The 57,671-nt window shown below is 34.5% G+C and carries 46 protein-coding genes and 2 tRNA genes (1 of these 48 cut by a window edge); 19 read left to right on the top strand and 29 right to left on the bottom strand.

What is annotated here, in order from left to right:
* Positions 1 to 778, bottom strand: partial view of a hypothetical protein gene (locus tag IL45_RS12320; protein WP_036584395.1) — the 5' portion only. The gene continues 722 nt to the left of window position 1, outside the view; the window shows 778 of its 1,500 coding nt (coding positions 1-778); the start codon lies at positions 776 to 778; its stop codon lies off the left edge, out of view.
* A gap of 116 nt (positions 779 to 894) precedes the next feature.
* A complete protein-coding gene (locus IL45_RS12315; protein ID WP_036584392.1) occupies positions 895 to 2,787 on the bottom strand; it encodes a coiled-coil domain-containing protein in 1,893 nt (630 codons plus the stop codon).
* A 161-nt stretch (positions 2,788 to 2,948) separates the two neighbouring features.
* Between IL45_RS12315 and thrS the strand changes: the two genes are divergently transcribed.
* From thrS to rplT, 4 genes are all read left to right on the top strand, one after another.
* A complete protein-coding gene (gene thrS / locus IL45_RS12310; protein ID WP_036584389.1) occupies positions 2,949 to 4,895 on the top strand; it encodes a threonine--tRNA ligase in 1,947 nt (648 codons plus the stop codon).
* A gap of 55 nt (positions 4,896 to 4,950) precedes the next feature.
* On the top strand, positions 4,951 to 5,466 hold the full coding sequence (gene infC, locus IL45_RS12305; RefSeq protein ID WP_262496364.1) for a translation initiation factor IF-3: 516 nt from the start codon (positions 4,951 to 4,953) through the stop codon (positions 5,464 to 5,466).
* Between the two features lie 101 nt (positions 5,467 to 5,567).
* On the top strand, positions 5,568 to 5,765 hold the full coding sequence (gene rpmI / locus IL45_RS12300; protein ID WP_036585360.1) for a 50S ribosomal protein L35: 198 nt from the start codon (positions 5,568 to 5,570) through the stop codon (positions 5,763 to 5,765).
* 103 nt (positions 5,766 to 5,868) lie between these two features.
* Positions 5,869 to 6,213 (top strand): 50S ribosomal protein L20, encoded by a 345-nt coding sequence (gene rplT, locus IL45_RS12295; RefSeq protein WP_006795594.1) that lies wholly within the window; start codon positions 5,869 to 5,871, stop codon positions 6,211 to 6,213.
* A gap of 85 nt (positions 6,214 to 6,298) precedes the next feature.
* On the opposite strand, the gene IL45_RS12290 is transcribed toward rplT, so the two are convergent.
* Both IL45_RS12290 and IL45_RS12285 read right to left on the bottom strand, forming a co-directional pair.
* Complete coding sequence (locus IL45_RS12290) at positions 6,299 to 6,886, bottom strand: hypothetical protein (RefSeq protein ID WP_036584384.1); 588 nt, start codon at positions 6,884 to 6,886, stop codon at positions 6,299 to 6,301.
* Between the two features lie 198 nt (positions 6,887 to 7,084).
* A complete protein-coding gene (locus IL45_RS12285; protein ID WP_036584382.1) occupies positions 7,085 to 8,077 on the bottom strand; it encodes a DUF6588 family protein in 993 nt (330 codons plus the stop codon).
* A gap of 41 nt (positions 8,078 to 8,118) precedes the next feature.
* Here IL45_RS12285 and IL45_RS12280 point away from each other — a divergent pair, with 41 nt between their 5' ends.
* The 7 genes from IL45_RS12280 to IL45_RS12255 all read left to right on the top strand — a co-directional run bounded on the left by IL45_RS12280 (position 8,119) and on the right by IL45_RS12255 (position 13,246).
* Positions 8,119 to 8,433: a YbjQ family protein gene (locus IL45_RS12280; RefSeq protein ID WP_036584379.1), complete on the top strand. Its 315-nt coding sequence runs from the start codon at positions 8,119 to 8,121 to the stop codon at positions 8,431 to 8,433.
* A 1-nt stretch (position 8,434) separates the two neighbouring features.
* Positions 8,435 to 8,563, top strand: a complete 129-nt coding sequence (locus IL45_RS15345) for a hypothetical protein (RefSeq protein WP_262496358.1) — start codon at positions 8,435 to 8,437, stop codon at positions 8,561 to 8,563.
* 63 nt (positions 8,564 to 8,626) lie between these two features.
* Positions 8,627 to 9,307, top strand: a complete 681-nt coding sequence (gene trmD, locus IL45_RS12275; protein ID WP_036584376.1) for a tRNA (guanosine(37)-N1)-methyltransferase TrmD — start codon at positions 8,627 to 8,629, stop codon at positions 9,305 to 9,307.
* Positions 9,308 to 9,358: 51 nt separating this feature from the next.
* Positions 9,359 to 9,718, top strand: coding sequence for a T9SS type A sorting domain-containing protein (locus IL45_RS12270; RefSeq protein WP_036584374.1), 360 nt, complete (start codon positions 9,359 to 9,361; stop codon positions 9,716 to 9,718).
* Positions 9,719 to 9,856: 138 nt separating this feature from the next.
* The gene (gene rplS / locus IL45_RS12265) at positions 9,857 to 10,210 is read left to right on the top strand and encodes a 50S ribosomal protein L19 (RefSeq protein WP_036584372.1); all 354 of its coding nucleotides are present in this window, start codon (positions 9,857 to 9,859) and stop codon (positions 10,208 to 10,210) included.
* A 260-nt stretch (positions 10,211 to 10,470) separates the two neighbouring features.
* The gene (locus IL45_RS12260) at positions 10,471 to 12,690 is read left to right on the top strand and encodes an NADP-dependent isocitrate dehydrogenase (protein ID WP_036584369.1); all 2,220 of its coding nucleotides are present in this window, start codon (positions 10,471 to 10,473) and stop codon (positions 12,688 to 12,690) included.
* Between the two features lie 154 nt (positions 12,691 to 12,844).
* Complete coding sequence (locus IL45_RS12255; RefSeq protein ID WP_036584367.1) at positions 12,845 to 13,246, top strand: DUF2306 domain-containing protein; 402 nt, start codon at positions 12,845 to 12,847, stop codon at positions 13,244 to 13,246.
* 29 nt (positions 13,247 to 13,275) lie between these two features.
* Here the strand turns inward: IL45_RS12255 and IL45_RS12250 are convergent, their stop codons facing one another.
* The 5 genes from IL45_RS12250 to IL45_RS12230 form a co-directional block, all read right to left on the bottom strand.
* Positions 13,276 to 14,532: a BamA/TamA family outer membrane protein gene (locus IL45_RS12250; RefSeq protein WP_036584364.1), complete on the bottom strand. Its 1,257-nt coding sequence runs from the start codon at positions 14,530 to 14,532 to the stop codon at positions 13,276 to 13,278.
* A gap of 2 nt (positions 14,533 to 14,534) precedes the next feature.
* The gene (locus tag IL45_RS12245) at positions 14,535 to 15,440 is read right to left on the bottom strand and encodes a hypothetical protein (protein WP_036584361.1); all 906 of its coding nucleotides are present in this window, start codon (positions 15,438 to 15,440) and stop codon (positions 14,535 to 14,537) included.
* Positions 15,441 to 15,468: 28 nt separating this feature from the next.
* Complete coding sequence (locus IL45_RS12240) at positions 15,469 to 16,176, bottom strand: DUF547 domain-containing protein (RefSeq protein WP_036584359.1); 708 nt, start codon at positions 16,174 to 16,176, stop codon at positions 15,469 to 15,471.
* 260 nt (positions 16,177 to 16,436) lie between these two features.
* A complete protein-coding gene (locus IL45_RS12235; RefSeq protein WP_036584357.1) occupies positions 16,437 to 16,664 on the bottom strand; it encodes a hypothetical protein in 228 nt (75 codons plus the stop codon).
* A gap of 83 nt (positions 16,665 to 16,747) precedes the next feature.
* Positions 16,748 to 17,527 (bottom strand): MBL fold metallo-hydrolase, encoded by a 780-nt coding sequence (locus tag IL45_RS12230; protein WP_036584354.1) that lies wholly within the window; start codon positions 17,525 to 17,527, stop codon positions 16,748 to 16,750.
* A 321-nt stretch (positions 17,528 to 17,848) separates the two neighbouring features.
* On the opposite strand from IL45_RS12230, the gene IL45_RS12225 reads away from it, so the two are divergent.
* Together IL45_RS12225 and IL45_RS12220 are read left to right on the top strand one after the other, a co-directional pair.
* On the top strand, positions 17,849 to 19,318 hold the full coding sequence (locus IL45_RS12225) for an alkaline phosphatase PhoX (protein ID WP_036584351.1): 1,470 nt from the start codon (positions 17,849 to 17,851) through the stop codon (positions 19,316 to 19,318).
* A gap of 1 nt (position 19,319) precedes the next feature.
* Entirely contained in the window at positions 19,320 to 21,128 is a 1,809-nt protein-coding gene (locus tag IL45_RS12220; RefSeq protein WP_036584349.1) for a cytochrome-c peroxidase, read from the top strand.
* 11 nt (positions 21,129 to 21,139) lie between these two features.
* Here the strand turns inward: IL45_RS12220 and IL45_RS12215 are convergent, their stop codons facing one another.
* The 3 genes from IL45_RS12215 to hutI are packed head-to-tail and all read right to left on the bottom strand — an operon-like array spanning position 21,140 to position 23,783.
* Entirely contained in the window at positions 21,140 to 22,150 is a 1,011-nt protein-coding gene (locus IL45_RS12215) for a formimidoylglutamase (protein ID WP_211295323.1), read from the bottom strand.
* An 11-nt stretch (positions 22,151 to 22,161) separates the two neighbouring features.
* The gene (locus tag IL45_RS12210) at positions 22,162 to 22,539 is read right to left on the bottom strand and encodes a VOC family protein (RefSeq protein WP_036584345.1); all 378 of its coding nucleotides are present in this window, start codon (positions 22,537 to 22,539) and stop codon (positions 22,162 to 22,164) included.
* Between the two features lie 2 nt (positions 22,540 to 22,541).
* Positions 22,542 to 23,783: an imidazolonepropionase gene (gene hutI / locus IL45_RS12205; protein WP_036584343.1), complete on the bottom strand. Its 1,242-nt coding sequence runs from the start codon at positions 23,781 to 23,783 to the stop codon at positions 22,542 to 22,544.
* A 114-nt stretch (positions 23,784 to 23,897) separates the two neighbouring features.
* On the opposite strand from hutI, the gene IL45_RS12200 reads away from it, so the two are divergent.
* The 3 genes from IL45_RS12200 to IL45_RS12190 all read left to right on the top strand — a co-directional run bounded on the left by IL45_RS12200 (position 23,898) and on the right by IL45_RS12190 (position 25,969).
* Entirely contained in the window at positions 23,898 to 25,061 is a 1,164-nt protein-coding gene (locus IL45_RS12200) for a trans-sulfuration enzyme family protein (protein ID WP_036584341.1), read from the top strand.
* Positions 25,061 to 25,786, top strand: a complete 726-nt coding sequence (gene bshB1, locus IL45_RS12195; RefSeq protein ID WP_036585357.1) for a bacillithiol biosynthesis deacetylase BshB1 — start codon at positions 25,061 to 25,063, stop codon at positions 25,784 to 25,786. Before IL45_RS12200 ends, bshB1 begins: the two co-directional genes overlap by 1 nt.
* Before the next feature lie 107 nt (positions 25,787 to 25,893).
* Positions 25,894 to 25,969, top strand: a tRNA-His gene (locus IL45_RS12190).
* Between the two features lie 46 nt (positions 25,970 to 26,015).
* Here IL45_RS12190 and IL45_RS12185 read toward each other — a convergent pair.
* Positions 26,016 to 26,537 (bottom strand): adenine phosphoribosyltransferase, encoded by a 522-nt coding sequence (locus tag IL45_RS12185; protein ID WP_036584339.1) that lies wholly within the window; start codon positions 26,535 to 26,537, stop codon positions 26,016 to 26,018.
* 59 nt (positions 26,538 to 26,596) lie between these two features.
* Here IL45_RS12185 and IL45_RS12180 point away from each other — a divergent pair, with 59 nt between their 5' ends.
* Both IL45_RS12180 and IL45_RS12175 read left to right on the top strand, forming a co-directional pair.
* Positions 26,597 to 28,453, top strand: a complete 1,857-nt coding sequence (locus tag IL45_RS12180; RefSeq protein ID WP_036584336.1) for a DUF4139 domain-containing protein — start codon at positions 26,597 to 26,599, stop codon at positions 28,451 to 28,453.
* A gap of 94 nt (positions 28,454 to 28,547) precedes the next feature.
* A tRNA-Arg gene (locus IL45_RS12175) sits at positions 28,548 to 28,621 on the top strand.
* Positions 28,622 to 28,762: 141 nt separating this feature from the next.
* On the opposite strand, the gene IL45_RS12170 is transcribed toward IL45_RS12175, so the two are convergent.
* The 4 genes from IL45_RS12170 to IL45_RS12155 are packed head-to-tail and all read right to left on the bottom strand — an operon-like array spanning position 28,763 to position 34,995.
* Positions 28,763 to 30,181, bottom strand: coding sequence for an efflux transporter outer membrane subunit (locus IL45_RS12170; RefSeq protein ID WP_036584334.1), 1,419 nt, complete (start codon positions 30,179 to 30,181; stop codon positions 28,763 to 28,765).
* A gap of 4 nt (positions 30,182 to 30,185) precedes the next feature.
* The gene (locus IL45_RS12165) at positions 30,186 to 33,323 is read right to left on the bottom strand and encodes an efflux RND transporter permease subunit (protein ID WP_036584332.1); all 3,138 of its coding nucleotides are present in this window, start codon (positions 33,321 to 33,323) and stop codon (positions 30,186 to 30,188) included.
* 22 nt (positions 33,324 to 33,345) lie between these two features.
* Positions 33,346 to 34,479 (bottom strand): efflux RND transporter periplasmic adaptor subunit, encoded by a 1,134-nt coding sequence (locus IL45_RS12160; protein WP_036584329.1) that lies wholly within the window; start codon positions 34,477 to 34,479, stop codon positions 33,346 to 33,348.
* Between the two features lie 12 nt (positions 34,480 to 34,491).
* Positions 34,492 to 34,995: a GbsR/MarR family transcriptional regulator gene (locus IL45_RS12155; RefSeq protein WP_036584325.1), complete on the bottom strand. Its 504-nt coding sequence runs from the start codon at positions 34,993 to 34,995 to the stop codon at positions 34,492 to 34,494.
* A 314-nt stretch (positions 34,996 to 35,309) separates the two neighbouring features.
* Between IL45_RS12155 and IL45_RS12150 the strand changes: the two genes are divergently transcribed.
* Positions 35,310 to 37,610 carry a chondroitinase-B domain-containing protein gene (locus IL45_RS12150; RefSeq protein ID WP_036584323.1) on the top strand — a complete coding sequence of 767 codons (2,301 nt, stop codon included), beginning with the start codon at positions 35,310 to 35,312 and terminating at the stop codon, positions 37,608 to 37,610.
* An 83-nt stretch (positions 37,611 to 37,693) separates the two neighbouring features.
* Here IL45_RS12150 and IL45_RS12145 read toward each other — a convergent pair whose 3' ends face one another.
* From IL45_RS12145 to IL45_RS15295, 12 genes are all read right to left on the bottom strand, one after another.
* Positions 37,694 to 38,446, bottom strand: coding sequence for an SDR family NAD(P)-dependent oxidoreductase (locus IL45_RS12145; RefSeq protein ID WP_036584320.1), 753 nt, complete (start codon positions 38,444 to 38,446; stop codon positions 37,694 to 37,696).
* An 18-nt stretch (positions 38,447 to 38,464) separates the two neighbouring features.
* On the bottom strand, positions 38,465 to 39,226 hold the full coding sequence (locus tag IL45_RS12140; RefSeq protein WP_036584317.1) for an SDR family NAD(P)-dependent oxidoreductase: 762 nt from the start codon (positions 39,224 to 39,226) through the stop codon (positions 38,465 to 38,467).
* A 32-nt stretch (positions 39,227 to 39,258) separates the two neighbouring features.
* Positions 39,259 to 39,636 carry a cupin domain-containing protein gene (locus IL45_RS12135; RefSeq protein WP_036585354.1) on the bottom strand — a complete coding sequence of 126 codons (378 nt, stop codon included), beginning with the start codon at positions 39,634 to 39,636 and terminating at the stop codon, positions 39,259 to 39,261.
* A gap of 3 nt (positions 39,637 to 39,639) precedes the next feature.
* Positions 39,640 to 41,850 carry a heparinase II/III domain-containing protein gene (locus tag IL45_RS12130; protein ID WP_036584315.1) on the bottom strand — a complete coding sequence of 737 codons (2,211 nt, stop codon included), beginning with the start codon at positions 41,848 to 41,850 and terminating at the stop codon, positions 39,640 to 39,642.
* A 189-nt stretch (positions 41,851 to 42,039) separates the two neighbouring features.
* Complete coding sequence (locus IL45_RS12125; RefSeq protein ID WP_036585351.1) at positions 42,040 to 42,888, bottom strand: DMT family transporter; 849 nt, start codon at positions 42,886 to 42,888, stop codon at positions 42,040 to 42,042.
* 128 nt (positions 42,889 to 43,016) lie between these two features.
* Positions 43,017 to 45,428 (bottom strand): glycoside hydrolase family 2 protein, encoded by a 2,412-nt coding sequence (locus tag IL45_RS12120; protein ID WP_036584311.1) that lies wholly within the window; start codon positions 45,426 to 45,428, stop codon positions 43,017 to 43,019.
* Between the two features lie 21 nt (positions 45,429 to 45,449).
* Positions 45,450 to 46,550 (bottom strand): glycoside hydrolase family 88 protein, encoded by a 1,101-nt coding sequence (locus tag IL45_RS12115; protein ID WP_235183349.1) that lies wholly within the window; start codon positions 46,548 to 46,550, stop codon positions 45,450 to 45,452.
* Between the two features lie 231 nt (positions 46,551 to 46,781).
* Positions 46,782 to 48,323 carry a RagB/SusD family nutrient uptake outer membrane protein gene (locus IL45_RS12110; RefSeq protein WP_235183348.1) on the bottom strand — a complete coding sequence of 514 codons (1,542 nt, stop codon included), beginning with the start codon at positions 48,321 to 48,323 and terminating at the stop codon, positions 46,782 to 46,784.
* A 9-nt stretch (positions 48,324 to 48,332) separates the two neighbouring features.
* Positions 48,333 to 51,377: a SusC/RagA family TonB-linked outer membrane protein gene (locus tag IL45_RS12105; protein WP_036584306.1), complete on the bottom strand. Its 3,045-nt coding sequence runs from the start codon at positions 51,375 to 51,377 to the stop codon at positions 48,333 to 48,335.
* A gap of 209 nt (positions 51,378 to 51,586) precedes the next feature.
* Positions 51,587 to 55,597, bottom strand: coding sequence for a hybrid sensor histidine kinase/response regulator transcription factor (locus tag IL45_RS12100; RefSeq protein ID WP_036584304.1), 4,011 nt, complete (start codon positions 55,595 to 55,597; stop codon positions 51,587 to 51,589).
* A gap of 88 nt (positions 55,598 to 55,685) precedes the next feature.
* Positions 55,686 to 56,534, bottom strand: coding sequence for a hypothetical protein (locus IL45_RS15300; protein WP_235183347.1), 849 nt, complete (start codon positions 56,532 to 56,534; stop codon positions 55,686 to 55,688).
* Between the two features lie 63 nt (positions 56,535 to 56,597).
* The gene (locus IL45_RS15295) at positions 56,598 to 57,350 is read right to left on the bottom strand and encodes a hypothetical protein (RefSeq protein ID WP_235183346.1); all 753 of its coding nucleotides are present in this window, start codon (positions 57,348 to 57,350) and stop codon (positions 56,598 to 56,600) included.
* Positions 57,351 to 57,671 lie beyond the last annotated feature (321 nt).

Genomic DNA, 57,671 nt, shown 5'->3' with positions numbered 1-57,671 from the left:
TATCTCTAGGCATTAATCCATTCTGACGACTGGCACGAGCCTTCTTAAGAGAATCTTTTCTGTGTTTGGTTTGAAGGGCTATTTCTTCTGCTTTTAACCTTTCTAATTCAAGTTTTGCTTCTTTAACTTTCCTTAAAGAGTCTTTACGTGCATTGTAATCTTTATTGACTGCTTGTGAAAGTGTTGAATAGCCACCTGATGATTGATTGCGTCTTGAATTTTCACGAGCCTTTTGGGCTGCTTGTTTTTGATCATCAGCTATTTCATCATACTCTACTGTTATATCTTCCTTTACAAAAATATCTTTTATACGTTGTTTATATTGCTTGAGCTTTTCTACTCTAGCATTATATATTTTTCTTTCTTTTGCTTCTTGCACAGGATCACGATGTAGTATGGACGGACCATCCTCATCACAAGAACCTGCATAACTTACAATGTTTGTCACATTATTAATTACAATACACAAGTCATCTATTTCAGAGTTAGACTTAATAATGAATTTTGTGGAACGTTGTGTCTTTTCTTGAAAAGCAATACCTAGAACCATCACTTTTCCATTGCGTGCCTTATAGGAAATGAGTTGTGCATTAATTTCAAAAGACTCTTTTAACGTATCAAAAAACAAAAAGAGATCATCTTTACTGCTATTGCTATCTAACTTAAATATAGTCTGATTAACACCTTCAATATCTATGGTAGATAAAGAACTTGCTTGCGTGTAATTACTTAAAAATAAAACAACTGTAAAGACAGTCATTAATAATCTAGAGAACATTTTTATCGTTATTTATTCAGTTTGCAAAAATACACCGTTATAAATTTTAATAATTATTAGAATAATATAGTTATTGTTAAATCCACTAAATACATAACTTACAAGGTAAACGGCATCTAATTCTCCTTCTTACTTACATTTACTCGATTATTTCTCTCATCGATATCTATTAATATAAATGAATTTGAGTCCAATACATTGAAAACAAATGACTCGTCATCTATTCTAAATACCAAATTAGTCAGACTACCGCTTTGATTAAATGTGGATTCTAACAGCTCTGTATCAAACTGATATTGCTCGATTTGATTAAAAACGTTTTTTATTTCATCATCAGAAAAATGAATCTGTATTTTAAAACTATGCGTTGTTTTAAAATCTTGACTTTGTGAATCGGTACTATTAACTCCAGCACCTACCACTTTACCTTCTTCATCAATAAGTTGACCTTGTGAATTTTTAATTATAAGTAGATTCTCTGTAAATTCATAAGTAGCCTCTACTTGATTAACGATAACCTTACCACTTTGTGGTGCATCTGTCAATTCATCATCGATGGTTAATATTTTAGCACCAAAGGCGTCATAAATAAAAGTACGACCCATGTATACTTTAAAGCTACACTGCTCTGCATTGAACATTAAATAGCCTTGCTCTATAATTCGGTCCTCTATAGCAATATAGCCTTGTTCATTTGCATTAACCATAAGTTGCTTACGAGAGTCTGCCTGGCCCAGATCTTCTCTATACCTTTCACGTTCATCAATTAATTCCTGTTCTGCTTTTAACAGTGCCGCTCTTCTCTTTTCTTCTTCGATGAGACGTTCTTTCTCTAATTGTGCATTAAGTTCATCTTGTAAAGCTTGTCGCTCTAGGGCGAGTCTATCTAGTTCCAGTTGTCTTTCTAACCGTTTTAATTCTAGAGCCTCTTTTTCTTTCTTTACTCGTTCATTTTCTGCCTTAACTTGCTCTAATCGTTCAGCTTCCAGTCTTTTACGCACGCGTATTACTTCTCGAGCTCGTTCTTTTTCTTCCTCTTTTAATCGCAGCGCTTCTTTTTTATCTAGCTCTTCCTGTAATCGTCGTTGTTCTTGTCGTTGTTGAGCAGCAAGCCGTTCCTTTTCAAGAGTTTCTAACTGAAGACGTTCTTCTTGCGCAAGAGTTTCTAATCTAGCCGTTTCAATAGCTATTTGCCTTTTTTCATCTTCTAACTTTGCTATACGTGCCGCTTCTGCTTCTTGCCTTCTCGCCAGTTGTCGTTCACTTACCTCTCTTAATTGCTGTTCTCGTTTCAAAGTTCGATCTGCAATTAATTGTTCATTTTGAATACGCTTTTCCGCTTGTTGTGCCTCTAGTTTTGCTTTTCTAGCTAGCACATCTATACGTCGTTGCTCTTGTTGCTGTTTCACTCTCAATCTGGCCGCTTCTATTTCCGTTTCTGTCTTTGCCTTACGTGCAGCTATCACTTCTTGAGCAGTCTGTCGAGAATCTGCTTTTTCTTTCACAGTTTCTTCTGCTTTCTGAACCGTTTCTTTTTCATCAACTTCTGTAGAGTCCACAAAAGTTGTCTCATAAAACTGACCATATTGAGAGGCACTTATAGGTGTAACAGCTTTTAAGGCAACATCACATGGTGCAAATTCAACAATATTATTGAATGCAGGATTAAGCGTTAAGCAAACAGTATCGATACCCTTATCATTTTGAAGATTTAAAGGAAAAATGGTTCCATTTTGATCAGTCAACGTCAGGTCTAGTAAGGTTATGACACCACCATGACGTTTATATCCATTTAATTTGGCTTTGACACTATGATTGATAAAAAGCTCTTTGAAAAGTTCAAAAATCTCGGTTCGTGTTGAACTTTTATCTATACTAAAGGTTGCAATTTCTGTATTGGAGTAGATAGTATGTGCAATGGTTGCTGGTGTTTCCGCTTTCGCGAAAGCGTAATACCCAACAAAGAACACGATCACTAACAACTTCCATTTCCCTACAAATGAAGTCATCGTCGTTTAATTTATGACTCCTAAAGTAAACAAATAATCAAAAGCAGCCTTAATACTGTTTTTAAATTAGAAGAATCTACACAAATAGGCGCTAAATGACATCAAAATAATATTGTCATTCCTATAAAGCGATTAACTTTGCAGGTTCATATTTTGTAGTTATGATTAAAATTACTTTACCAGACGGTAGTATAAAAGAAATGGAAAACGGCACCACACCTATGGATGTCGCGATGAGCATATCACAAGGACTTGCTCGCAATGTAATAAGCGCTAGTTTTAACGGAATTAAAGTAGAGACTAAAACACCACTTACAGAAGATGGTAGTTTAGTGCTCTTTACCTTCAACAATCCAGAAGGAAAAGAAGCTTTCTGGCACTCAACATCTCATATCATGGCTCAAGCTATTGAAGAGTTGTTTCCAGGTGTAAGTTTAACAATAGGACCTGCTATAGATAATGGGTTTTATTATGACATAGACTTTAAAGAGCATTCCATATCTGAAAGTGATATTCCAAAGATAGAAGCGCGAATGCTTGAAATAGCACGTGGCAAACATGAGTTTACCATGCGCAGTGTTAGTAAGGCAGATGCTCTTCAATTTTATAAGGATCAAAACAATCCTTATAAGGTAGAGCTTATTGAAAACTTAACAGATGGTGAGATTACCTTCTGTGATCATGACACTTTCACAGATTTATGTCGTGGTGGTCATATTCCTAATACAGGGATTATAAAAGCTGTGAAAATTATGAGTATTGCTGGTGCATACTGGCGTGGTGATGAAAAAAACCCACAACTTACTCGTATGTATGGTACCTCTTTCCCTAAACAGAAAGACCTTAAGGAGTACCTAGAATTACTAGAAGAGGCTAAAAAAAGAGACCATAGAAAATTAGGTAAAGAGTTACAACTTTTTACTTTTTCTCAACGTGTAGGTCAAGGGTTGCCATTGTGGTTACCAAAAGGTGCTGCATTACGTGAGCGATTAGAAGACTTCTTAAAGAAAGCTCAGAAAAAAGCTGGTTATGAAATGGTAATCAGTCCCCACATAGGTTCTAAAGAACTATATGTCACTTCTGGTCACTATGAAAAGTATGGTGCAGACTCTTTTCAACCTATAAAAACTCCTAATGATGATGAAGAGTTTTTATTAAAACCTATGAACTGTCCACATCACTGTGAGATCTATAAAAGTTCACAATGGTCTTACAGAGATTTACCAAAACGTTTTGCAGAATTCGGTACTGTATATCGTTATGAGCAAAGTGGTGAACTACACGGACTAACACGCGTGAGAGGTTTTACACAAGATGACGCACACATTTTTTGTATGCCAGAACAGCTAGATAAGGAGTTTAAAGCCGTTATCGATTTAGTTCTCTATGTATTTGGTTCACTAGGATTTGAAAATTTTACTGCACAAGTAAGTGTTCGTGATCCTAAAAAACCAGAAAAATATATAGGTGATACTAAAAATTGGGAAATTGCAGAAAATGCAATTATCAGTGCTGCAAAAGATAAAGGTCTCAACTATGTGATAGAAGAAGGCGAAGCTGCCTTTTACGGTCCTAAACTAGACTTTATGGTTAAGGATGCTCTAGGTCGCAGCTGGCAATTAGGAACTATTCAAGTAGATTATAATTTACCAGAACGCTTTGACCTATGGTACAAAGGCGCTGATAATGAATCACATAGACCTGTAATGATCCATAGAGCTCCATTTGGTAGTATGGAACGTTTTATAGCAATTTTATTAGAACATACTGGCGGTAACTTCCCATTGTGGTTGATGCCAGAGCAGTGTACTATTCTGTCTCTCAGCGAGAAATATGAAAATTATGCTAAACAGGTGGCTAATTTGCTAGAAATTAACGAAATTCGCACAACGATTGATAATCGTGCCGAGACCATGGGTAAAAAAATACGTGAGGCAGAGATGAATAAATTGCCTTATATGCTCATAGTAGGAGAACAAGAAGAAAAAGACGGCACAATTTCTGTACGTAAACATGGAGGAGATGATTTAGGAAGTATGACGGTTGAAGCGTTTAGCCAGTATATTAAAGATGAAATCGCCTCGACAATAAAAACATTTGAAGTTTAATTAAAATTATATAGCCATAGCAATAAGAAGACGCAGAAGCCGCGGACCGGCTCGTATTATCAAAGAAGACAAGCACGCGATTAATGAAAAAATACGCGCTAGAAAAGTACGCCTTGTAGGTGAAGGAGTTGAACCACAAGTTTTAGACACTAGAGACGCGCTTGCAAAAGCTCGTGAAATGGAGTTAGATCTTGTAGAAATTTCACCTAAAGCAGATCCGCCGGTAGCAAAAATCATGGACTACAAAAAGTTTGTCTATGAGCAGAAGAAACGTGAAAAAGTGATGAAGGCAAATGCCTCTAAAGTAGTCATCAAAGAAATCCGTTTTGGACCTAATACGGATGATCACGATTACGAGTTTAAAAGAAAACACGCTGAAAAATTCCTTAAAGAAGGAGCAAAATTAAAAGCATATGTATTCTTTAAAGGTCGTTCTATTATCTACAAAGATCAAGGAGAAATTCTATTATTAAGACTTGCTCGTGACCTAGAAGAACTAGGTAAAGTTGAGCAAATGCCGAAACTAGAAGGAAAACGCATGAATATGTTTCTTGCGCCTAAGAAAAAGTAGGTAGATATCAATAAAAATACTATTTTTGCAGTCCTCAAAATGAGGGCTGTTTTATTTAAACAGCTTTCGGGCTGAGAATGCGAGAATTAAAAAAGGAAATTATGCCTAAAATGAAAACTAAATCTAGTGCTAAGAAGCGTTTCAAGCTTACTGGTACTGGTAAGATCAAAAGAAAACACGCTTTTAAGAGTCACATCCTTACTAAGAAAAGTAAGAAGCGTAAACTAGCTTTAACGCACGATGGACTTGTGCACAAAGCAGATGAAAACAATATCAAGTTACAATTACGTCTTAAGTAAGACCTCATTGTAAACCTTGATGGTTTATTAATTAATAACAAACCCAGTAGAAAGGCTTATCAAGAATTCTTTATGAATCGCCTCCTACTAAAAAATTAAAATTATGCCTAGAGCTAAAAACAGAGTAGCGAGCAGAGCTCGCAGAAAAAGAGTGCTTAAACAAGCAAAAGGTTACTTCGGACGTCGTAAAAACGTATGGACAGTAGCAAAAAACGCAGTAGAGAAAGCAATGTCTTACTCTTACCGTGATAGAAGAAATAAGAAAAGAACTTTCCGTGCCTTATGGATCACGCGTATCAACGCTGGTGCACGTATGCATGGAATGAGCTACTCACAGTTTATGGGAGCTGTTAAGAAGAATGATATCGAGTTAAATCGTAAAGTTCTTGCTGACTTAGCAATGAATCACCCAGAAGCTTTTGAAGCTGTTGTAAACAAAGTAAAATAAATTAGGTTTAACAACCTCTCGCAAATAAAAAATCCCATCAGTAATGATGGGATTTTTTTTATTTAAAACTCTAGTATCTATACCTCTATTTATTTTCAGAAATATTATTTAATTCCTGAATCTCTTTCTGATATTTTTCTTGAGCTTTTTCATAATTACCTTTTTCTAATTGATCCTTACGCTCTTCATTTGCTTCATCTAAAGTTTCAATATATTCCATGGTTACTTCTTTAAGCTCTTCTCTCAAGTCTTCATATTGTTCAGTCAATTCTTCCAGATCCTCCATATATTCATCATTATCTGTTTTAGTAGCGATAAGCTCCTTAAACTCTTTTTGAACATCTGCAACATCTTCTCGTATCGCTTCCGTATCTACCCAAGATGGAATAGTATCATCTAACATCATGATATTAGTTCCCATTTTTGAAACTAACATCTTAGTTTGCTTTAGATTAGCTCCTTCTAAGAGATACATATGATTAGATAAGGTATTGAAACTTGACCAACTTCCTACTCCTACGATACCTTCATTTTTTAAATCATCTGCGATACCGTTAACATTAGTAATTGTTCCTTTATTAACGCCCGGCAATGGCTCGTAGGTTTGAGCATTTACCGCGTTTAATGATAATAATCCTGCTACAGCTATTGTACTTAAAATTCTCTTCTTCATTGGTCTAAATCTTTATATTAGTTATACTTAATTTTTATAACACAAAGATAAATTTGACTATGAAACCAATGAAAACTATTAAATTAAGATTTATACAAAAAACACGTTGCTTTTAACAAAATATGCTACAATATTAACGCAATCAACCTCTTTTACTACAAAAATCTTAAAATAAGCTGCACTTTTTAAAAAATTCATTTATTGAATATGATAAACACCACCTATATTTAAATTGATGAAGTTACCAGCACTTAATTGAGAACTCAAATCCCAATTATTAAAATGATAGGTAGCACCTAAATCCACTTTATAGCTATGCTGCGTTTCACTTAGTACACTGAGAACATCGTTCAAGGTCTGTAGAAAAAAACCGTCATCTCCACTTAACTCATAATCTATCCAGCTACGATTATAAGCAACACCAGAACTAAAGGTCCAATTGTTATAATCTTTACTACCTATTAATTGAAATAATATAGCATGAGCATCAACTAAAGATCCATCAATTACTGCTAACGGTGGAGAATTATCATCAGATCGTAATTCATATGGATTGAATGATAGATTTAAATCAAATAAAGAATAACTGGTTAAAAACGCCAGCTCAACAGGACGATCACCCTTGAATAAATATTGTGATAAATTATGTTTTACTCCAATTCCATAAATTGCATAATCAGATTTATCTATTTTTATATTAGGTGAATATCTTAACAGAAGCTCTGTTTCTTGCCACAACCCTACTCCAACCTGTAAGAATGGATATGCTAGAAATCCCGTATCGATACCTTCAAAAGCCTGAAATTCGTACTCTTCACCATCTATAGTAAAATCAAAGAATGTGCGTTGTTCACCACCTAATGTAGTAGGTATAGTCGTGGACTCGTCACCTCGTATCGTTAAATTCAATAATTCATCATTATTGATTTCAAAACTTTTCTTACTTGATGGAAAAACTAATGCATTGGCATGTAACGCAACAGTAACCTTATATTTACTTAAAGTATTAGCACTATAATACCAACCAGCACTAGATTGCATCACAGATGCCTCTGCTGCTGGTTGCACATATCTATCAGATATGAGTAACATATCGGTAAGCACTTCTCCCAGTTCGTTATTTTGAGAATTGGAAAATTCCGCTTTCGCGAAAGCGAAAACACAACAAAGAATGGTAACTTTAAATTTCATAAGGCTGATAATAAGCCCGTGAAAATAAATAAAAACAAATTATGATAGTTTCAACAACTGATTTTATACCTGGAAAAGAAATAGAAGCGATACTAGGAGTCGCTAGAGGCAGCACTGTTAGAGCCAGAAATGTAGGAAGTGATATTTTTGCAGGTCTAAAAAATCTAGTAGGCGGAGAAATTGATGAGTACACAAAATTACAAGCACATAGTAGAGATCAGGCAATGCAGCGAATGGTAGATGATGCTAGAAGACTGGGCGCAGATGCAATTATCAACGTAAGACTTACATCATCGATGGTGATGCAAGGTGCGAGTGAAATTCTTGCTTATGGCACTGCAGTTAAACTAAAATAAGATGGCGGCTCTATTTATAATTTTACTTTATTTAATCGGAATCGCAGCCTGTATTGGGATTATAATCTACTTAATCATTAAAAGAATTGAGAAGAAGGGAAATGAAGGTTTTGAAGAACGTGACTGGTAATATTAATTAGTATGGAGAGCAATCACTTAATAAACCTATTTTTGCATTTTAAAACTTGCTACTGTGCGCATAGATATTATTACCGTTTTACCAGAATTAATCAAGAGTCCATTTGAAGCTTCTATTCTCAAGAGAGCCATTGAAAAAGGTCTTGTTGAAGTGCATATGCACGATTTAAGAAAATATGGCCTCAACAAATACAATCAGGTTGATGACTATCAATATGGTGGTGGCGCTGGTATGGTGATGATGATTGAGCCATTAGATAAAATAATTACAGATCTTAAAAGTGAACGTGACTATGATGAAGTCATATATATGACACCTGATGGTGAGACTTTAAATCAAGGAATTGCAAATCACATTTCTCTCAAAGAAAATCTAATGATTATTTGTGGGCACTATAAAGGTATAGACCAGAGAGTGCGGGATATGTTTATTACAAAAGAGATTTCAATAGGTGATTATGTATTAAGCGGCGGTGAATTAGGAGCTGCTGTTTTATGTGATTCTATCATAAGATTAATTCCTGGCGTGATTAGTGATGAGACTAGTGCATTGACTGATAGTTTTCAAGATGGCCTTCTTGCACCACCGGTTTATACTAGACCTGCAGAATATAAAGGCCACAAAGTTCCTGAAATTCTATTGAGTGGTAATTTACCAGCAATAGATCAATGGAGAGAAGACCAAGCCATACAACGAACTAAGGATAGACGACCGGATCTTTTAAGCGATATTTAACGTTTAGTATTTGATAAAATGTCGTAGATTTACTCTAATATGTAGACAAACATGAAACAATTTTTACTTTTTTTATTCTTAATAGCTTTTACTAGTCCTGTATTTACAGCAGCGGCTCCTGTAAACGATATTATTGTTTCCAATTCATCTCGTATAGATATAGAGGATGAGTTTACACTTTTAACTAATCCTGTAAAAAATGGAGTACTCAAGTTGAGAGTAAACCAAACAGATACTAAAAGTATAGGCATTACAATTATTAATTCCTTAGGAGAGCAAGTTTATAATGCAAAAAGTGGTTTAAATAAACAGGTTATCGATTTTGATGTGTCTAAATTAGCAGCTGGAATCTACTTCCTACGTATACAAAGTGACACACAGAGTACCGTAAAAAAACTGATCATACAGTAACCAGAAGTATTCGATTATTTTCTTCAAAAATTTTTGTAACAGTAAAAGAAGTTTGTATTTTTGCAGCTCGTAAAAATTAACCTCTGACGATCTTCGTGAATGTTACTCTTTACTTAAACAAATTAATTCCCATTCAACATGGAACATTTAGTAAAATTCGTGCAAGACGAATTCATTGAAAAGAAAGATTTCCCTAAATTTAGTGCTGGTGATACAATCACAGTGTACTATGAAATTAAAGAAGGTGAAAAAAGCCGTACACAGTTTTTCCGTGGAGTTGTAATCCAGGTAAGAGGAACAGGTGCTACAAAAACTTTTACAATTAGAAAAATGAGTGGTAACATAGGTGTAGAACGTATCTTCCCTATCAACCTTCCAGCGATTCAGAAAATTGAATTAAACAAAGCCGGAGCTGTGCGTAGAAAACGTATCTATTACTTCCGTGAGCTTACTGGTAAAAAAGCACGTATCAAAGAAGCTCGTAGAAAATAATCTATTAGATCTTAATTATATTAGAGAAAAGCTGTCCTATGGACAGCTTTTTTTATATCATATTTTTAAATCTCACAGTAAGCTTTCAACCCTTTTCATCTACAATTGCAAAATCAATCATTCAATACATCCATAAGCTCTATTTAAACTACTAAGCTTATGATAATTTAGGTTTTAAATAAGCCTGTTAAATATTATATTTGCTAGACTACTCAAATAAGATAATTTGAGATTATAATACTAATTAAAATTCATAATAAATGTCCAAGACTCCTACTATAATTTACACTAAAACTGATGAGGCACCAGCACTTGCTACAGCTTCTTTTTTACCTATTGTAAAAAAATTCATTGCGCCAGCAGGAATTAACATAGAGACTAAGGACATTTCTCTAGCTGCGCGTATCCTTGCTGTTTTTGCAGATCGTTTAGAAACAAGTCAGCAAGAAGAAAATGCACTTTCAGAACTGGGAGAACTAGTAAAGCAACCAGAAGCAAATGTTATTAAACTGCCTAACATTAGTGCATCCGTACCACAGCTCAACGATGCCATTGCAGAATTACAAGCAAAAGGATACAATCTTCCAGATTACCCAGAAGATCCACAAACAGATGAAGAAAAAGATTTTAAGCAACGTTACGATAAAATAAAAGGTAGTGCTGTTAATCCAGTATTAAGAGAAGGAAACTCTGATCGTAGAGCTCCTAAACCTGTAAAGATGTATGCTCGTAACAATCCACATAGCATGGGTGCATGGAGTAAAGATTCAAAATCTCATGTATCAACGATGCAACATGGTGACTTTGCCCATAATGAGAAAAGTTTTACAGCAAGTAAAGATACTTCTGTAACTATTCAACTTATTGATAAAGCTGACAGAACTCACATACTTAAAAAAGACCTTGCCTTATTGAAAGGTGAAATTCTAGATGCAACTTACATGAGTAAGGCTGGATTATTAGAATTTTTAGAAGAACAAATTGATGATGCTTTAGAGAAAGATGTACTTTTCTCCTTGCACATGAAGGCCACTATGATGAAGGTTTCTGACCCAATCATTTTTGGTCATGCAGTAGAAGTGTTCTTTAAACCATTATTTGATAAGTACCCAACTGTTTTCAATAAACTAGGTGTGGATGTAAATAATGGTTTTGGGGATTTATTAAGCAAACTGCATGAATTACCAGAATTAGAAAGAGAAGAAATTCAAGATGAAATCCGTAAAGTATTAGAATACAGACCATCTCTAGCTATGGTGAATAGTGATCATGGTATTACTAACCTTCATGTACCTAGTGATGTTATTATTGATGCTTCTATGCCTGCGATGATTAGAAATTCTGGTCAGATGTGGAATAAAGACGGAGAATCTCAAGACACAAAAGCAGTTATCCCAGACAGTTCTTATGCTGGAATATATGCAGCTACCATAGATTTCTGTAAGGAAAATGGAGCCTTTGACCCTAAAACTATGGGAACTGTACCTAATGTAGGTCTTATGGCTCAAAAGGCAGAGGAATATGGTTCACATGATAAAACTTTTGAAATTGGATTTGGTGGAACAGTACAAGTTGTAGATGCAGACGGAACTGTTTATCTAGAACATGAAGTAGAGGCTGGAGATATTTGGAGAGCATGTCAGACTAAAGATGCTCCTATTCAAGATTGGGTAAAACTAGCGGTAACTCGTGCTCGTGCAAGTCAAACTCCAGCAATATTCTGGTTAGATGAAAATCGTGCCCATGACGCACAGATTATAGAAAAGGTGCATCAGTACTTAAAAGATCATGATACTACAGGACTAGACATTTCTATAGCATCACCTGTTGAAGCAACAGAGCGCACATTGCGTCGTATGAAAGATGGTGAAGACACTATCTCAGTAACTGGTAATGTTTTACGTGATTATAATACCGACCTCTTCCCTATCCTAGAAGTAGGAACAAGTGCAAAAATGTTATCTATAGTGCCGTTAATGAATGGTGGTGGATTATTTGAAACTGGTGCTGGTGGAAGTGCTCCAAAGCACGTTCAACAATTTGAACAAGAAAACCACTTAAGATGGGATTCTTTAGGTGAGTTTCTTGCTCTTGCCGTATCCTTAGAGCATTTTGCTGTAAAATACGACAATCAAAAGGCTCAAATTATTGCAGATGCTTTAGATGCTGCCACTGAGAAATTCTTATTAAACCGTAAGTCTCCATCTCGTAAGGTAAATGAATTAGATAATCGTGGTTCTCACTATTACCTAGCCTTGTACTGGGCACAGGAACTTGCAGGACAATCTAAAGATGTAGAGTTAGCAACTGAATTTGCAACACTTGCAAAATCACTTTCTGACAATGAGACTAAGATAAATGAAGAATTGATTGCCGTTCAAGGTAAACCTATGGACATAGGAGGATATTACAAAGCAGATCCGGTAAAAGAAGAAAAAGCAATGCGCCCTAGTGCTACACTTAATTCGATTATTGGATAATTTATACTTATCTAAAAAAATAAAAGTCCTGATTGTTTCAATCAGGACTTTTTTATTTTCTATAAATACACATTTGAGAATTAAAAACTAACAGTTGAGTATCTTGAAATGTCAGATTTTGATATCGCTGTTTATCTTTATTAAAATTAATCTCATGTTATTATATAGTAATTCTTATAATTTATTGATGTACCTACATTTGGGTACCGTTGTACCTTGTATATTTTTAGGAGCATACTTACTTTTTTTTAGAAAAGGGAATTCACTTCATAAAGTATTAGGTAAAATTTACATGACCTTAATGATGATTACTGCGATCGTTTCTCTGTTCTTACCAGCATTGGTAGGACCACAGTTGTTAAATCATTTTGGATGGATTCATCTTTTCAGTTTCTTAACGCTTTACTCTATTCCTACAGCTCTTATAGCTATAAAAAAGGGTAACGTACGTAAACACAAAATTAAAATGATCATGCTCTATGTAGGCGCTATCATGATTGCAGGTGGTTTCACATTAGTGCCTGGCAGATACCTGCATGGTGTATTTTTTGGATGATTTTTTATATCGCTTTCGCGAAAGCGTCATTAAAAATACTGACCTATTCCAAAAACGAATCCTTGAGTTGATCCTGGTGTAATGCCTACTCCGTAATCAATACGTAGTATCGCATTAAAAATACGCTTATGCATAAAACGTACTCCTAATCCCGGATAGACACGTACATTATTGGAATTAGTAAAATCTCTAAAAGAACCTCCTGGATTGCGCCATGTCCCGGCATCTATAAAGGCGTTTCCTTGCAATACAAACCATTCCTTATCAATTATACTATGTCTGTATTCTGTATTTATGACAACAGATCCTGTACCACGATCGATTAAATTTCCAACACCACGCACATTTAAATTATTATCCACCGCAAATGGTGCAAATGGTGACTCATCATTTGTAGCCAGACCTAGTGTTAATCTAGTAGCCCAATTTCCTCGTTTCTTTATTCTTTTGAAATAAGTTAAATCATTTCTAACGATTAAAAAACTAGGTAGTGTTCTATTGGTACTTTCTACATATTGTGCGTTGAACACATTTCTAAAACCTTCACTGTACTGATAATAAAAATCAACACCATTATATTCGTAGATAAATTTTAATAAATGCTTATCAACATCGAGGTTTAATGGTGCTTGATTACTGATAGTACCAGATTTATAATCATATTTCTCTGTAAATAAACTAAAACCTAATTCTACTCTATTTTTTAGATTGAATTGGTAAAGACCAGAAAGCTCAATAGAATTATTATTATACCTATATAAAGCAGTTCCTTCATTAAAAAACACAGGCTCTTCAGTTGTCAAGTTTTGATAATTAACAGCTAGACCTATATGCTTATTAAATAGATACGGTGCTCGTATTCCTGCTCCATAAGAATCATAGATATCTCTTAAATAATGACCACCTATAGAGATACCGCGCCCTAACGCATTAAATTCTGCAATACCGATACGATAAGCCACTTCATCATCATTTGTGGTATAAAAATTAAAAGATGGTATGATGGTGAAATTTTCTTCTACGCCATACACTATTTTATATCCTTGATCAGTTAGATGAACTTGATAATATGCATGGGCAATTCCTGCTTCTCGTTTAAGGCGCAAGACATCACTCTTAAGCGTAAGGCTATCTAATGATTGCCCTACTTTAAGATCAATTAATGATGTAATATAGCCTGTTTTAGTCCTTTTATTATCTTGAATAACAATCTCGCTTATCACTTGTGATAAAGCATAGGGCGCGATAATAAAAAATAAAAAAATGGTGGTTAGTTGTGTCCTCATATTTACTTTACAAATCGCAGACCTATATTAAAGGTTTGCCCTAGTCCTGTATCATTACCTCTTATAAAATTGGTGTATAAGGATTCTATATTAAGTTCATCTGTCAGTTGATACTTAACACCAGTCCCTATGGCGGTAAAATCTTGAGTAAAGTTATTCCCTAAATCAATACGCTGTGAATGTTGCGCCAGCGCAAGTACGGTAAACTTAGAAGATGGAAAATAACTTAAAAACACACCAGGAGTAAGATTTAAACTATTATTGGCAAAGCTCTTATCTTCATCACCAAAGTTGAGTTCAGAATTAAGTTCACCGAAGATTTGCCATTTGTTACCGTCAAAAGTGTAATCATAGAAAAATCTATTTTGCCAGGTAAATCCATTTTGATCTAGAAAGACACCGTTATTATTATTAATAGCATCAAAATCTTCTGACTCATTATCTACTAAAGGAATAAAAAGTGAACTTTGTATCGAGAAATTATTAACCTTTGAAAAAGGTACAAATTTCACTGATGGTGCGATAGATGTAAGACCAGAACGAGCGGTAGCATATTCACCATCAAATGAAAAAACGTCTAGAGCAGACCTGTCTGCAACCACGTTACTACGTGCTTCTAGAATCAATCCTATATTCCATCTTTTATTTTCACCAATACCGGTATAAGCTTCTAAGGTTGATGTAAAGAAAGTTTGTCTATCTTCTCTTCCATTAGAAAATGTACTTCTAGTTTGAGTATATAAATTATTGAACCACTTAATATCGTATTGCCCTTTACCTATTAATTTTGAAGGTGTTAATGTTTGAATAACCGAACCTTTAGGCTCATCATTCATATTCTCTTGTGCCGAAGTTGATAATCCTAATATTAAGGCTATTAGAACAAAAATTTGATGGATTGATTTCATGGATATAGATACTTTTATGTTTGATTAATTATTGCTTATTTACTTTCCAGTTATAGGTATAAAAAGAAAGTTTGGCGTTTTCTGGAAGAGCTTGCTTCCTGTATTTGGATATAAATTCTAGTATGCTTTTTCCTGAAGCTGTAAAGTCTTCTTGATACCATTCAAAGATTTGTGATACTGCTACTCTATTTTTCTTAATTTGTATAAAATGATCGTCATTTAAAGCATTAATAGTTTGTTGTTCTAGTTGCTTTTCTAATGTAGCTGGACGATATGACTGATTGATTAAAGGTGGACAACCTAGGGCACCGCATACTAATACAAAGTGAAAACGTGCATCATGGAATGCGGCTCTAAGCTTTTTATTTTCTATATCATTCAATGTCAAAGACTCTCCTGCTACCTTGTGTTTTATAGAATCAAAAAAACCTTTCTTGTCTAGTGGTGACGATAATTTATCATCTACAATACCTTTTATAACATATAGGTTATAAGCATTAATATAAAAGGCTTGATAATCTAAAGAGTTTGATTGCTCAACTTGTGCGTTTTCAATCATACCTATCAATTTATTTAGTTGAGATGGCTCTTTTGATATTGATTCATAATCAACTAAACCGTTTTTTACATGAGTGTGCAAAAACATGTTAGCCTCATTATAAAAATTATCATTCCCTTTACTTGTGGCAGATATTGTTAGACTAATGAAGAATAGTATGGTGAGTATTTTTTTCATAACAGATTTATTATTAAATATTTATATGACAAATGTAAATCGCGGTTTAGGCTTGTAATTTTATGATAGTGCCTAATAGGTGTTATATTATTCCCGATAGCAATGTGACATTTATCCCGATTTGAGATGACAAACTTATACGTCTAAGATTTCAATAAAGTTTCAAACTGTTAACTAAAGTATCACGGTATGATTTTTATAGTTGAAGAGCATAAAAAAAGCGACCCGATTGGGTCGCTCATATCAATTAATGTTAATTTTTATTCTATATCCTTCTCTAAGTGATGATCTTGATAACCATCTTTAAAAGTTAGAGTTGTAGAATATTCATCTCTCAGCACCAAATAAACAGATATTATTAAAGATGCCTGACCTAATACTACTAATGAAAATATCCACTTGAAAGTTACATTATAGGATGATAAAATCGTTACTAGGACTAAAAATGCAGTGGTAAAAATCACCCAACGTATTGCTTTGTTTTTCATGCTATTTAATTTATTTAAAATTAAATAGTTACCTGTAAAACGCTTGTTAATGTTTATCTAATTTATTAATAAATTAAACAAAATTAGTTTGGATACCACTCCAATTGATTCACTTGTATATCGCTATTTCCTGTATTCACTAATTCTTTAAACTTAATCACATCAGATTTACCTTCAGTTCCTCTATAGTGATAAGGATAAACCTCTACTGGGGCAAAGTCAAGTACAGCATCAGCTGCACTTTCTACCGTCATAGTATATGGTAAATTCATACAAACAAAGGCTTTATCAATTCCTTGAAGCGCTCTCATCTCAGGAATATCTTCTGTATCACCTGATATGTACACTTTATAATCATTTTTTTCAATTACATATCCGTTACCTCTTCCTTTTTCATGAAACTTAAGACGTTCTTCTGTGAGGTTATACATAGGTATTGCGGTCACTTTAAAACCGTCGAAACTTGTAGATTGATCATTATGTATCACCTCAGCATCACTTTGATCTTCTTTTATTTTTTCATTAACGGCTTCAGGCACGATTAATAAAGACCCTTCACTTCTTATTCCATTTAATGTTTCTAAATTGAGATGATCACCATGTATATCTGTTATTAGAATGACATCTTCTTCTGGCATGTTTTGAAAAGCTTCTATTCCTCCTACTGGATCAATATAAAATACTTTATCGTCCCATTTCATCGCAAAGGTCGCATGAGAAATCGGCATTATTTCTATTTTAGGTTGATAACTATCAATAGAAGCAACCTCATTTTGCACTGTTGATTTTACTTCTTTGGTGGTTTCGTTTTTACAGCCTGCTAGTAAAGCAATAAGACTGATTGATAGTATAATATTCTTCATAAATACAATTGTTTTAAGATTCAAATTTCGCGAAAGCGATATCTATTACCAACCAATTAAGATGGATTTATCACAATCAATTTAAGACAGATTAAAAAAAGCTAGCAAAATTTTAACCTTTAGTTAAAATATAAACACATCTTTTAGCTCATTGGTTATGAATTAATTAAACAGTATAATAAACATTTAATTAAAACTCTTAACCTTTGAGTAACGAGCAGGTCCATATTGATTACAAATGCTTAAAGATTCATTGATTTTGATTTTTAAAAATTGCTGGATGGGACTTTTACTTTTGCCGCAACTAAAAAATCATAACTAATGAAAACAAAATATTTACTCTTATCTGCCTCGTTATTAACCTTATTAGTAAGCTGTAATAATGATGATGACAACGCAACAAATGGTGCTCAAGGAAAGGATATTGTGTTACAATCCCACTCCACAACACCTAACTTTCTTAAGACAACATCTTCTTTTAGTAATGTAGATGTCTATCCTATTCTCTCTAGTGCAGATCAATTACCAGACACTCCTAATTTTATCTATGGATCAATGGCAGACGGAGCTGGATTAATGTACAATCAACAAGATGATAATTTTATGTTGATTAATAACATTGAAGCAGATTATTCAATCGCTCGTATCACATTAGATAAAACGTTTAAGCCTGTTGCAGGAGAATATATTCTTAATTCAGATGCCACTGCCGCTACAGCACAATGTTCAGGTTCTTTAATTACACCAGAAGAGCATGGTTTTGGCCCGTTATATTTATCTGGTGGTGAATGGGGTGGCGCATCAAAAGGTGTTTTTGTTACTGAACCTTTCAAGCCTAGTTCTTCTCGTACTACTCCAGAGATTCTTACAGCAATGGGACAATGGAGTACAGAAAATGCTGTCGCTATAGGAAAGGATGCTTATGATGATAAAACAGTAGTTTTTATAGGTGATGATCATTCAGATAACAGCACTCCATCAGGCCAACTTGGTATGTATGTAGGTGATCGTGGTGATTTATATAGTGGTAAACTTTATGGATTAAAAGTAAATACCGCTGGAATCAACTTTGAAGTAGACATGGTAGAAGGGCAAACTTATGATGCAGAGTTTGTAGAACTGAATCAAAGAAATATCGATTTACTTGACGCTGAAGCTAAACAGAAAGGCGTTATGGGATTCTCTAGATTGGAAGACATCGACTGGAGAAGAGGTAGCGACGACAATCAAAGAGAAATATATTTTGCAGTTACAGGACGCCTTAAAGCTGATCTAGTAGGTAAAGGATCTCTTTATGGTAGAATTTATAAAGTAGAACTTAATGAAAATGACCCTACAGGTCCTGCAAAAATCACTTGTGTATTAGATGGTGATAAGCAAGGCGGAAAAGCATGGGGTTTCCATAGTCCAGACAACATTTTAGTAACAGAAAACTATGCTTATATCCAAGAGGATCCTAATGGATACTTTGATGATGCTGCAAGAACACACTATGCTAGATTATATCAATACAATTTAAATACTGGCGAATTAAAAACAGTGTTAGAATGTGATCAAGTAGCTGCTGCTGCTGCAGGAATAGGTACTGAAAACAGCATTTGGGAAATCACTGGTATGATTGACATATCAGAAACTATAGGTGTGGACAATACCTTTTTAGTGATGACTCAAAATCACGGATGGGAACCTGCAGACGGTAGTGCTTTCACAGATCCAACTGCAGTATCTGATGTAGCTTCTAGTCGTAAAGAAGGTAGTATGATGTATGTAATTTCGGGATTAGAAAGATAATATGAAAGGAATAAAAATGTTTTTAAATAAGGCCTGTATCATAGCAGGTCTTATTTTTTTATTGACCTCTTGTAATCAGAATAAGGATTATAGAATTAGTGAGCCTGTTAATCAAAATCAAGCCTTACAGGATCTTTATATCAATGACATTAATGAATGTAAATTCTTTACTGCACAACTGTCCGTATCAAAAAACAGAGATTCGCTAGAATTTTATTTCTTAAAAGCTAGAAACTCCTTTAAAAAAGTTGAGCCCATATTGTCGTTTCATGATATCAACAACTATAATTTTTTAAACGCTCCTAATATTCTTAAAGTAGAAGAAGAAGACCTTACAGATATTAAAATTAATAACCCGCAAAGTTTTCAAACACTTGAAGAGTTAATATTCACAGATCAATTAGATGTAGAATCCATTCACAAAACATCTAATATCATTGCATCCCGATTAGAATTACTGAGTAAAAACTCAGATTTAAGTTATTATCAACCCTACCATATTTTATGGATGGTTCGTAAACAAATTTTACGTACCGCTACAACCGGTGTCACTGGCTTTGACTCTCCAGTCTTAGAAAATAGTTTAGACGATGCTGTTACCGCTTTTGCGAAAACCGAACAAATACTATCGCTATACTCCTCAAAATTTAAGGAGTTACCACTAGAAAATCGTTGGCATACTCATTTTCAAAAGGCCAAAACCTTTCTACAGTCAACAGATTTTAATCATTTTAATAGGTATGAATTCATTACTAATCATATCGATCCAATCTTGAAATTATGGACTGCTACGGCAAAAGATTGGAAAGTGGATTTCCCTATGGAACTTGCCATTAAAAATGAGGCCACTAGTCTATTTTCTAATGAAACTTTATCCTTAGAATATTTTGCTAAAACAACTCAATTATCCTCAAACGATCGTCAAGTTGCACTAGGTAAACAATTATTTAATGATTCTAACCTATCTTCAACTAAATCGATAAGCTGTGCTACCTGTCATATAGAGCAATTAGCTTTTACAGATGGCATATCAAAACCTATAGGATTAACTCGCAATAGCCCTACATTAACTTACAGTGCTTATCAGCAAGGCTTTTTTTATGATAAAAGAGCTGGTAGTTTAGAAGGGCAAATTGTATCTGTTATCAATAACAGCAATGAATTTCATTCTGATTTAAAAAGTTTCACAAAAGCCATTGAAACAGACTCTAGCTACGTAAATCAATTTAAGACCGCTTACAATGTAACTATCAATCAACAAACCGTCAGAAAGGCCATTGCAGACTATGTAAGATCACTGAATGAATGGGATTCTAAATGGGATAAAAACATAAGAGGTGAACAAAATGATTTAACAGCGTCAGAGATCAATGGATTCAATCTTTTCAATGGTAAAGCAAAATGTGCTACATGTCATTTTGCACCGGTTTTTAATGGTACCGTGCCACCAGATTATATGGACACAGAAATGGAACATTTAGGTGTCCCAGAGTCTCCTGTGGTTTCTAATGGTCGTATCGATCCAGACTTGGGAAGGTATGACGTTTTTAAAACAGAAAATAGAAAACACTTTTTTAAGACTCCTACCATACGTAATATTGAACTAACAGCTCCATATATGCATAATGGTGTGTATCAAACTTTAGAAGAAGTTGTTGATTTTTATAACCGTGGTGGTGGTTATGGAATTGGTATTATTGATCAAGAATATCAAACACTACCTACTGAACCATTAAACTTATCACAAGAAGAGATGGATGACATCATTAATTTTATGAAGACGCTTACTGATGCTCGGTTTATCGATTAGTTTATAATTATTTAAGGTAAATCATTGACAAAGTTAGCTAGTGCTTTACCTACTTGATTAGGGTAACCGTAAATAGGAGCTGCCTCGCAAATATGGATATATCGAGGCATCTCATCGCTTACTTCTAGTATTTCTTTAACCGTTTTGCGCAATCTTTCTATTGAAAACCCAATAGGAGATTGTGCACTAGACGGAAAATTAGCAACCACATCCATATCTATTTCAAGACCATAATTAGTAGAATCTATATGATCTATGGCTAGCTGTACATCTTCGGCTATATTAGTGTAATCATACTGGTATGCTGTGTAGGACAGTCTCAAATCATCGTGTAAAATTTCTCGCATCGATTTACTCAAGTAATTCTCTTGTAAACCGATCATAAAATAATTTCGCAAATAACCGTGTTCTAATGCATGAGAAAAGCCATTACCGCTGTGTCTTCCATTAGCAACTCTTAAATCGGTATGTGCATCGATGTTAATGACATCTATACCATTAAAAGCTTTTAATATAGGGTAACAGTTATTGTGTCCACCGCCTATTACGACAGGTAATTTCCCTAAGCCTTTTATCTCTTTTACAATAGTTGAGACGCGTTGATCTATGATTTGAACTGCCTCACTTAGTTGAATTCTTTCTTTGTGATTATTTGCATTGAGTGATTGACACTCATCCATTAAATCATTTAAGATCACATGGCCTAAAACACAAAAACGATTAGCATCATTATCTGAATGATGTTGCAAATTGAGGAAAGAAGATAAAAAGGCATCCCAAGCCTGTGCGGCTCCTGCCCTACCTAAGTTAGCTCGTACACCTATATCTTCTGGGATTCCTATAATGACATAATCTGATGGAGATTGTTTTAATTCAGCTAGACTAGTACAACAATCTACAGCTTGCGCAAATGTGGTTGAATCATCTTCTAGCTCGACACCCGTAAAATCATTGATAGAAGCTCTTTTACTGTTATAAGATAGAAGTTCTTCTCTGGTTAAAAAATGAAAGTGAGTCATCATAAGTGTTACTATTAATTAATCCTCCATGGTGGATTGAGTCTATTATCGCCAGCGTAATAAAGAATGATTAAATTACCGTCCACATCTTTTAATCTAGCTTCTCGCCATAACCATGGTTGGTTTTTAGGTTTCATGTAAAACTCTATTCCTAATTCAATTAGATCTTCAACTTTCTGATCAAGGTCTTCACATTCAAAATAAACATAAATACCTTCACCTTTAGGCAATTCATCCGTTAGATGAATAGAAAAAGTTGACTTACCATCTGGACATTCAAATCTTGCATAATGTGGTAAAGACTTAACAATAAGTTTTAATCCTAACTTTTCATAAAAAGGAATAGATCTTTCTAAATCTAACGACGGAACAGTGACCTGATTTAAATTCATCTTTAATCCTGTATGTGATGCCCATTTACTAATACCCTATCAATAATTGAGTGACCAAAATGATATGGAACTGCTGCAATCGAATCTATATCTTTAAAAAATAATAAATGAGCTTTTTTACCTCTAGAGATACTACCTACCTCATCTTGTAATCCCATTGCGTGTGCTGCATTAACAGTCATTGCATTAAATGCACGTTGAGGCGTCATTTTCATTTTTATACATGCAAGAGAAAACACAAAATTCATGTTCCCAGATGGTGTACTACCTGGGTTATAATCTGTTGCTAATGCTACAGCTATATTTTTTTCAATCATCTCATTAACCGGTGCATAATCCAGTCCTAAGAAAAAAGAACAGCTAGGTAATGCTGTCGCGATTGTATTTGAATCAGCAAGGGATTCATAATCTGCAGTCGTCATTACTTCTAGATGGTCTACACTTACCGCACCAGCTTTAACAGCAGCGTCTATCGCTCCTATCGCATTAAATTGATTCAAATGTACTTTGGCCTTCAATCCATATGCACTACCAGCTTCAATGACTCGCAACATTTCATCGACTGTAAAGTAGTTTTTTTCACAAAAGACATCGATATAATCAGCTAGATTTTCTTCACCTATCACAGGTAACATTTCATTAACGATCAAATCTAAATATGCTTTTCTATCATCCTTAAATGCCAGAGGTATGGCGTGAGCTCCTAAAAACGTTGCTTTTATAGGAATATAATTTTCAATTTTCAACCTTTTTACGACACGCAATATTTTAATCTCACTTTCCACACTTAAGCCATATCCACTTTTAATTTCTATGGCTGTTGTTCCCATAGCTATCAATTGCTTAAGACGATCCTGAGCTTGTAAATAAAGTTCATCCTCACTCATATCAGCCAGTTTTGCAGCGCTGTTAAGTATGCCACCACCACGTGCAGCAATTTCTTCATAAGATAGTCCATGAATACGATCTTCAAACTCTTTTTCACGAGTCGCAGCAAATACTAGATGTGTATGAGAATCCACATAACCAGGCGCGATAATTTGATTTTCACAATTGTATACTTCTTCTGCAGGATGAGGATGCAAATCATCCATCGATCCATAGTCTACAATACGACCATCTTCAACATATAAATATGCATTTTTTATAGACGGCAGCTCATCCATGGCAGTACCTCTTAAAGGCTCATTAGTATGCTCTCGCACTTGAACCAATTCTTTGATGTAAGTAAATAATATAGACATAGTGTGAAGATAGTATTTTTAATAAGCTCTTTAAAACCTATGTACAAAGGTGGTAAAACTTGAGAAAATCTTAACACAATTATTCGGTAACTTGGACTGCTTAAAAAAACAGATATGAGCTCAAAAAAAAGACCCGTTAATACTATTTGTGTTCACGCAGGAAATTTAGAAGATGAAAAATATGGTGGCGCTACATCACCTATTTATACTTCAACTGCTTACGATTATCGTAGCGAAGGCACTAATCTATATCCACGATACTTCAATACACCTAATCAAGTTGCCTTAGGTCAGAAGATAGCTGAACTAGAAAACTGTGAGGCTGGACTCATTTTCGGTAGTGGTATGGCAGCCATCAGCGCTGTGTTTATGGCGTTCTTAAAAACGGGCGATCATATTATTTTACAACGTGCGATCTATGGTGGCACCTCTCATTTTGTAGATGCTGAATTTTCAAATTTAGGTATTGAATATTCGTTTGTAGAACAAATTAATAGTGAATCACTTAAAGATCATCTCAAAGAAAATACTAAGATGATTTACATAGAAACTCCTAGCAATCCACTATTAGAAGTAGTAGATATGACTGTGGTTTCCGCTTTCGCGAAAGCGAACTCTCTAATAAGCGTTATCGATAATACATTTGCCTCTCCTATTAATCAGAATCCTGCAGATTTTGGTATCGATATCATTATTCATAGTGCGACAAAATATCTAGGTGGTCACAGCGATATTTGTGCTGGTACCGTAAGTAGTTCCCAAAAACACATGGATCAAATATGGAAAACTGCAAAAAATTATGGTGGTAGTTTAAGTGATCAAACCGTGTGGCTATTAGAACGCAGTATAAAAACACTAGGTCTAAGAGTTAAGAGACAAACTCGCAACGCAAAAAAACTAGCTCGCTTTCTAGAGAAACATCCATCCATTAAAAAAGTGAATTATCCAGGTCTAAAATCGCATCCGGATTATAAAATTGCCAAAGCGCAAATGCATGGATATGGTGGTATGATGTCATTTGAATTTAAAGAATCGATTAATCACAATCGTTTTCTAGAAGAATTACAAATCGTTAAAGTAGCTTTAAGTCTGGCTGGTGTAGAAAGTACTATTCTCGCTCCTACCGAGACATCACATTCTTTATTAACACCACAACAACGCAAGGATCAAGGAATCACAGATCAGTTATTACGCTTTTCTGTAGGTATTGAAGAAGTAAGTAGTCTTATAGAGGATATTGAGCGCGCCATGGAGAAAAGCCGTAAAATTGCAAAATGATGAATAACTTAAAACTTGACATACTCGCTATAGGCGCACATCCAGATGATGTAGAATTGAGCTGTGCAGGCGTTCTAGCAAAAGAAGCTGCCAATGGTAAGATTACAGGAATACTGGATCTTACACGTGGTGAATTAGGCACGCGTGGAACTGCGGACATACGTGATCAAGAAGCAGCAGCAGCAGCAAAAATATTAGGTGTATCGGTGAGAGAAAACCTAGGTTTCCGAGATGGCTTTTTTATAAATGATGAACAGCACCAGTTAGAGATTATTAAAATTATAAGAAAGTACAAACCCGAAATTGTGTTGTGTAATGCCATTTATGATCGCCATCCAGATCATGGAATGGGATCTGAACTGACAAGTAAGAGCTGTTTTTTATCGGGACTACGTAAAATCGAAACAAAACTAGAAGGACAAATTCAAGAAGCCTGGAGACCTAAACACGTGTATCATTATATACAATGGCAAGATATGGAACCAGATATCCTGATCGATATAACGGGTCATCTAGACACAAAAATAAAATCTGTAGCAGCTTATAGCTCACAGTTTTACGACCCCAATTCTAAAGAACCTGAGACACCGATAAGTAATAAAAATTTCTTTGATTCTATAAAATATAGAGCTGCAAATTTAGGTCGTTATCTAGGTACAGAACACGCCGAAGGATTTAAGTCAGAACGCTATCCAGGAGTAAATAGCATATTTGATCTAAAATAATTTTTATAAAGTGTTTTGAATATTCAGAAATGTATTAAATTTGCATCCGCTTAACGGCGCAGTGGTTGAATTCTTGAGATCCACTTTAATAAAACTCACATTGATATGGTGGTTGTAGCTCAGTTGGTTAGAGCGCTGGTTTGTGGTGCCGGAAGTCGCGGGTTCGAATCCCGTCTTCCACCCTTAAAAGGTCTTAGTTTTACTAAGACCTTTTTTTATGCCTTAATTTTTAATAGTGAAGTACTGATGCGATCTTATAATCTTTAATTTTTTCGCGCCCATTGATAAAGTCTAGTTCTATAACAAAGTTAAAACCTTCTACTTTCCCACCAGCTTTCTGAATGATTTGAGCTGCGGCTATTGCGGTTCCTCCTGTTGCTAGCACATCATCGTGTATCAAAACACAATCACCAGGTGAAATTGCATTTTCCTGTAGCTCTAGTGTATCTGTACCATATTCTAGCTCATACTCTTGTGAAATAATGGCTCCAGGTAATTTACCAGGTTTACGCAACATCACAAATTTTGCATTTAACGCATCTGCTAGTAGCATTCCAAAAAGAAAACCTCTTGATTCAATACCTACTACCACATCAATAGTTTGACCTCTAAAGTCTCTAACGAGTAATTCTGTGGTGATTGATCTCGCTTTCGCGGAAGCGAGTAATGGAGAAATATCCTTAAAAATGATTCCTTCTTTAGGAAAATCTGGGATGTCGTGTATGTGGGATTCTATAAATTCATTATTCATTTTCTAAAAGTAAGAAGTTCCTTTTATTTTATCTTTAAATTTGAGTCAAACATTTCACTATGAGAATTCTTTTTATCGCCATACTGCTTTCCTCATTTCTAGTCCATAGTCAGGATTTAAAAACAGCATCTACTATTAATGAAGTTACCTTATACCTACAAGGTGCTCGTATAGAACGTACTGCTAGTATAGAATTGAAAAAAGGCACCCATGAGATTAAATTAAGTGATTTATCACCTGATATTGATGAGGCCAGTATCAATATTACAGATCTAGATGGAATGAGACTTAACGGACTTTCTTACAGTGCTACTGCATTAGAAAAGAAAGAAACCAGCAATAACATTAAAGCACTAGACGCTCAAATTGCAGAGGTAAAAGATGCGATAGGTAAATTAAATGCACTTAATAGCGGTCTGGACCAAGAGAGATTATTATTAGAAAGCAATCGCAGTCTTAACAGTAAAGATACCGGATTGAGCCTTGCACAGATTAAAGAATTTGGTACTTATTACCGTACCAGATTTGCTGCTATTATTAATGAGCGTAATGCAAATAATGAGGCTATTACTAAAGCCAGCGAGCAACTGAATAAGTTGAATATCGAAAAGCAGAAGCTTAATCCTGAGGCTAATGAGCGTCGAGGAACGATAACCTTAAAAGTCATCACACCATCAACACGTCGCTACTCGATCAACTTTAGTTATAATGTATATAGCGCTGGATGGGTACCTATATATGATATCACGGCACAAGGTACTGATGACAAAATAAATCTCGCTTTTAAAGCCCAAGCTTATCAAGCTACTGGCACAGACTGGAATAATATAAAATTAAAGATATCAACTGGTGATCCTCAAATGGATAACCAAATGCCGCAACTAGAAACAAAACGTCTAGGTTTTGTAAGTAGGAACTACAACGCAAGAGCAACGGGTAGAAGTAACAAAAGATATAATCCATTAGTTAAAACTATCAATGGTAAAGTGACCGATAGTTCTGGCGAACCTGTATTAGGAGCAACGGTATTAATAAAAGGAACCTCTATAGCAACGACTACCGATTTTGATGGTAATTATAGTATTAATGCAGAGGATGGCGAAGTACTAGTGATTAGTTATGCTGGCTATACACCTCAAGAAACACCTATATATGCTTCCAACATCAATGTAACTATGGAAGAGTCATTAGATGCGGTTGTAGTTACAGGCTATAGAACTGTAAAGAAAAGTAGGTTTGACTATGATGCTGAAGAAGTTGAAGTAGATGATTATGTACCAGCTGTAGTTGAAGATATTGATGAGAATATAGCATCGCGCACCTTTAATTTATCACAGCTTTACTCAATACCTAGTACGGGAGAATCTACAGATATAGAAATATCAAATAATAAAGTTGATGCTGCATATGCTTATTATGCTGCTCCTGTAATTAATGAAAATGTATTTCTGACCGCTACTCTTTCTAATTGGGAATCATTGAATTTAATACCTGGAGAGGCAAATGTTTATTTTGAGGATGCATTTATAGGTAAAATATATTTTGACACCGATACCACAAAAGAAGAATTGGTAGTAGGATTAGGTGTTGATCCACAGATAAGTGTTAAGCGCGAAGATAAACGAGATTTCAAGGCAAAATCTTTCTTTGGCAACAACCGTATCGTTTCTAAAAATTATGAGATTACATTAAAAAATAATCGTAATAAAACAGTTACAGTTAAACTGCAAGATCGTGTACCGATAAGTGGTAATAGTGAGATCAAAGTTGATGAAGTAGAAACAGGAACAGCACAAGTCGATAAAGAAACTCAAATTTTAACTTGGGAAATAAATTTAGGTAGTGGTAGTCAGGTTCAAGAGCGTTTTTCTTATCGAGTTAAGTATCCTAAAAGGAGGCGAATAAATCTAGAGTAAAATTTAATTAAATAATTATTGATTCTGCTTTGCTGCAATTGAACAAAAAGTATATATTTGCAGCCGCTAAAGCGTTAAGCTGGACGTGAAACTAGGCCTCGTGGCGCAACTGAATAGCGCACTTGATTACGGCTCAAGAGGTTACAGGTTTGAATCCTGTCGAGGTCACTAGATATAACAAGGGTTTCAAGAAATTGAAACCCTTTTTTATGCCCTAAACTTAAATTTTAAGGATAAAAAATGGGATTATCACAAATTGTAATAATCCCATCTTTAAAGTTACACAGTTACTGTATTAAATAACATAAGTTATCTCCATCCACCACCTAAGGCTTCATATAGATTAACGACTGCTACTAATTGCTGTAATTTACTATCAATAATATTTAACTCTGCTGTTAATGCACTTTCTCTGGCGGTAAGTAAATCAAGATAGTTTGCATAGCCGTTTTTTAATAATTCTTCAGAATTACTTTCGGCTTTACGCAGCGCCTCTACTTCATTAACTCTAAATTCATATTTTTTAGTTTCTGATTCATAGCTAAACAATGCATTTGACACTTCATTACCAGCAATCAACAATGTTTTTTTAAACTCTAAAAGTGATTGTTCTTGTTGCGCAAGAGCAACTTCTTTTTGCGTCTTAAGCTTTCGCTTATTTAAAATTGGCTGGGTTAATCCACCTACTATATTTGCGAATAGAGAGTTAACACTCAATAATTCATCTAATTGTAAGCTCTGTAAACCTCCAGAAGCCGTAAGCGTTAACGATGGATAGAAACTACTATTAGCAACATTAGTCAACTCAAACGAATTTATTAAACCATATTCGGCAGCCATTACATCTGGTCTATTACGTAATAAAGTAGAAGGAAAACCTAATTTAATATTTTCTTCAATCACCTGGCTTTCTAATGTTGATCTATCAAAATTTTGCGGTCCCTTACCTAACAAAATACTCAAGGTATTTTCAGTTTTAAAAATAGCTGTCTCAATATCCACCTGTAAAGCTCTAGCATTATTAAACTGAGCCACATTTTGATCAACGGCTACTTGAGTTACCTGCCCTGCATCTTTTAACGCCTTTATGGTTTCTACACCACTTTCCCTTGTCTTTATAGTTTGTTTTGTAATTTCTAGTTGCGCATCTAAGGCTAATAAATTATAATATGCACTGGCTATACTAGAAATAAGCTGAGTTTTCACTGCTTGATGACCTGCAACACTTTGCAAATATGCTGCCTGTGTAGCTCGATTATTACTGCTTATTTTACCCCAAATATCTGCTTCCCATGATAAATTTGCTGTAATGTCATAGGTGTTTAGTCCACCACTAAAAATAGAACCAAACTGGCTATTTTCTGAAAATTCCTGACGAGTATAATTGGGTCCTACATTTAAAGTAGGTTGAAATCCTGCTTTTCCTTGTTTTGCATAAGCTTGTGCCGCATTCATTTGTTGAATTGCTATTCGAACGTCCATGTTATTTTCTAAACCTTCTTCAATATAACTTTGAAGAACGGAATCTTTAAACATTGTTTTCCAAGATAAGTCTGCCATGGACAAACTATCTATAGGCAAGTTATCTGTTCTATAAAGCTCTTGCGTCACTTCAGGTAAATCTGGTCTCACATAATCTTGAGCTACAAAACAACTTTGTAGTGTTAATGCAACAACTAATATTAATGCGCCTTTACTAAAGTTTCTATGTTTTATTATTGACTTCATTGTTTTAATCTTCAATAGTTTGTACTGCTGGTTTACCCGAAACTTTTTCTTGTAACCATTGGAATAATATAAATAGGATAGGAATAACAAATACTCCTAGAATAGTACCAATAAGCATTCCGCCTGCTGCTCCAGAACCAATAGAGTTGTTTCCTTCTGACCCAACACCTGAAGCTAAAGCTAAAGGCATTAATCCCAAGATAAAGGCAAACGATGTCATTAAAATTGGACGTAAACGTGACTTAGCACCATCTATCGCTGCATCTACAATGCTCTCACCATTTTTTCTTCGCTGTAAAGCAAACTCAACAATAAGTATGGCATTTTTAGCCAACAAACCAATAAGCATGATTAAGGCAATCTGGAAGTATATATTGTTTTCTAACCCTAAGAATTTAGTACTTATATAGGCACCAAATACACCAAATGGTAATGATAATACTACAGCAAATGGTAGCAAGTAACTTTCGTATTGTGCACTTAATAAAAAGTATACAAATAAGATACTTAATATAAATATGAACGTCGTTTGGTTTCCTGCGTTTATCTCTTCACGTGTTAAACCTGAGTAAGCAACTGTATAATTACTTGGTAGTTTTGCTACCTCTTCCTCAATAACTCTAATAGCATCACCTGTACTATAACCATCGTTAGTAGCACCAGAAATCATGGTAGAATTAAAAAGGTTAAAACGTGTTACCGATTGTGGACCATACACACGCTCTAAGGTTACAAACTGTGTAACAGGCGTCATCTCGCCAGAATCTGTACGCACAAACATACTGTTTAAGGCATTCTCGTCTGCTCTATCTTCCGGTAATGCTTGAATGTATACCCTATATTGTTTTCCGAATCTAGAAAAATCAGATGCATAAATTCCACCTATATATCCTTGTAATGTTGAAAATATACTACTTACAGATACGCCTTTTTCTTTTGCTAACGGTACATTAACTTCCATTTCATATTGCGGATAATTAGTACTAAAAGAAGATTGAGCATATTTAATTTCTGGGTGACTCATTAAAGCCATAGAAAAGTCTTTATTGGCTTGATCTAAATCTGTAAACTCACCACCAAATTTATCTAATAAATTGATTTCGAAACCTGATGAGTTACCAAAACCACGTATACTTGGAGGTGAAAAGAATATAATATTGGCATCAGGTATTCCTGCTGCTACACCAAATAATTTTCCTGTAATAGCTTGTGCAGATAATGACTCGTCTTCACGTTCATCCCAATTTTTAAGTTTTATAATACCAAAACTATAATTACTACCAGCACCACTTATTAAACTTCTACCTTTAATAAAGTTTACAGCTTCAATACCTTCTATACCTTCAATTTGAGCATATAATTTTCTTGAAACAGCATCTGTTCTATCCAATGATGCTCCTGGAGGTAATTCAATGTTTGCAAAAACAATTCCTCTATCTTCATTAGGTACAAAACCTGTTGGAGTTGTCATTGAAGCCCAATAAATACCAATACCTGCAATAATTAATAGTAATACTGAAACAAATTTTCTTTTATATAAAAACTGTAATGATTTACCGTATCTATCAATGGTTGCATTAAATCCACGATTGAATAAGGTATAAAAACGTTTTAATGGTCCTTTTCCTTTGAGCTCTTCATCTTCTTTATGTTCTTTTAATAATAAAGCACATAATGCAGGACTTAAGGTTAATGCATTTACTGCCGAAATTAAAATGGCAATAATTAACGTAACACCAAATTGCTCATAAAAAACACCTGTTGGTCCAGTAATAAACGTTACTGGAATAAATACCGCTGCCATTACCAAAGTAATTGAAATTATGGCTCCAGAAATTTCATTCATTGCGGTTAATGTTGCCTCTTTCGGGTTATGTTCTCCTGCGTCCATTTTAGCATGAACAGCTTCCACAACAACAATAGCATCATCTACTACAATACCAATAGCAAGTACTAAGGCAAATAATGTAAGTAAGTTAATAGAATAGCCAAAAACATTTAAGAAGAAGAAGGTACCTATAATAGATACTGGTACTGCAATTGCAGGAATCAATGTAGAACGGAAATCTTGTAAAAAGATAAATACTACTAAGAATACCAGTAAAAAGGCTTCTAATAATGTGCTAATTACTTTTTCTATTGAAGCGTTTAAGAATAAACTAGTATCGTATGGTACAAAAATGTCTAAACCTTCAGGAAGATCTGCTTTTACATCTTCTAAAGTCACTTTAATATTTTCAATAATTTCTTGTGCGTTAGATCCTTTAGTCTGGAAAATTCCCATAAAAACTGCTGGATTCCCCATACTCATGGCATTAGATGAGTATGATTGAGCATCTAACTCTATAGTTGCCACATCTTTTAAGCGTAAAAACTCTCCGTTTCCTAAAGCTTTAATTACAATATCGCTGTATTGCGCTTCGTCTTTAAAACGACCACTATAGGTTAATGTATATGAAAATGATTCACCATTATTTTCACCTAAAGAACCTGCTGCTGCTTCTAAATTTTGCTCTGCCAAAGCTGCAGTAATATCTGAAGGTATTAAATTATAAGACGCTAATTTTTCTGGATTTAACCAAACACGCATAGCGTAATCTTGTTGTGAAAATACACTAACATCACCAACACCACTAATACGTTGCATTGCTGGAATTACATTAATTTTTAAGTAATTCTGAATAAATGTAGCATCGTAGTTATCGTTCTCAGAATACATAGAAATAAACATCAAAGCACTGGTTTCCTGCTTTTGTGTTACAACTCCTGTTTGTGTTACCTCTGATGGTAATAATGGTGTGGCTCTAGCTACACGGTTTTGGACGTTTACAGCTGCAATATCTGCATCTGTTTCTTGATCAAAATATACCGTAATTTCGGCAGTACCATTGTTTGAAGCTGTAGAGGTAATGTAGGTCATACCTTCTACTCCATTAATTTGCTCCTCGATAGGTACAATAACGCTCTCTAAAACGGTCTCTGCATTTGCACCTGTATAATTTGCAGTTACTTTAATAGTTGGTGGTGCTATATCTGGATATTCCTCTATTGGTAAGGTAGTTATACTAATAACACCTAGCATAACTATGATAATAGAGATTACTGTTGAAAGTACTGGTCTTTCAATAAATGTTTTTAACATGATAAATATGTTTGGTGGTTATCTAATTTCTAAATAATGTAGCTACAGGTATTATAGCCTCTTCAAAAGAAGTTTCTTGAGGCGCAATTGCCATACCGCTTCTTAGTTTTCCTATACCAGATACTACAATCTTGTCGTTTGCTGTTGCACCAGACTCTACAACATATAAGTTATCTACAGTACCTTTTATTTTTAAAATAGAAGTCTCTACTTTATTATTTTCTCCTAATTTGAAAATCATAATATTACCTTGTTGCTCAAAAGTTGCCGTTTGTGGTACAACAATAGCGTCTTTATACTCTATTGGGAATTTGATTTTTCCGCTATTTCCGTTAGTCAAAATTTCGTTTGGATTATCAAAAGCTGCTCTAATTTGAATAGTACCTGTACTTTGGTTAATCTGTCCTGTACTGGTTTGAATACGCCCTTTTTCAGAATACTCCTTACCATTTGCTAACACTAAAGTCAGGTCTGGTGAATTTTTAATACGCTCTGCTTTGTTTTGACCTTCTGAGCGTTGTAAGTGATCAATGTATTGCGCTTCATTAAAACTAAAAAAAGCATAGACTTCGTCTATCTGACTTACTGTTGTGAGTGGTGTTGCATCACTTGGACTAATTAATGCGCCTTCTCTAAAATTAATAGCTCCAACAAAACCATCAATTGGACTTTTAATGGTAGCATAACCAATATTTGCAGTCACACCACTATAATTAGCTTTTGCTTGCGCTAAATTTGCTTTTGCTGTTTCTAACTGTACTGGACTAATAATGTTTTTTTCTACTAAAGGAATTAGTTTATCAACCTCTACCTGTGCGACATTAACGCGTGCTTTTGCTGCTCCTGCATCTTGACTTAACGATTGTGTTTCTAATTTAAAAAGCACTTGTCCTTTACGCACTTTTTGACCTTCGTCTACATATACTTTTTCTATGTATCCAGATGTTTTGGCTCTTACATCACTATTCACTTTGCCTTCAATAGTTGTTGGATACTCTGTATAACCCGTAACGGTTTTGGTTTGTAATCGAGTAACAGGAAATGGTAAAGCTTGTTGCTCTTTTGCAGCAGCTGCTTGTTCATTGTTATCTCCACAACTGGTGATAACGAACAATAAAGCCATCATTACTAATTTATAAACTATACTATTATTCATCACTTTTTACCTTTAGATATTGATTTGATTATTTGATATTTTACTTTTTAATTCTAAAATAGACGCTGTAGCATCGTCTATGTATTTTATATAATCTGTGTGAAAATTGAGATCAAATTTTTCTTCTTCATTCTCAATTTTGCTATTATTAATAACCTCTTTATAGTTCTTAATTTCTACATGTATGGCTCTTTCATCATCCCAATGACTCACCATTTTATCCATATGCTGAATTATGATATCTTTTTTTATGATAAAATACTTTTTACGATCTCCAACTTTAGTGAAGTATTGAATCTTATTTAAATCTTGTAAATGATTAAGATGTGTAGATATAGTGCTTTTACTTGCACATAGAATTGTCACTAGATCTTCAAACGTACTTCCTTTTTTTCCAGTAAGTATGATATATGATAAAATCCGAGCTGCAACAGGCGCAAGCTGTTCCCTATTTTCTAAATGAACACCTAATTTTTCAACAAGCGCCATTTTTTCCTTGCAAATCGAATCTTTCATTTCTATTTAAATTAGCCTATTATCATTATTTAATCATGCAAATATATAACTAGTTCGGAACCAACCGAACTAAACGAAGTTAAATATTGTTAAAGAAATTTCTTTTCAATTCACAGATATACAATCTTCAAAATTGAAGATTGTAATTATCAAATTAATACTGTTCATATAGCAATACTGACAATATGATATCGTCCTAAGTCAGTAAAACCAATGAATTGGGATGTTTTTTCCCCTAATACTGTACTATCTATGATTAATTTGAAAATAAAAAATCAACTATTTAAGGTAATTTCATATTCTAAATCACTCATATGAAAAAGCTACTTCTTATTCTACTATTAATTTTAAACTTCAGCTGCAGTGAAGAACAAAATAATCCTTCGGATACAGTTGTAAAGAATATAGAAGATTTGCAAAACGCGATTGATAATGCTCAACCTGGTGATGAGATAATTTTATCAAATGGCGTATGGAAAAATTCTCAAATAAAATTTCATGCTACAGGAACTGAAAAACAACCTATAACCTTGAGAGCAGAAACGCCAGGAGAAGTAACGCTAGAAGGTGAATCTGTTTTAAAAATAAGTGGAGAACACTTAATTGTCAAAGATTTATATTTTAAGAATGGTTACACACCAGATGAAGCTGTTATCATATTCCGCAATAGTCCAGATTCTATAGCATACAACTGCCGCGTTACAGGTACCGTAATAGAAGATTACACTCAACTAGATAGACACAGAAAAGATCATTGGGTAGAGTTTTATGGACAGTATAACGAGCTAGACCATTCTTATATCGCTGGAAAATCAAATGAAGGTCCAACCGTAAAAGTTTATTTAAATGATAATAGACATATTAACAATTATCATAAAATTCATGATAATCATTTCGGGCCACGCCCTAGAAAAGGAGGACCTAAGGCAGAGACTATGCAGTTAGGAGCTAGTATGACTTCTATGACTCCATCTTACACTCAGGTAACTAACAACCTTTTTGAAAAATGTAATGGTGAGGTTGAAATCATATCTAGTAAATCTAATTTTAACAACTTCAGCAACAATGTATTTTTAGAAAGTGAAGGATCTGTAGTCACGCGTCATGGTAATTACGCTACTATCAGTGGTAATTTATTTATTGCAAATGATAATCCATACGTAGGCGGAATTAGAGTCATTAACACTGGTCACTGGATTACTAACAATTATTTTTACGGCTTGAAAGGTCAGGAATTTCGTGCGGCACTTGCAGTGATGAATGGTATCCCTAAATCACCACTAAATAGATACAATCAAGTTACCGATGCTGTAATTGCACACAACAGCTGGATCAACTGCGAGCAACCTATTCACTTTTCTGTAGGTGTAAATCTAGATCAAGCCGAAGTACTACCACCATCAGAAATTAGATCTGCTAGACCTGAAAGAGTCATTTTTGCAAATAATTTTGTTTACAACCAGTCAGCTACCTCTTATCCAATTAAGGCTTACGATAAGATTGACGGTGTTAAGTTTAAAAGTAATCTATATACCACTGCATATGATAATAACACAACAGATTTGGATTATTTCGCTTTCGCGAAAGCGGACTTAAAACCAGCATATGATATCTACTACACTCCTACAACCTATGAAAAGGAATTATACAATGGATTTAACTTTAATGCTATAGAAACAGATGCATTAGGTAAAAACAGAAATCAAGATCAAAATTACATAGGTGCAATTATCCCACCAATTCAAGAAGAACCTGTACAATTAATGACTGATAATTACGGTCCAGAATGGTTTACAGCTGCATCAGGAAATCAAGATATTAAAACACATAAGGTTTCTAACACTAACGAATTAATAGCCGCGATTGAAAATGCAAATTCTGAGGATGTTATCGTTTTAAGTGAAGGTAATTACTTAATCGATAAAACCATACCTCTATCAAAGGAACTTACTATACGTGGAGCAAATGATAAAGCAACAATTCAATTTGATGCCTTAAAAACTGGTTTCTTAATGCAACCTAAAGGAATATTAAGTTTAGAAAATTTAAATATTTTGGGAACGCCAGAACAAGACCTTTTCAATACGCTAGATGAGAATATGTCCATGGCTTATGGAATCCATTTGAAAAATGTTAGTGTTTCTAATTTTAAATCAGTTATAGATGCCTCAAAAAGTTCCTTTGCAGATGAGATTATAGTTAATAATTCTCAATTTAATAATTGTAAAAATGGTTTCTTGCTGGATAAAGAAACTGATGATAAAGGAGATTATAACGTAGAATTCTTAACGGTTACTAATTCTACCTTTGAAAATATATCCAATGAAGTGATTGACTTTTATCGTGGTGGATATGATGAATCAACTATAGGTGGTGTTTTAAATCTGTCTGGTAATACTTTTATGAATTGTGGAAAAACAGATAGCGATGAAATATTAGTGAATACTAGAGGTATCGTTAATGTAACTTTTAAGGACAATACATTTAAAGATAATCACACCAAACTGACAGCGGTCTTATGGGGTGCAAAAGGTCAACAACCTATCAACAACACGATTACCAACTCTGGAGAAATTAAGGTAGTTGAAAACATCGCTCTAAAATTAGTGTACTAACCAGCATATTTTATAAGTATATAAAAAACCTGATAGATAATCTATCAGGTTTTTTTGTTTTGAATATTTGGCTAATTCAAAGACTAACTAAATGCTAGTCCACCATTAATATCAATATTAGTACCAGTAATATAAGCACTCTTATCAGTGGCTAGATAAACAACTAGGTCTGCAACATCTTCTGCATATCCCTGACGACGTAAAGGCGCCATTCCAGCTACCTTAGTGCGCACCTCATCTGGTGTGAAGTCATCATGAAACTTAGTTGCGATCATACCTGGCGCAACTGCGTTTACACGTATTCCATCAGGACCAAATTCTTTTGCCCAACCTCTAGTAAGAGTCATGATAGCTCCTTTTGCAGCAGCATAAAGAGTAGCACCACCACCACCATCACGACCAGCAAGAGACGATAAGTTAATTATTGAACCACCATCTCCCATTAAAGGCCTAATAGCTTGAGTTACAAAAAAGGTAGATTTATAATTAAGATCTACTAATAGATCAAAGAATTCCTCATCTACTTCTTCTGTTTTCTTTCTTGCTACCAGTCCACCTGTGTTATTTACTAAAATATGCACCTCGCTACCATAAGCAGCTACAGTTGCGTCTTTCAGTTTTTTAACGCCAGCCATTTTAGTTAAATCAGCTTTTACAATTGCACAGGATCCACCAGCTTCCTCAATCATTTTCTTAGTTTCCTCTGCCTGACTAGCACTACTGTTATAATTGATAACAACATTAGCACCTTCGGCAGCGAGTTGTATAGAGATAGAACGCCCTATGTCGCGCGCGCCACCAGTTACAACAGCTACTTTACCTTTAAGTTTACTCATTTTATTATGACTATTAAATTAAATACCTAAAGCTTGTCCACCACCTATCTGGATGGTCTCTGCAGTGATAAATGAAGCATCTTTACTAGCAAGGAAAGAAACAACTCCAGACACATCTTCTGGTTGACCTAGACGACCTAGTAAAATATTATTTGCCCATGAAGCAAATACCTCTGGCTTAGTGGATTTAATTTGTGCATGAAAAGGTGTATCAATTGTACCAGGAGATACTGCATTTACACGTATTCCGTATTCTGCAAGATCCTTTGCAAGAGCTCTAGTAATAGCGTGTACACCAGCTTTAGAAGTTCCATAGATACCTGCACCTGGACCACCAGCGTTCCATGCTGCATTAGATGTATAGTTTATGATCGATGGGTGCTCACCATTTTTTAAATAAGGAATAGCTGCTCTAGACGCAAAAAATACTGAGTCTAAGTTTAATGCCATTACTTTTCTATAAAAGTCAGTAGTCATTTCTTCAAAACGAGATCTTCCTCCTAATCCACCTGCATTATTCACAAGTGTATCGATTCTACCATATTTCTCACCTATTGCTTTAATGCTAGCACTTACTGCTTCTTCACTAGTAACGTCGAAACCGCTGTACTCGCAAGTAATACCTTGTGCGGTTAATTCTTTCACACATTCAGCTCCTTGATCATCTTGTAAACCGTTTAACACTACCGTATAACCGTCAGTTCCTAATCGTTTTGCTACTTCAAACCCTATTCCGCTAGTTGCGCCAGTTACTATGGCTACTTTACCTTTATTACTCATATTATTGATTGTTTATTTATTGTTGTTGTTATTTAAGCTTCTTTATCTCCAAAGTAAGATACACCGCTACCATCGAGAAAATCTTCTCTCACTGGTGCAAACACATCTATTAACATTCCTTCTTCTAGACATACCGCACTGTGCATCAAGTTAGGCTCCATATAAACGCCATCACCAGCACTCACTATTTGCTTTACTCCATCAATCTCAAATTCAAATTTTCCAGCAGCAACATAAGTTGTTTGTGTATGGAAATGTTGATGAGGCGCTCCTTCTGCACCTTTCTCAAATTTCACTTGAACCATCATGATTTGATTGTCATAGCCTAAAAATTTACGAGAGACTCCACCTCCTAAATTCTCCCATTCCATTTGGTCTGTCAAAATGTATTTTTCACTAAATCTTTTCATCATTTATAATTTAATTAATTGATGTGGTCCATCCCAACTATAAGATTTCCCGTTAAATGTTATTGTATGATTGTTTTTGCCATCGCGCTTTCGCGAAAGCGTGTATAAATAAATCTCTTCTCCAATTTTAAAAGTTACCACATCATAATCGCCCTGTTGCTCATGCGTTAATTCTGAAAAGGCAGATTTAGGGTAAGTCACCGTTTCTTGAATAGGATTAAAGAAGCCATGCGGTTCTATAATATTTACAAAAGTGTGGTTTTTACTTCCTGATGGTTGTCTAATTAAATACTGACGCTGTAGATTAAGATTGAACTCTGGATCATTTGCACCAGTTTGAGTGATGAATAATTCTGTCGACGGATCTGTAACGCTAGTGATACTATAAAATCGCTGAGCTTGTAAGAAGGTAAATTGAGAGTTCGTGCTGTTAGGTTTAGGTGAACCTTTTGCAAGAACTTCCAGGTGATTGTATCCATTATCAGTTCCTAAAACAGTTTTATTAACTGGTCTATTATAATCAAATTGCGTGTCGATTATATCACCGAAGAATGGATAATTTAGATCCATTTGATGGCCTGTATTAGAATCCACATGATACAAATCAATTATAAATGGTCTATTTGTGATATCTGCATCATTAACCATGGTGATTGATCTGGACAATTTTGAACCATCATATGCCATGGTATCTGCTGCTATGGTTACTTGTAATCGATCGTTACTCATATCGTTTTTGACAAGTTGAGAAACATGCTCTTCAGAATATTTTACATTTCCTTTATATTGTGATTTTTGGTCCAGCACTACAGCACCATGTGCTATGGTGTGTTGAGCATAGGTTTTATTTTCTGGTAAATATCTTCCACCTCTTTTAGTTTCTATATTCAGAAACCTTGCTGCTCCATAATCTGGTATAATTTCATTGCCATGATCATAAACAGATAAAGTTAATCTATCAAAATGTCCATGTCCCATACCTTGGGTAGAGAATTTAAGAACTGTTTGTAATTGACCTGCTGTATTTTGTGGACTGCGCATTAATGATAGTCCACCGCTGTTACCGTCTACTCCATCTGCAATGAACATACTAGGTCTTTCATAAAAATCCTCAGTGGTATCTGTTATAGCATTTGCAGCTATAGCACCAGCATCTGTTAATGATATTTTATTCATCATCTTAATTACTGGTAATAAAGATGCATCCTTATATTGTTTATAGGCAATATTTGTTGCAAACACAACCTCATCACTTTCCCATGTCTTACTTTTAATAGCATCATTGATAGGATAAAAACGACCTTGTTCATCCGTAAGTTGCAATAAGGTAGTCACAGCTTTTCTTAAAATACCATCACGATGCTCAAATATTTTCACATCTGGACGATTATTCTCAATCGCCTCTGCAAAAGCTATAAATGGTAAAATAGCATAACGATGGTAATAAGGTCCTTCACTATAAAACCCATCACTAGAAAACAAATGATCTAATTGAGCTATAAAACCTGTTTTACTATCTTTATTACTTCCATAAATAGAACGGTCTATCATATCGTCATCACCCAAAACCATCCCAGTCATTCCTACAGCAGCAACAGACCATGTCCCGTGATTGTGAATCTTATTAAAGACATCATAACTATCGACGCTTAAAAACTTTGCCATAGGGCGTAATAAATCACTTTCAATTTTTGCACGTTCTTCTTCTGTCATAAAATCACGAGTCATATCGTAAGCCTGTATCATGTAAAAAAGCGTTACCGCTTCATTGAGGCCTTGCCAGTATAATTTACCACCTGGATGATTCTCTTTATCTTTAGGATGCATTCCTAACGTAGGATACATATTAGCATATCCATCAAACATTTCTTTCACATAAGTTAGTTTTTCATCACTAGGATTTAGGTTATATGAAATGGCAACTTGATACAACTCTGCATAATTTCTTTTATGCTTCTCGTGAGAATAACCACCACCAGCATCAACGGGCTGTGGAATAATTACTGGCTCAATTAATATTTCCTGCACTTTATCCTCTAAACTTTCTGTGGCTTGATTAATTATTGAATTATCAGAATTTTTCAAAGCATTTATTCCTGAAGTAGATAAAAGAAGTTGACTACTTGAACCAGAAGATTCTATCGCTGTTTGCTTTTGCTCGCATGCAGTGGCAGTCATTATTAAAAAGGCAAGAACTATAATTCTTTGAAGCATAAATCAGTCAAGTTTAAAAGATAAGGTAATAGAAATCAGTCTTATCAAAATTGGTTTACCAATCTGGTTGTCCAAAATAAAGGTATTCATAGTGGAATTGCAAATCCAAGAGGTCTTTTGTTTAAACAATCTGATTAAAAAGGTAGGATTATTGAGAATTTGCTTAAGTGAGAAGTTAATAGAAGTTTTTTATAAGCTTCGTTTAGACTTATAAAGTATATTAAGAACTAACCCAATTATTACCAAAGCAATACCTAATACAGACCATATTGTATAGATTTCCATAAACCAAGTAGCACCTATCAATACCGTAAAAATGACCTCTAAATACTTTAATGGTGCAACTAATGAAGTTGAGGCTATTTGAAAAGAACGCGTCATAAACAACTGTCCTATAAATCCAACAATACCTAAGCTAGCTAATAATAACCATTCAACTCCTACTGGTTGAATCCAGTTATTAATACTAAGTAGACCACCGATTATAACACCTATCGCCATAAAGTAATTAATGATAACCATAGGATGATCTTGTTTACCTATTTTAGAGATAACAACAAATACTAATCCCATACCTAATGCTGATAATAGTACTAAACCAATACCGATTAGTGAAATATTTTCATCATACCCTTTTAAGATAAATACACCAGAAAAAGCTATCAAAAAAAACAACCACTGTATAGGTTTAATTCTTTCCTTAAGCCATATTACCGCAAAAACGGCTGCAAATATGGGTGATAAATATCTCAAAGTTACCGCTGTACCTACCGGTAAATACTTGAGTGATAAAAAGAACAGTAAGAGCGAAATTGAACCGAAGACGCCACGAGCAATTAACAACCATCTTTTATTACCTAAAATCGAAATTTTCTTGAAATTAAGGTAAATCATGGTGATGATTAAAGATCCAATAGATCTAAAAAAGACTAATTGAAATGCGCTAAAATCAGATAGATATTTTACAACACCGTTCATTATCGCGAACGCAAGTGTGCTGAAAAGCATGAAAAGTATCGCCTTTTGTAAATCCTTCATCATCAACTATTAATTATGACTGTGCAAGTTTAAGAGTTTAAATTGATTAAGTACTACTGTTTTAAGTGGACTTTAAAGACAACAATGGAGATCCTAGATGAAGTCTTTACTATCCCTATCAAGGAGCTTTATTCAATAACAAGATATGTACCTTTAAAACTTTGATTTATAACCATTACTTCTAATTGCTCACTTCCATCGTTGCGTATTAATTCTATCGTTGCTTTACCGTTTGCCATTTTTATAGATTCACTTCCAGTCGGTGTTCCATGACTTTTTATAGTCGTACCGCCAGACAAGGCCTGGAAATAAATACGCTCTTCATAATCTAGACATCTTAGTCCATCTGCATCTACAGCTTGAGCGATTAGTAAAATATTACCATTATCCAACTGCGTTGAATCTAATGTAAGTGCCTTAGGCTTTCCGTTTTTAGTAAATCTATAATTCACCAATAGCTCGTCATTCACAACGTCACCATCTTTCATTGTGCCTACCGCACGCATCTCGTTATCACCTTCCTTAAAATCTACTAACCAAGTAAGACCGGATGCAGGAAACTTATTAACGTCTTTAATCTTTTTACCTAAAGATTTACCGTTCATAAAGAACTCCACCTCTTCTGCATTAGAATAAACACTTATTTCTCTTTCTAATCCTTTAGGACCTTGACGTTCTGTCCAAGTGTGTGATTCTATCCATACAAATGGTTCATCACTCCAGTAGCTTTTGAACACATAATAGGAATCTTTGGGGTTATTATCTCTATCCACTAATCCCTTTTGATTAATATATGGAATATCATTTTCTGGTCTTAACGGCGTCCCAAAATCTTTAAACGCCCATTGCGCATTACCTATAAAGGTAGAATCCGTTTCTGATATACGTAAATGCCAGTCAAATAAATCTACCATATAGTTTTCACTCCAGTCACCTATTTGAGCAATATTTGCCACATCTGTTTGTACGATTGCCTCTTCCCATCCATCAGCTTGAATAGCTCCTTCACCAGTAATCGGATTTTCTGTATGTCGACCTACATGGCTACTGCCACCGTATTCGGTATGGATAAAATGTTTGTATTGAGCTTTATATTGATCAATAGCTTTTTGATAACTTTTATAACTACCAGAATACCATCCCGACCATATGGACGGTGAGAAGACGTCTACGATATCTGCTCCTTCATAGTATTTTCTTATGGCGGTAACGCGTGACGGATCCATTTTATGAGCTAGATCATTGAGTGATTGTAAGTACTGGTTCATCTTTAATGTATTATCACCATCCTCAAAATCTGGCAACCAATACATCTCATTTCCTAGCGACCAGAATACAATACTGGGATGATTGTAATTCTGATTGATAATTTCCTTCAACATGCCGGTAGTATTTTCTTGCCATACATCATTACCCAATCCGCCACGACACCATGGTAGTTCATCCCAAACAATTAATCCTAACTCATCACAAGCCTTGTAAACTTCAGGATCTTGTGGATAATGAGCGAGTCTCACAAAATTAGTTCCCATGCTTTTTATCAGTTCCATGTCTGCACGATGTTGCTCGTTGCTCATAGCTGCTCCTACTCCAGCGTGTTCTTCATGTCTGTGAGTTCCCCTTAATAATAATCGTTCTCCATTTAAATAAAACGCGCCATGCTCTTTAAATTCAAACCAGCGTAATCCCACTTTTTCCTCGGTTTGATCAATGATTTTATCGCCGTTTTTAATAATTGTGGTTAAGGTATAAAGGTTAGGAGTGTTGGTACTCCAAAGTTCTGGAGAGTCGATGTTTTCAAATGATAGACTCGTGAATTTATCAGTTCCAACGGCTTCACTCCTTTTAACCGATTTACCTGTCGGTGATGTTAGTTCACAATCTACTATAAACTCTTTTGGAAGCGTTGAAGTTTCCACATTAATAAGTACGCTAGCATTTTCTGCAGAAACTGTTGATGTAACTTTTACTCTATCAATATGTGTTTCAGGTAAAGTTACCAGCCATACATCTCTAGTAATACCTCCATAAATAAAGAAATCACTTTTTTGAGAAGGAATCACTTCTGGATCATAGCTGTTATCTGCTCTAACTAATACTTCATTACTTCCTGCTTTTACTACATCTGTAATATCTACTGTAAAACCTATGTAACCACCTATGTGACCACCTACCTTTGTTCCGTTCACATATACTTGAGAAACAATGTTTACTCCTTCAAAATACAATTCGTAAACTGCATTATCAGCAATAGTTTCTATCTCCAAATCATTCTTATACCAGCTAGAACTACGTCTATAACCTGGATTCAAATCAGTTGCATCCAGCGCATTCCATGTATGTGGTAGATTTACAGATTCCCAATCTTGCTTTTCTAGAGCTTCATTTATATCTAATGTTGGATGCTCTAAATATTTCCAGTCTTGGTTAATATTAGTCTTAGACCTTTCAACAGTAGTAGTTGATATCCCTGACATATCTGAGTCACAGCTGGCTGTAATCACAAAAACGAGTACCCAAAGTTTCAAAAAGTGATTCATAAAGTAGTTTTAAAGTGAAAATTATTGATCCAGTTCTTGTAAGCGTAGCATCAATTCAAGGAAATAATAATCTCCATAAATGATAGGTTCATCCATTTCTGATCGTTTGGACCAGTCACCAGAGCTGTGTTGAAGAATAAAAGGAATCTCTAGGTCAGCAGGAAGGATATATTCCTCAGACTTTAAATTATTTAATACTTTCCTGCTATAATTAATGTAATCTTGCTTATCCGTGTAACCATAAAGCTCTACCAAAGCTGATGCTACTATAGCAGCTGCAGACACATCTCTGGGCTCATCTGGAATGTTAGGAGCATCAAAATCCCAATATGGTATACCGTCTGCAGGTAAATTTTTGTGATTAATAAAAAAGTTTGCAGTCGCCTGCGCTTGTTTTAAATAATCTTCGTTTTTAGTATATCTATAAGCCATCGTATATCCATAAATGCCCCAACCTTGTCCACGAGCCCATGCAGACTCATTGCTATAACCTTGGTGAGTTACACGTTCTTTTACATTACCATTAATCGTATCATATACCACCACATGTACCGTACTGTCGTCTGGTCTAAAATGATTTCTTAATGTGGTATTAGCATGTTTCACTGCTAATTTATGAAAGGTAGAATCGCCCGATAATTTAGTCGCTTCAAAAAGTAGTTCAAGATTCATCATGTTATCAATAATGACTGGAAATTCCCATTCGTCTGCCCTAAAATCCCAAGATCTTATAGATTGTACATTAGGATTAAATCGTGTAGCTAGCGTTTGGGCACTTTCTATTAGAATATTTTTATACTTCTCACTTCCTGTACGATTGTATCCTAAACCAAAACTGTTGTACACCTTGAATCCCATATCATGAGTTCTATCATTGAACTTTTCTTTCTCTATAAATGCGGTCCATTTTTGTGCGCTTTCGCGAAAGCGAGACTCTTCAGTAATATCACTCAACATCCATAAGTTTCCTGCATAGAAGCCACTCGTCCAATCTTTTGATGGTCGCTTGAGTATTTGTTTTGCCTCAGGATTATAACTACGTGGAAAGGCTGTCGAATCTAATGTGTAGTTGAGTACTTTGTTATAACGAGCGATCAAAAGCTGATCAATATCAGCAGTCATTATTTCTTTAGGTTCATGAGGCTTGCAGGAGGTAAAAAAAATAATACAGGTCAAGAGCCAGCTAATGTTATAAAAGATTTTCATGATTTAAATAAAATTAAGATCGAAGCATTTTACCTCGTTCATTTTAAAAGTAACACAAAGAGTAGAACCATCAATTCAAAATTGGGTAAACAAAAATCCCAGCAACTTAAAGTCACTGGGATTAAAGCAGTTGGCTATTTCAACTTCTTAATATCCTGGATTCTGAGGCAATAAATTTGGATTTCTAGAGATCTCATCTGCAGGAAGAGGTAATAAATAATCTTGTGCTGGATCAAATCCAGGAACTAGACCTTCATATCCAGAAGGTCCAAACACTTCACTACCATTTCTTAACCTCGCTATATCGTACCATCTTTTAAATTCGAATGCTAATTCTAATCTTCTTTCATCAATAATAACATCTCTTAAATCATCTTGATTTAAACCAGACACATCAGCTGGAAAAGCAGATCCATTACCAGCACGAGCTCTAGCTCTTACACGGTTTACATATCCCATAGCTTCACCACTACCTCCGCTAACTTCATTTAGAGCTTCTGCTGCTATTAAGAGTACTTCTGCATAGCGCATAAAATGATAATTATGGTTAGAGTTTCTACCATTACCGTTACCAGTTTCACCAGTAAACCTAGTATATTTTGCAATATGAGGTCTGTTAACTGCACGAGAATTAAAGTTTGCAAAAGTGGTAAATGGATTAACGACATCATTTACAACGTTAGTATCGTCAAAACTTACTTCTTTTCTATAATCATTATCATCCCAATCATTATATACCGCTAGTGAAGGCACACCTACGGACCAACCACCGCCAGTAACATTTGGCTCATACTGCTCATCTCCTCTAATTCCAGTTAATGCAGCCATATAATCCCTTCCATCATCACTAGGACTAAAACCATTAAAGTCTAAAGAAAAGATGGGTTCTAATGAACCATCAACTACATCTGCATTAAATAAATTTTGGAAGTCAGGATCTAAATCTAGGTTGTAAATACCTTCGTTATCAATTACATCAAAAGCATAATTGTAAGCAAGTTGATGCTCACCACGTGTCAAATAAACGAGAGCAAGATAAGACTGTGCGGCAGATTTTGCAGGTAATGATCTAGCTGGCTGAGTATCTGGCAACCACTCCTCTGCAAATTCTAAATCAGCAATAATATTTGCATAAACATCATCAACTGAAGTTTTATTAATGCTGTTTGCTGCTACAACATCTGTAACTGGTTCGCTTAAATATGGTATTTCTCCAAATTGTCTAACTAAATGAAAATATGTAAAAGCTCTAACAAAGTATGCTTGAGCGACCACTGGGTTCTTATTCTCATCAGTATCGTTTACTAATTCCGCACCTGCGATAGCATTATTGGCTGCTGCAATGATTTGATAAGTTCTATTCCAATATCCAGAAATCATACCATTATCAGCGGGAACATTAAATTCATCATGTTCAATTCTACGACCTGAAGTTGTAGGGTCACCTATGGCAACCATATCACTACGCAACATTAATGTCAAGGACATCTTACGTCCCCAAAAGTCTTCATGTAACATATGTCCATAGGTTCCATTAACGGCGGTCTGAATATCTTGTGTTGACTGAAAAAATCCTTCTGGAGCGAGAAGCCCTACAGGTTCTTCTTCAAGATCTGAACAACCTATTATCGACAATCCTATTGCAAGAATTAAATATTTATAAGATTTCATATATCTATTTATTTTCATGTTATTTTATTAAAATTTAATATTAGCACTTAAGTTAAACGATCTTAATGTAGGATAGTTACCAAAGTCAAAACCTCTTGTAGTGTTTGCATCTCTATTTGATACAGAACCAGCACCGAAATAACTAGCCTCAGGATCAAGACCAGAGTAATTAGTTATCGTAAATAAATTTTGGGCACTAATCGCAAACCTCAAACTACTTACTCCCATTTTTTCAGCAAATGTATTTGGAAGAGTATAACCTACAGAAATGTTCTTAAGCCTTACATAACTACCATCTTCTAAGAATTGAGATGAAATCCTTTTTGCTCTTAACGCTACACTAGGGATATTTGAATCTGTATTTGTTGGCGTCCAAGCATTAAGAATGTCAGTGGTAGCATTTGAATCACCACTATAAAGTTGTAATGCCGTTAAGTTCATAATATCTCCTCCAACAGCACCTTGAAAGAAAATATTCATATCAAAATTTTTGTAAGTGAAATTATTATTAAAACCAAACGTAAAATCTGGATTTGGATCTCCTAAAATTTTCCTATCAGCTGTTGTGATTTCACCATCAATCATTCCATTTTCATCAGGTATATCTGTATATAAAGGGTCTCCAGCTACAGCACCACTAAATACCGCTGTCCCTTCAGGAAGTGCTCCTCCTTGATACACACCACGGAATTCATATCCATAAAAAGCACCTGTTGACTCTCCTTCTCTTAAGACATGAGTCTCATCGATATTAAAATATCCTGGTGAGGCATCTAAGAAAATATCTTCACCATTAAGAAGAGTTGTAACTTCATTGCGGTTAGTAGAAATATTAAAGTCTGTAGACCAAGAGAATTCTTCACCAACAATATTTCTACTATTAATATTAAATTCGAAACCTTTGTTATTAACTTCACCTATATTACGCAAACTTGCAGTAGTTAGAAAACCAAGATACTCTGCTTGACTATCATCTGCAATAATTAAATCCTCTGTATCGATATTGTAGTAGTCTGCAGATATAGTAATACGATCTTTAAGCAATCCTACATCAATACCTATATTAGTTTGATAAGATGTTTCCCATTTAAGATTTGGATTTGCTGGTTGATCAGGTACAACATTATTAACTGGGTTACCATTAATTACAGCATAAACACTATTAAATCTTGCAAGTGATTGATAAGCTGAGATACCTTGATTACCAGTAGCACCATAACTTGCTCGCAATTTAAGTTGAGAAATACTGTTTACGTTTTCAAAAAAAGATTCATTTGAAATTTTCCATCCAATTGCTGCTGAAGGAAATACAGCATACTTCTCATTTGCAGCAAAATTTGAAGCTCCGTCGCGACGAATTGTAGCTGTTAACAAATATCTATCATCGTAATCATAATTCACACGACCAAATTGTGACTGAATTTCAGAAATGGTTCTAGCTGATGAAGGTATTAATTGAACAGATCCACCACCTAAATTATAATAAGAGAATGAATCAGAAATAAATTGTTGGGCACCTGCCGCATAGGTCTGATTTTTTAAGTTCTGATAAGAATACCCACCTAATAAGGTAAGATCACCTTTTCCAACTTCTCTTGTGTAAGTAAGAAAATTTTCACTCAATAAATTTGATCGCTTGAAACTGCTAATTGCCGCAACTCCACCAACGCCACCGGCCGTGATTGTTAAAGAGGACGGTCGAAACAATCCTTCTGTTTCATTCTCTGATTCATAACCAAAGGATGTTCTAAAAGTTAAGCCTTCAACGATTTCATAATTTAAGGACAGATTAGCACGATATAAATCGGTTTTAGTTTCATTTACACTCTCTGTTGCTACAGCAAATGGATTATCTATATCATCACCAATAGAATTAATGGTAAAGTTACCATTAGCATCAAATACTCCTAAATCCGGTGCAAATCTAAATGAGGATGCAACGACATCATCTCCACCTCCGTTAGCAAGAGTTCCGTCTGATTGAGTTGGTACCCCATTTTGAGATCCTCTACTTGCAAATAGGTTTAATCCTAGTTTTAATTTATCATTTACCTGAGCATCGAGATTAGATAAAAAAGTAAACCTTTCAAAATCAGAATTTACAACAACTCCTTCTTGATTAAAATAATTTGCAGATGCGTAAAAATTAATATCCTCTGTTCCACCAGAAAAGGAGAACTGATGTTGTTGAATGTTACCATTCTGATATATAAGATCTTGCCAGTCTGTATTTGCATCGTTTTGAATATACGCAGGATTAATCTGTTGTTGATATGCAGCGAATTGATCAGCATTTAAAAGATCTAGCTCATTGGCATTTCTTTGAGTAGAATAATTGAAATTATATTCAACACTTAGTTTTCCTACCTTACCTCTTTTTGTTGTAACCAGTACAACACCATTCGAACCACGGGAACCATAGATTGCAGTTGCAGATGCGTCTTTTAAGATCTCAATTGAAGCTATATCTGCAGGCTGTGGAAAATTAGCTCCTACAAAACCATCAACTACTATTAAGGGACTACTATTTGCATTAATAGAAGTGTTTCCCCTAATACGTATATTAATAGGTGCTCCTGGCTCACCTCCGTTATTAGTTTGAACTTCTACACCAGCAGCACGACCTTGAAGTGCCTGTGCAGCATCTAATGTAGGATACGCATTTAATTCTTCTGATTTCACCGTGCTTACTGCACCAGTTACATCACTTTTCTTACGAGTACCATAACCTACGACTACAATCTGATCAAGTAATGCTAGATCTTCCTTTAAAGTCACATTAATAATAGACTGATTATTTACTGGTACTTCCATAGTAGCATAACCGACATAACTATATACGATAGTAGCAGCTGCTGCATCTGCAACATTAATAGAATAATTACCATCTATATCGGTGGTGGTGGCACTAGAACTTCCTTTAATAAGTACGGTCACTCCTAAAAGTGGCTCAGTTTGTTCATCAATAACCTTACCTGTAACTGTCGTTTGCGCATATGAAAACATGGCAAATAACATACAGCCTAAAAGCGTGCTGATATTTAAAAACTTGTTGGGGTTAGTTTTTTGCATAAGAGTAAAAAATTAGATAATTAGTTTAATATTATTGATCTGAAAAAAACAGCTAAATCGTTTTCGAAAAACCAATCACGATTATATCATTAATTTAGATTGTTAAAACTAGCTTAACAAGAATAACTAAAAATTCAAAAAAGGGTATAAAAAAATCCCGATTTCATTAAAATCGGGAGTTTCAAAGGGTTATTTGTTAAAATCAAATTCTAAACAGAGAATTTTTTGGAATAAACTGATGGAGTCTCACCATAGACTTTTTGGAAGCATTTACTAAAGTATTTTGGGTTTCTAAAACCTACTTTATAACTTACTTCAGAAATATTAAGGGTACCCAATTCTAATAATTGAGCAGCTCTTTTCATTCTAAAATGTTGTATAAATTCGTTAGGAGTAAAATTAGTCCAAGCCTTAACCTTAATAAATAACATAGTTCTACTGACTCCTAAATCTGAACAAAATGTAGGTATATCAAAATGATCATTAGGTATATTATCTTCTACTATTTGGATTGCCTTTTTCATAAGCTCATCATCTACTGAAGACACACTTACTTCATCGGGCGTGAACAAATCCCCATTTCCAAATTTCTTTTTTAAACTAGATTTATAAGAAAGAAGATTCTTTACACGCAATTGTAGCTCATTAATATCAAAAGGCTTACTTAGATAATCATCAGCACCACTTTCTAGACCTTCTAGTTTATAAATTAATGATGATCTTGATGTTAATAGGACTACCGGTATGTGACTGGTACGCACGTCTTCTTTTATTTTAGAACATAATTCAGTACCTGCCATAACAGGCATTACCACATCACTCACAATAATATCTGGGTTACTATTTACTGCTATTTTGAAAGCTTCTTCTCCATTACCAGCCTCTAGCACATTGTATTTTTGTTTTAACAATTGAGCCATAAACGATCTTAGAGAAACATTATCCTCTACTACGAGAACAGTAGATTTCTCCTCGTCATTAATAAAATCGATACTAGACGGCTCAGCGATTAAATTAGGGTTCTCAAGTTGATTGGTATACTGTGTAACATCGTCACTAAACTTAAAGTCTGAAATTATCTGATCTTCAGTAAAGTGCTCTTTTCCTAGCTTAAGGGATATTAAAAATGTCGAACCTTGATTAACCTTACTCTGCAATTTAATTTGTCCTTTATGTAGTTGGACTATATTTTTTGCAATGTTTAACCCGATACCGGTACCTTGGTTATATATGCTAGCATTTTCCTTATGAGATTCTACCTCATAAAAGCGATCAAAGACTTTTTCTTGCTTCTCTTGTTCTATTCCTATCCCATTATCTTTTACCTTAATGTGAATAAGTTCTTTATCTCTAGATATCTTTATTTTAATTTTTCCTCCTTTAGGTGTAAATTTAAATGCGTTAGAGATGAGATTAAAAAATACACGTTCTAACTTTTGTCTATCATAGTAAACTAGAATCTCTTCATCAATGGTTTTAAAGTCATAATCGTATTCTCCTAATTTTGCATGTTCCTTAAAACTAAAATATATCTCTTTTAAAAACTTAACGATGTTCCCTTCGGCTGCATGAATTTCAAATTGATTTTTTTCCAATTTTCTAAAATCCATTAGAGTATTAATAAGCTGTAGCAATTGTTTACCATTGCTTTCTATCACTAATAATTTTTTGTACATTTTATTAGTCCCTTTATAATCAGCCAGCAATTGCTGCAATGGCCCTAATATCAAGGTAAGTGGTGTTCTAAACTCATGAGAAATATTAGTGAAAAACTGTAGTTTAGCCTCATTAATATCTCTATTTCGTTGCAATTGAATCTGTTCATATTTTAATTCTTCTTGCAATCTAGTTCTAGATTTAAGTATCCTTAATGAAACATAAGCAACTGCTATAAATACCGCTGTATACAAGACAAATGCCCACCAGCTATACCACGGCGCAGGTTTTGCCTTTATGATTAAAGTTGTAATCTCACTTTTGATCCCATCGCCATTAACGCCACGCACTTCAAAATTATAATCACCTGCATTTTGAATTGCATAGGTGGCTTTATTCTCTACCGTTGTATTCCATTCTTTTTCTAATCCATTTAACCTATACTCATAGGTCTTACTGGTTAAATTATGATAACTAGGCATTGTAAACTCAATGGTAAAATTACGTTGATTATGATCTATTTTTAACGCTTTCGCGAAAGCGATATTTTCAACCTCAACATTGTTATCATTAAATTTCAATAAATCATCGCCTGTAGTTCTAAAGTTGGTAATGAGTACATCTGGCGCATAGTTATCTGTACGTATTTTAGTAGTATTAAAAGAAGATATCCCTGATACACTACCAAAAACGAGCTGATCTTGTGGCAATCGTAACACAGCATTATCACTAAATTCATTACCTACTAATCCATCTTTTTGCTGATTAAGAGATAAAATTTGTTCAGTATCCTTATTTAATTTTAAAATACCCTGATTACTACTCATCCAAAGCATACCATTACCGTCTTCGATAATAGAATGTATAGTTGTAATTTCTTTATCAGCCCATTGTAATGGAACTTTTAAAAACTGATTATTTACTTTTTTAAAGAGACCTTGGGACTTAGTTCCAGCCCATATTACCTTATTACTATCTTCATAGAGGTGCAACACATCAAAGCCTGCATCCTGATTTTTATCAAATAAATAATTTAAGACTTTATTGTTCTTATCAACACTATTCAGACCATTTTGAGTTCCCACCCATAGTGTCCCATTGTTATCAAATAATAAGGATCTTACCAAATCACTTGTAAGACCATCTTCACGATTTAAAGTGGTAATATTCTTAGTAGCATCTTGCGAGATTACACCTTTTCCAAAAGTTCCATAATAGAAGTGATTTCCAGATTTCAAAATGGAATACACTCCTACATCTTTAAGTATGTCACTTAGTGGGCTTTTTGTAAACTGCTCATTATCTATGTCATACACATCAACACCGTTACTAAATGTTCCTATATATAACTTATTTTGATCGAGGTAAAGTGTTTTAATATTATCCTCTACTAAGTCACTATTCTCACTAGTTAGATATTTAAAATCTTTAGTGTCGAGATCTAGAATATTTACACCACCTTGCTCTGTACCTATAAACAGCTGATTTATTGAAGATTGCATAGAGCTAACTACGGGATAGTTAAGGCCTTTATTAGTCCCATTTTGAACATAATTCTGAAAGTTACTATTTGCTTCATTCCAGATATTTGCTCCACCATAATAAGTACCTACCCAAATCGAGCCACTTGCATCCTCATAAAGAGCTTTAACAGAGTTTTTTTCAAGACTATAAGGATCATTTAGATTATTAGTAAGATGACTTACTTGTCCTTTATTATAAATGTAAACACCATTATAACTTCCTATCCATAGCCTATCATCTTTATCTAATCGTAACTTACGTATATCATCAATGTGTAAATCCTCATTGATAACAAAAGACTTAAGCTCTTTAGAAAGACTATCATAGACTAATACACCTGAAGATTTTGTACCTATAAAATATCTGTTTTTTCCTGCAGGTACGATGTCTGTAATGTCATCATTTTGATAGGAGTTAAATCGAGAAACAGCATAAGTACCATTTTGATCATCTTTTTCAACTGACCATAAACCTAGATTAGTTCCTATTAAATATGAAATAGGTGAAAGCTCTATAACGCTGTAAACGACAACTTCCTGTTGTACTTCCTCAAATATCTCATTATAATAGGAATCTTTACTTGGGCTATATATAGAAAGACCTTTTGAGGTACCTATCCACATATTACCATCACTGGTAGCATAGACCTCTTGAATGATATTACTAGCTAAAGAATTTTTATCACTAGTTTTTAAAAACCTTGTAAAGGTATCAGTCTTAGGATTATAACGATTAAGCCCATTATAAGTTCCTATCCATATCTGACCATTCTGATCTTTTTCAAGTGATAATATATCACTACTACTTAGGGAATTAATATTCTCTCCATCAGATTTAAAAACGGTGATTTTATGACCATCATATACATTAAGGCCATCACGGGTACCAATCCACATCTGACCTAATTCATCTTGCTCAATAGCTATAGCACTACTTTGAGAAAGACCATGAGCTGTAGACAGATGCTGAAATTGAAAACTACTGACTTGCGCAGCTGCAGCATTCAATAATAAGAGAAATATGACCGCTATTCTATACATATATCAAAAACAAAATTTGGGCTTAAATGTAGTTAATATGATTGATTATAGCCACTTTATGAGTTACTAGAAAGAACTCATACCATTATTAATCATAATTTAACCTGCTATTCAACTGATAGTCATATAGTGACGGTACATCATGTAAAGATTGATTTGTCATTTTAATATAAGCCAGTGGTTCATATTTTACCAAGAAGCTAGTATTGCCATGAATACCTATTACTCTAGCATGTGGCCCATCTAACATACCATTAAGTAAGACAGGATCCTTTAATAAATGAGGTGATTCTAAAACTACATTAATGTTCCAAAAAGTACTGTACGCTCCATGTGAAGGTTTCCAATAGCCTGCACCACCGCCCGCAAAAAGCGGATATGAATCGCCTTTCAATTCATTGATATGAACAGTTATATTATCAAACAAATTTTGATGATTTGCACCGCTATGTTGATCTAGTATAGGTTTTTTATAAATCGTACAATTCTTATAAACATTTTTAGTAGAAAAAGTATTGAAGCTTAAAGGATGCTCGGCAGAATTTTCTACGATTATATTTTCAGCTAGCACGTTATGTACACCTGCCATCGCTACCGTGTAGTGTGCATAATGTTCTCCTCTTGTTGTTATATTCTGAATAGTTACGTTAGCTATTTCTTCTGTTAAAATACCACTATCTGCATTTACAATAACTATATCTTTAACCCAACTATTATATAATCTAGTTAAGTTAATCCCATTGAAACCTTGTTCTATATGGTGTGCTATTCTTGGTGTCATCGGGAATTCTATAGAAAAATGCTCTATACCTACGTTTTCTAAATGCTTCCACTCTACTATTTGAGCTTTGTATGAGGTGTCTATACTTATTGTGAGTGGTGATTTAAAAGTGACTTGATTCCCATCAATTAATTTGATTTCTAGCTGTTGTCTCACGATAGGCAAATCAGGGAAGTTAAAATGATGTGTTCCTACTTTTACATCGGCATTTTTGTAGAGTTATTCAACTATTTCACCTTCTTTACCATCTTTATTGAACAATTGTAATTCAATAACATCGCCCACGTTCAAGGAATTATTGTTTTTCACTGTAACGGTGAAATCTCCTCGTTTTCCAGAAGTTACTTTTGCAAGTACATTTACTGGACGTTCATATTTCTCTAGATATGACTTCACTCGTTCACCTGGAACTTGCGTCCATATAAATCCGCCAGACCAGGCATATTGCGAAAAAGCTAGGTCTATATTATTCTTTTCCTCTCTTTGCCTTTTATCAAATTCCATTAGATATTCTCTCAATTCTTTTAAAGGTTCAGGATCATGTACATACATTAAAGGTCTAGGAAAATATAGTATCGTACCGTTCTCTCCAGACCCAGCACCACGTAGTATAAAATCGCTACGCTCAATATAAATAATATCACTCAAAATAATCTTACCAGCAGGTAATTCTAAAATCACACTTCCATCAACAGCTCTTAACTCATCAACAGCATTAATAAGCGCCTTAGAATCATCAATTCCATCATTTGCAACAACCCCATAATCAGTAGCCAGGTAGACCACTCCTTGATTAGGTATTAATTCTTCGCCATTCTTGTAACCTGCATAACTATAATCAGGTAAATAAATATAATCATCTGCTTGAGTGTTACTTAATATTTCAGGTATTGATTGTGCTCTACATGATGTACAAATAATAACAATAGTTATAATTAATAAAAAAATAAAAATTTGATTTTGTCGATTCATGATGGTGTCGTTAAGTCCTATATACTCTATAAAGATATCTATACAAAAGAGAACGCTAGTACAGCATATGGGTTGCTATTATTCAGTTTAACCTAATAAATCTACATAAAATCTCACGAGACAATATCACTCTTTAAGATCTTTTTACACTGTTATCACAAGCACTAATCACGATTAAAACATTGCTTCACAATGCTTTGTACACAATTCTCCCTATTCTGAATAATTCCCATTGTATAATTATAAAGTAATAGAAGATAATTTCTCATATTTGGTCAACCAATTTTGAGAAATTCTAAAAAATCAAACCTAATTATGGCA

Source organism: Nonlabens ulvanivorans, from assembly GCF_000732625.1.
Classification (GTDB): domain Bacteria; phylum Bacteroidota; class Bacteroidia; order Flavobacteriales; family Flavobacteriaceae; genus Nonlabens; species Nonlabens ulvanivorans.
Note: the sequence above shows the minus strand (reverse complement) of the source record. Positions and strands in the feature narration are given on the sequence as shown.

Bases quoted from the DNA above. Each gene is read 5' to 3' on its own strand.
- IL45_RS12280 (WP_036584379.1), top strand. From the start codon at position 8,119: ATGATAGTTTCAACAACTGATTTTATACCTGGAAAAGAAATAGAAGCG.
- IL45_RS12110 (WP_235183348.1), bottom strand. From the start codon at position 48,323: ATGAAAATAAATAGATATATGAAATCTTATAAATATTTAATTCTTGCA.
- IL45_RS12100 (WP_036584304.1), bottom strand. From the start codon at position 55,597: ATGTATAGAATAGCGGTCATATTTCTCTTATTATTGAATGCTGCAGCT.
- IL45_RS12130 (WP_036584315.1), bottom strand. From the start codon at position 41,850: ATGCTTCAAAGAATTATAGTTCTTGCCTTTTTAATAATGACTGCCACT.
- IL45_RS12220 (WP_036584349.1), top strand. From the start codon at position 19,320: ATGAAAGGAATAAAAATGTTTTTAAATAAGGCCTGTATCATAGCAGGT.
- hutI (WP_036584343.1), bottom strand. From the start codon at position 23,783: ATGTCTATATTATTTACTTACATCAAAGAATTGGTTCAAGTGCGAGAG.
- IL45_RS12290 (WP_036584384.1), bottom strand. From the start codon at position 6,886: ATGAAGAAGAGAATTTTAAGTACAATAGCTGTAGCAGGATTATTATCA.
- IL45_RS12225 (WP_036584351.1), top strand. From the start codon at position 17,849: ATGAAAACAAAATATTTACTCTTATCTGCCTCGTTATTAACCTTATTA.
- IL45_RS12180 (WP_036584336.1), top strand. From the start codon at position 26,597: ATGAGAATTCTTTTTATCGCCATACTGCTTTCCTCATTTCTAGTCCAT.
- IL45_RS12125 (WP_036585351.1), bottom strand. From the start codon at position 42,888: ATGAAGGATTTACAAAAGGCGATACTTTTCATGCTTTTCAGCACACTT.
- rplT (WP_006795594.1), top strand. From the start codon at position 5,869: ATGCCTAGAGCTAAAAACAGAGTAGCGAGCAGAGCTCGCAGAAAAAGA.
- IL45_RS12135 (WP_036585354.1), bottom strand. From the start codon at position 39,636: ATGAAAAGATTTAGTGAAAAATACATTTTGACAGACCAAATGGAATGG.
- IL45_RS12150 (WP_036584323.1), top strand. From the start codon at position 35,310: ATGAAAAAGCTACTTCTTATTCTACTATTAATTTTAAACTTCAGCTGC.
- IL45_RS12235 (WP_036584357.1), bottom strand. From the start codon at position 16,664: ATGAAAAACAAAGCAATACGTTGGGTGATTTTTACCACTGCATTTTTA.
- IL45_RS12200 (WP_036584341.1), top strand. From the start codon at position 23,898: ATGAGCTCAAAAAAAAGACCCGTTAATACTATTTGTGTTCACGCAGGA.
- thrS (WP_036584389.1), top strand. From the start codon at position 2,949: ATGATTAAAATTACTTTACCAGACGGTAGTATAAAAGAAATGGAAAAC.
- IL45_RS12155 (WP_036584325.1), bottom strand. From the start codon at position 34,995: ATGAAAGATTCGATTTGCAAGGAAAAAATGGCGCTTGTTGAAAAATTA.
- IL45_RS12120 (WP_036584311.1), bottom strand. From the start codon at position 45,428: ATGAATCACTTTTTGAAACTTTGGGTACTCGTTTTTGTGATTACAGCC.
- IL45_RS12105 (WP_036584306.1), bottom strand. From the start codon at position 51,377: ATGCAAAAAACTAACCCCAACAAGTTTTTAAATATCAGCACGCTTTTA.
- IL45_RS12250 (WP_036584364.1), bottom strand. From the start codon at position 14,532: ATGAGGACACAACTAACCACCATTTTTTTATTTTTTATTATCGCGCCC.
- IL45_RS12210 (WP_036584345.1), bottom strand. From the start codon at position 22,539: ATGAATTTAAATCAGGTCACTGTTCCGTCGTTAGATTTAGAAAGATCT.
- IL45_RS12160 (WP_036584329.1), bottom strand. From the start codon at position 34,479: ATGAATAATAGTATAGTTTATAAATTAGTAATGATGGCTTTATTGTTC.
- IL45_RS15345 (WP_262496358.1), top strand. From the start codon at position 8,435: ATGGCGGCTCTATTTATAATTTTACTTTATTTAATCGGAATCGCAGCC.
- IL45_RS12255 (WP_036584367.1), top strand. From the start codon at position 12,845: ATGTTATTATATAGTAATTCTTATAATTTATTGATGTACCTACATTTG.
- IL45_RS15295 (WP_235183346.1), bottom strand. From the start codon at position 57,350: ATGAATCGACAAAATCAAATTTTTATTTTTTTATTAATTATAACTATT.
- IL45_RS12315 (WP_036584392.1), bottom strand. From the start codon at position 2,787: ATGACTTCATTTGTAGGGAAATGGAAGTTGTTAGTGATCGTGTTCTTT.
- IL45_RS12245 (WP_036584361.1), bottom strand. From the start codon at position 15,440: ATGAAATCAATCCATCAAATTTTTGTTCTAATAGCCTTAATATTAGGA.
- rpmI (WP_036585360.1), top strand. From the start codon at position 5,568: ATGCCTAAAATGAAAACTAAATCTAGTGCTAAGAAGCGTTTCAAGCTT.
- IL45_RS12260 (WP_036584369.1), top strand. From the start codon at position 10,471: ATGTCCAAGACTCCTACTATAATTTACACTAAAACTGATGAGGCACCA.
- IL45_RS12165 (WP_036584332.1), bottom strand. From the start codon at position 33,323: ATGTTAAAAACATTTATTGAAAGACCAGTACTTTCAACAGTAATCTCT.
- rplS (WP_036584372.1), top strand. From the start codon at position 9,857: ATGGAACATTTAGTAAAATTCGTGCAAGACGAATTCATTGAAAAGAAA.
- IL45_RS12240 (WP_036584359.1), bottom strand. From the start codon at position 16,176: ATGAAAAAAATACTCACCATACTATTCTTCATTAGTCTAACAATATCT.
- IL45_RS12215 (WP_211295323.1), bottom strand. From the start codon at position 22,150: ATGATGACTCACTTTCATTTTTTAACCAGAGAAGAACTTCTATCTTAT.
- IL45_RS12140 (WP_036584317.1), bottom strand. From the start codon at position 39,226: ATGAGTAATAAAGGTAAAGTAGCCATAGTAACTGGCGCAACTAGCGGA.
- bshB1 (WP_036585357.1), top strand. From the start codon at position 25,061: ATGAATAACTTAAAACTTGACATACTCGCTATAGGCGCACATCCAGAT.
- IL45_RS12285 (WP_036584382.1), bottom strand. From the start codon at position 8,077: ATGAAATTTAAAGTTACCATTCTTTGTTGTGTTTTCGCTTTCGCGAAA.
- IL45_RS12170 (WP_036584334.1), bottom strand. From the start codon at position 30,181: ATGAAGTCAATAATAAAACATAGAAACTTTAGTAAAGGCGCATTAATA.
- IL45_RS12185 (WP_036584339.1), bottom strand. From the start codon at position 26,537: ATGAATAATGAATTTATAGAATCCCACATACACGACATCCCAGATTTT.
- IL45_RS12145 (WP_036584320.1), bottom strand. From the start codon at position 38,446: ATGAGTAAACTTAAAGGTAAAGTAGCTGTTGTAACTGGTGGCGCGCGC.
- IL45_RS12115 (WP_235183349.1), bottom strand. From the start codon at position 46,550: ATGACTGCTGATATTGATCAGCTTTTGATCGCTCGTTATAACAAAGTA.
- IL45_RS12270 (WP_036584374.1), top strand. From the start codon at position 9,359: ATGAAACAATTTTTACTTTTTTTATTCTTAATAGCTTTTACTAGTCCT.
- IL45_RS12230 (WP_036584354.1), bottom strand. From the start codon at position 17,527: ATGAAGAATATTATACTATCAATCAGTCTTATTGCTTTACTAGCAGGC.